Here is a 56532-nt window from a genome sequence, read left to right as displayed (position 1 = left end):
TGGACCCCGGTTTCAGGCCGCATCGGCCTTCAGTTCTTTATCAAGCCGATCACCGGCTTCCTGACCCTCGACAGCCTGCTCTACGGCAAGTGGGATGCTTTCCGCTCGGCATTGAGTCACCTGGTGCTGCCGACAATTGTGCTCGGCACCATCCCGCTGGCGGTGATCGCGCGCCAGACGCGCTCGGCCATGCTCGAAGTGCTGGGCGAAGACTATGTGCGGACCGCCCGCGCCAAGGGCCTGTCGTCGTCCCGCGTCATCGGCGTGCATGCGCTGCGCAATGCGCTGATCCCGGTGGTCACCACCATCGGCCTGCAGGTCAGTACCCTGCTCGCCGGCGCCATTCTCACAGAAACCATCTTCGCCTGGCCGGGCATCGGCAAGTGGATGGTCGAATCCATATCCAAGCGCGACTATGTCGTCGTGCAGTCAGGCTTGCTGTTGATCGCCCTTATCGTCATGGCGGTGAACCTGATTGTCGACGTGCTTTATGCCGTCATCAACCCGCGCATCAGGGCGGCGTGATGAGCCAGTCGACCGAAATCGCCCCGATGGCCGCCGGCAACCCTGACCGTCTGACCGGCTTCAGGACCTTCTGGCACTATTTCTCGGTAAACCGCGGCGCCGTCATCGGCCTGTTCGTCTTCATCCTTTTGGTGCTGGCCGCGCTCTTTGCACCGCTGCTGGCACCCTATGCGCCCGACATCCAGGACAAGACAGCTTTCCTGCGTCCGCCGGCCTGGCAGGCAGGCGGCAGCATGGAATATCTGCTTGGCACCGACGCCGTCGGCCGCGACATGCTCTCGCGCCTGCTCTATGGCGCGCGTTTCTCGCTGCTCATCGGCGCCGTCGTGGTCACGCTGGCGCTTGTCGGCGGCATCACGCTGGGCCTTTTGGCCGGCTATTTCCGGGGCTGGGTCGACGTGGCGATCATGCGGGTCATGGATCTGATCCTGTCCTTCCCGTCGCTGCTCTTGGCGCTGGTTCTGGTCACCATCCTCGGCCCCGGCCTGTTCAACGCCATGCTGGCCATCGCGCTTGTCCTGCAACCCCACTTTGCCCGTCTGGTGCGCGCTGCCGTCATGGCCGAAAAGAGCCGCGAATATGTGGTCGCCGCCAAGGTCGCCGGCGCCGGCCATATAAGGCTTATGCTGCGCACCATCCTGCCCAACTGCCTGGCGCCGCTGATCGTCCAGGGCACGCTGTCCTTCTCCAACGCCATCCTGGAGGCGGCCGCTCTCGGCTTTCTCGGCCTTGGCGCCCAGCCGCCGACACCGGAATGGGGAACCATGCTCGCCTCGGCGCGTGAATTCATCCTGCGCGCCTGGTGGGTGGTGACCTTCCCCGGTCTGGCCATCCTCATCACCGTGCTTGCCATCAACCTGATCGGCGACGGTCTGCGCGATGCGCTCGATCCGAAGCTGAGGAGGTCGTAATGGCGCTGCTCGACATCCGCAATCTCGTCGTCGAGTTCCAGACCGCATCCGGCCCGTTCCGCGCGGTCGATGGCGTCTCGCTCCATGTGAACGAACGTGAAGTGCTGGCCATCGTCGGCGAATCCGGCTCCGGCAAGTCGGTGTCGATGCTGGCTGTGATGGGGCTGTTGCCGTGGACGGCGACGGTCACTGCCGACGAGATGAGCTTCAACGGCCGCGATCTCCTGAAGATGAGCCCGGCCGACCGGCGCAAGATCGTCGGCAAGGACATGTCGATGATCTTCCAGGAGCCGATGGCCAGTCTCAATCCGTGCTTCACCGTCGGCTTTCAGATCGAGGAGGTGCTGCGCTTCCATATGGGCATGGACAAGGCCCAGCGTCGCGAGCGCGCCATCGAATTGCTGACGCAGGTCGGCATTGCCGAGCCGGCCGAACGGCTGAACTCGTTTCCGCACCAGATGTCGGGCGGCCAGTGCCAGCGCGTGATGATCGCCATCGCCATCGCCTGCAATCCGAAGCTTCTGATCGCCGACGAGCCGACCACCGCGCTCGACGTCACCATCCAGAAGCAGATCCTCGACCTGCTCGTGTCGCTGCAGGTTAAATACGGCATGGGCCTGATCATGATCACCCACAATATGGGCGTGGTCGCCGAGACGGCCGACCGCGTCATCGTCCAGTACAAGGGCCGCAAGATGGAAGAGGCCGACGTGCTGTCGCTGTTTGAATCGCCGAAGAGCAATTACACCCGCGCGCTGTTGTCGGCGCTGCCGGATAATGCCGTCGGCGACCGGCTGCCGACCGTCTCGGACATGCTGTTCGAACCAGCTGCCGGGGGCGTCTGATGAGCATCAAGGTCGTCGAAGGCAAGGACATCGTGCGCGACTATCACGTCGGCGGCGGCCTGTTTCGCGGCGCGCGCACCTTGCATGCGGTCAAGGGCGTCTCGTTCAGCGTCGACAAGGGCAAGACGCTGGCCATCGTCGGTGAATCGGGCTGCGGCAAGTCAACGCTGGCGCGCATCATCACGCTGATCGATCCGGCAACGTCGGGCGAACTGTTCATCGACGGCAACAAGGTCGACATCGCAAGGAACGGCCTGACCAGGGAGATGCGCCGCAAGGTGCAGATCGTCTTCCAGAACCCTTACGGATCGCTCAATCCGCGCCAAAAGATCGGCGATGTGCTGGGCGAGCCGCTGCTCATCAACACCGACAAGCCGGCCGAAGAGCGGCGCGACCTCGCCATGAGGATGCTGAAGAAAGTCGGCCTCGGAACCGAGCACTACAATCGCTATCCTCACATGTTCTCGGGCGGCCAGCGCCAGCGCATCGCCATTGCCCGCGCGCTGATGCTGAACCCGAGCCTGCTGGTGCTTGACGAACCGGTCTCCGCGCTCGATCTTTCGGTGCAGGCGCAGGTGCTCAACCTGCTCGCCGACCTGCAGGACGAATTCCAGCTGACCTATGTCTTCATCAGCCACGATCTGTCGGTCGTGCGCTACATCGCCGACGATGTGATGGTGATGTATTTCGGCGAAGCCGTCGAATACGGCTCGCGCGAGGAGGTCTTCGCCGACCCCAAGCACAACTACACCAGGACGCTGTTCGCCGCGACGCCGCGCGCCGACGTCGCCTCGATCAAGGCGCGGCTGGCGAAGAAGAAGGCCGCCTGACCTCTCACCGAGAATTGTTTTTGAACAATCGGAAATGCGTCGCGGCGGTGGTTTGCCGGCAGGATGGATCGCGATCTGCGAGCTGCCGGGCGCAAGCCGCGTCGCAGGTTGGGGTGCGCCCCATCACTCACCCGCTCCGTGCTGGTAAAGCTCGTCCATGCTGAGCATTGCCAGGGTTGCGAAGGGGGCCTGTTTTTTCACCCGACCGCGGCTCAAGATCACCACGTCGTCGCAGAACGATATGGTGCTGTAATGATGACTGATGACAATGGTGGTGCGGCGGCCGGCCCGCGACTTCAGCGTCTCGACAATAGCGGCTTCTGACAACCCATCCACCGCACTGGTGGCTTCGTCGAGGATGAGAATATCGGGATCGCGCACCAGCGCCCGCGCCAGGGCGATCCTTTGCCTTTGTCCGGCTGACAGGTTGATGCCCCGGTATCCGACCAGCGTCGCGTAACCCTGCGGCAGGTGCTCGATGAATTGATGTGCCTCGGCCAGCCTTGCGGCGCGCATGGCGTCGCTGGCCGACGCCGTGTCGTAGCCGTAGATAATGTTTTCAAAAATGGTGCCATCGACCAGTTCCAACTCCTGACTGGCCAGGGCAATGTTCCGCCGCCACTGGCTTGGGTCGACTTCATCGAGCGGTGCCCCATCGACGAGGATCCTGCCGCTGTCGGGTTTGACGAAGCGGCACAGGAGATTGACGATCGTCGTCTTGCCGGCGCCCGAGCGGCCGATCAGCGCCGTCGAGCGGCCGCTGCGGATGTCGAACACCGCCTTATGCAGCACCGCCTCGCGCGCGTCGGGGCCTGACAGGGGACCGGAATAGGCGAAGCTCACATCATCGAAGCTGATCCCTTGGCGCAAGCCGTCGAACGGCAGGCTGCCCTGCGGCGCCTCGGGCTTGTCGGAAGGATCGAGCAGCCATTGTACCTCTTCCAGCGAGCCGCTCATGCCTTGCAACTGACTCCAGGACATCTGCAAGGCGCGCATATGCGGCTGCAGTCGGTAGAGCAGGATGAGGAAGGCGACGGTCAGCGGGAAGCTTACATTCGCCAGCCAGGCTCCGATCACCACCGCCAGGAACAGCATCGCGTGCAATACCTCGGTCAGTGGCGGCAAGACGCCCTGGCGGATTGAAAGCACGAAAGCCGCCCGCCGCACCCCGTCGGACGCTTTGGCGAAGACCGCCTTTTCGCGGTTCTCCTGCCCGAAGATGCGAATCAGGCGCCCGGCATGCACCAGATGCAGCATCTGCGACGCCAGTGCGCTGTTGCGCGAGACGACGCTGCGGCTCGGCGCCTTCAGATTGGACGACAAAACCCCGTGCGCCAGCTGGACAAGCGCCAGCCCTAGAGTCACCAGCAGCGTCATCTGCCAAGAGAGGAGCAGGAGGAAGGCGAGCAGGATGACGGCGGCCGAGGCACTGACGATCGCGCCGAGCAGGGCCTGGATAGCGTCGGATGCTCGCCAGGATTCGTTGGAGATGATGTTGAGCAGCCGCCCGGGGCTTTGCTGCAGGAAAAAGGGGTAGCCGACCCTGAGCAACTGCTCCGACAGTGCGCTACGGATCGAATAACCTGCCTTGCCGTAGATGTAGCTGGTCAGCAGAGTGTTGGCGAAGGCAAAGACATTTTTCAGTACGATCGAACCGAGGATCGCGGCCGAAATGGCGATCAGCCGCTGGCGCTCGCCGAGGTCCGCTCCAACCTGCTGGAGGAGGGCGGAGAAACCGGCCATGCCTGATGTTTCGCCACGTCCCATAATGATGCCGAGCAGCGGAATGATGAGACCGATGCCGAGGCCTTCCAGCGCGGCGCCGGCAAGCCCGAGCCCCACCACGACGGGAACGAGCCGCAACAGCCTGCCACCAAGCGCGCGGCGCAGCATTGGCAGGGCTGACGGAATCAGTGACATTATCGCGCTCTGGCCTCCGCATTGGCTTCGCTGGCTTCTCGGTCGTGGCGCAGCGGCAGCCGTTTTGGCCATCCCATCATGACGAGCAGCGCAAATCTGGCGGCACCTGCCAGATTCATAACAACAATAGGCCAGTGCGACAGATCGAGGTCGCGGTCAAAGCGAGGACGGCCCGCCAGTTCCCTGAACGCGGCCCGCGCGGACCAATAGACATGGCGAAGCAGCCAAGGGGCGTGGCGGACATGTTTCAGGCACAGCGCACCATTACCGAGGCTATAGTCGCGGTGCAGCCTGTCGATCGATTTGCGGTCTCGCCGGCCGTGATGATGCAAGACCGTCATGTCGGGCACATACTCGACCGGCATGCCGAGCAGCATCGCCCGCACGAGATAATCAGTATCTTCAGCCGAGCGTAGCGGGCCGCCAGCGCCGAAGCGTTCGTCGAACGAGCCGATGCGGGCCGCGACGTCGCGGTGCATGGTCATGTTGCAGCCGAGCACGAAGCCGCCGGGGTGGACCGCCGGGGTCAGCCGCTCGCTTGCCTCGCGGAGCTTTATGGTGAAGGGCAGGTCCCGGGCATCACCGAGCTCGACCCGGCCGCCGCGGATCAGCCACTTCTCGCCACTCCGGTAGTGCCGCTCCAGGTCGCGGAGATAGTCGCGGTCGAGCTTGCAGTCGTCGTCGACGAAGACCAGCACGCGGCCTCGCGCTCGCGCCAATCCGGCATTGCGGGCAGCGGCTAGTCCGGGGCGAGTCTCCGAGACGGCTGTGACTGGGATGTCGGAAGTTTCGGCGATAGCGGCCAGCCGCTTTGACGTGCCGTCCCGTGAACCATTATCGACCACCACCAACTCTGCCGCGAAGGTGGCGTGCACCCGGCATGCGGTCTGGATCGAGGCTATGCAAGCCTCCAGCACAGCGGCGCGGTCGCGCGTGCAGACGATGAAACTGACCTCGAGCGACGGCCGCTCCGATCGGGGAGATGTCGGGACAGGTGCACTCGCAAACTGGTGATCGCGCAGGAGCGGGTGGGGCCTGTCGGTCATACCAGTCCCCGCTGATAACGCGCAAGCACCGCTTCGGCCGGCGTGGTTTTGAAGAAGTACGCCACCGCGTCCGCCCGCTTTCCGGCCCTTATCGAGAGCAGGCTGAGCCAAGGCGCCCAGACGCCGGGACGCAGCGCATATTGTTCGCGGCGCCGGATGAAATTCCATCTCGCCGTCCGCGTGAGCAATTCGTGGGTCAGCGGCGGTTCTCCTTCGTCGCCGACGAGTTGGTAGAGGAAATAGAACAGGTTCAGCGCGCCTGCCTCGAAGCTTGGCCGTGTGTCGGTCGGCAGCTCGGAAATCCGCTCTTCGAGCGCACGGATGAAATCGGCTGCGCGCGAAACCGTGTCGAAAGAGACGGCCTCGCCGATGTCGCGCAGATCCGCTGTGGTTTCCGCAAGCCCCTCACGCTCGAGATTTTCGGCCACGATCCGCAAATGCGTCCTGCGCATTTCCTTGGCATGCCGCATGGTCACGCTTCCCGCATGGATGCGATAGACGAGCAGGCTATCGGGCAATATGGTCGCCGGGAAACGGCCGGCAAGCCGTCTGAAGAGATCGAAATCCTCGGCATGCCTATATTTTGGATCGTAATAGAGATCGTTGTTCCCAATAACCTTCCTGTTATAGATCACCGTCGGATGTAAGAATATCGTAAAGAACATCGACAATATGTCGAGCCGGCCGAGCCGGAACACCGGGTCTAGCCTGCCTTTGGCGATACGGCCGTGAAGCAAGGTATCGACGCAGGCGCCGCAGAAGCCGAGATCGGGCCGCCGCTCGAACAGTGCGACCTGGCGCGAGAGGCGCCGGGGATAGGCGACATCGTCCGCATCCATTCGCGCAACAAGCTCGCCCTGGGCCAGTCGTAGCCCTTCATTGAGGGTGGCGACGAGGCCGCGGTTCTCACGCGAGATGACAGAAACGCGATTGTCTGCCCGGCGGTATCGTTCGAGAATCTCGAGCGAGTTGTCAGTCGATCCGTCATCGATAGCGATGACCTCCAGGCGATCGTAGTCTTGCCGCAGAATGCTCTCCAGCGCAGCGGTGAGATAAGGCCCGGCATTGTAGACCGGCAGCAGGACGGAGACGAGCGGCGCGGTGGTCATCTCTGCGCATCCGTTCGCCGGAGTTCGAGTGCGGCGCGGCCATCGGGGGATCCGCCGGGATAGGCGTCCGCCGCCCTGCCGAGCCAGCCGGCATCGCCAGAGCGTGCCTGGGAGCGGCGGCGCGCTACATAGGGGAAGCGGCGCTTGAGGCCGTTGAGCGGCTTTTCGAAAGCCGTCCACGAGATCGAAGCGACGGCGATCGTGGCGGTGCTCGCGACCAGGAAACGCCCTGGCCCCTGCTCCGAGACATTGAGCGGGATCCAGGGCTGTGACTTGACGGCGAGCGAAAGAAGGATCGGATGGTAAAGATAGACGCCGTAGCTGATGCGGCCCAGTGACAGCAGCGGTGGCAGTTCGAAAACCCTGCCGAGGACGCCGCCAAGGCCGGCTGAACAGGCGGCGACAACGGCCACCAGCGGCACTAGGGGCAGGATCTGCAGTAACGCCCAGCGGGCCCATTCCAGCATAGGATCGGCCGGCGCAGGGATAAGCCACTCAATCGCCAGGAAGACAGCCGCAAGGGCTGGCCAGCCTAGCCGCATCCATTGCGGCAGGCCGGCGCCTCTGGTCCGCCGGCAGGCAAGCAAAGCACCAAACGCCAGCGCGTCCATCGATGCTGGCGGCAGCAGGTCGCGCGCTAGCGCCGGGGTGGCGGTGATCGGCCAGTAGAAGCGATAGGCCAGCGACAACAGGATGACGCCGATAGTGATCGCTTCCACCCGCCGGCGGGGTGCGAGAAGCACGACCAGCGGCCAGGCGATATAGAACTGCTCCTCGATGCTCAGGCTCCAGAAATGGCAGAGTAGCCAGGGCGTCCATTCGTTGCGCAGCGCGTACCAAAAATTCGACAGGTAAAGCGCATGCCAGACGAGCGATCCACTGGACTGCTCCAGATCGGTCAGCCAGACGAACCCAAGCACGGCGAAATAGGGCGGGAATATGCGCAGCGCGCGCCTGATGTAGAAGGAACTCAATGCAGGGCCGGCTTTGAATTCGGCCGCGGCGCGCGCTTCGAGCAGCAGTCGTGTGATCAGGAAGCCGCTCAGCACAAAAAAAAGCCGCACCCCGATGTGGCCCCAAAAGGAGGACCCGTTGGGTGCAAGGAAATGGGAATAGAGAACCATCGTGACAGCGATGGCGCGCAGAGCGTCCAACTGATTGTCACGCGCGACCGCCATCAGCCATTTCCGCCGGTCTGAAATCTCCGATGAAGCCAGCGGCCCTGCATTCCGGGCCTCAGGTCGAGGCCTGCCAGCGTCGAGAGTGCGCCGACAACATCAAACCCGCGCCTTGTGCGCGGGGCAGCCTCGAAATCGGTGCTGGCCAGCGAAAAATTCAAGCTGATCAACTTGGCGGAATCCTCCACGGCGCACTTCCCAGTACCAAATCCCCCAAGAAATGGTGCAACCGGGCAATGGTGCAGTGCAACACAAAATATCTATCGAGCTGTAATATTTGTGTGAGTTAGTGCTAAAAATGGGTATGATTTGCGAGTGCGTTGCGTCGATCAGGGTTTTTCACGTCCGCAATGCTGCATGAGCAGTAGTACCATGTCAGAAAAGGCACGGTTTAATTACACAACTATAATCCGGAGTGTCTGCTATAGGTCAAAATTGACGAAGATTATTCCAAGATAGTGGTTTTGTATCTTATAAATTATGCTTGTATTGTCGGGTTCTCTAGGCTGTCGATCTTGCGCGATGCAGCATAGTCGATGGTCAAGCGTCTGACGACGCAATCCTGTGGCGAGGCAGACAGGAAGTGCCGGTGTTGGTGTAGGGAGTGACGTGCATTAGCCTTGCACCTGCCGTCACGCTTGCGTCGGATGGAGAACTGGTGCCGCTTAGGTGACTCGAACACCTGACCCCATCATTACGAATGATGTGCTCTACCAACTGAGCTAAAGCGGCCCGGGAAGCGCGAGGTTCCAGGATCGGCTGGGTGATAGACTCAACCGGCCGCTAATTCAAGATGGGCAACCGCGATTTCGAGCCGGCATCCGGCAATTCGTCCCGGCATTTTCCATTGGCGCGCAATGAGCCACCGCCTCATTTGCTTTTTCGGCTACGCGGAGACGTCGCGGTGGACTGCGCACAAACTGCCCGGCAAGGCGGCAAAACGGACTGATTTTATTGCCAAAACGCATCGAAATGGGCCTTGAACAGGCCTGTAAGGCAGAATGCGGGCGCTCGCCCGTTGATTGATTGGTCGCCTGCGGCTAACGATCATGGCAATGTAAGCGAACGGACAGGGGAATTCGCTTTTGGACGCGATCGAAAAAGCGATCCGCAACGCCTTCGAGAAAGGCAACGCCGAGGACCGGGCATTTCGCGAGCGGGTCTATCGGTCGGCTTTCGCGGCGCTCGACCGCGTGCTCCAGGCCAATCCCGGCGTGACGGTGGAAGCCGCCATCAAGCGCCGTAAGGCGGTGCAGGAAAAGATCGCCGAGATCGAATCCGAATTCCTGCCCGCGGTCCCCGATGTCGCCGCGCCGACGCAGAGCGCTGCGCAGACGCAGAGCGCTGCGCAGACACAAGATACCGCGCTGACGCAACGCGTTGCGCAGCCGCAAGACGCCGTACAGGGCGCCGCCGAGGCGCCCGCGGTCGATGCCCCGACAGGTGTCGCGGCCGGACCGTCGCCGGCGATCGTCGTTGATGAACCGGTTCAGCCCGAGGCATCCGACGCGCCGCGTTCGCGCGTGCTGCCGGTCGTCCCCGACATCATGCCTGACGCCACGCTGCCCGGCGCCCCGGCGATCGATATGGCCGATTCCGCGCCGGCCGAGGCCGCGGCGGAAGTGGCGCCTGACCGTGATGAAAGGCGGATAAGGGGCCGCCGCCTGCCGCTGACGGCGATCTTCTTTGGCGTGACGTTGCTCGCCGCCGCCGGCATCGGCCTCTATTTCGCCGTGCAGACCGGGGTCTTCAAGACGCCGGCGCAGCTCGACACGGCGCCGCCCGAAGCGCCGCCGACCGTCGACGATGACGACTTCACGCCGCCTGCCGATACAACTGAGCCGCAGCAGCCTGGCGCGCCGCAGCAGCCTGGTGTCGCCGAACAGACGCGCGACTGGATCAACGTGTTTACACCCACCGATCCAACGCATGTGGCGACCCCGTCCGACGCCAAGGCCGATGTCGTGCAGGATGACACCGGCTCCTTCCTGCGCATCCGCTCCGGTGCTTCCGGCTCGGCCATCAGCTTCGATGTCGGGCAGGGCGTGCTGGAGAAGCTTGCCGGCAAACATGCCGTGTTCGACATCGTCGCCCGCGCCGAGGACGGCAAGGACACGCAGATCTCCGTCGACTGCAATTTCGGCGATCTCGGCGACTGCGGCCGCAAGCGCTATGCGGTCGGCCAGCAGCGTAACGAATATCTGTTCGACGTGAAATTCCCCGACAAGCCCCCGGGCGCGGCCGGCAGCATCGCCATCAACTCCGACTTCGACAAGCAGGGCAAGGCGGTCGACATCTACGAGATCCGCGTTTCGATCGAACCGTAAGCGCCGCCTAGCGATCAAGCAGCGCCTGCAGCGTCTCGATGCGGTCGGCTTCGGCGGTCGGCTTGTCCCAGCGCAGCCGTGAGATGCGGGGAAATCGCATCGCAACGCCGGATTTGTGGCGGGTCGAACGGTTGAGACCTTCGAACGCCACCTCCAGCACCAGGCCTTGGCTGCGGTCGGCGCGCACCGAGCGCACCGGGCCGAAACGCTCGACCGTGTTGTCGCGGACAAATTTGTCGATCTGCTTCAGCTCCTCGTCGGTGAAGCCGAAATAGGCCTTGCCGACCGGCACCAGTTCCTCTGCGCCTTCCGGCCCCGACCAGACGCCGAACGTATAGTCGGAATAAAAGCTTGACCGCTTGCCATGGCCGCGCTGCGCATACATCAGCACAGCATCGACCGTGTGCGGATCGCGCTTCCACTTGAACCACGGGCCTTTCGGCCGTCCCGCGAGATAGGGCGAATCCCAGCGCTTCAGCATCACGCCTTCGATGATCGGGTGCGGCGGCGCGCGGCGCAGTTCCTCCAGCGTTTGCCAATCCGGGAATTCGACGAATGGCGACAGATCGAAACGGTGCGGGTCCAGCGTTGTGATGAAGGCCTCAAGACGGGCCCGCCGCTCGCGGAAAGGTAGCGCGCGCAAATCTTCGCCGTTGATCTGCAGCGCATCGTAGCAGCGCATGAACGCCGGGTATTGCTGCTGTATCTTCGGGGCCACGCTCTTGCGATTGAGCCGCTGTTGCAGGTCCGAAAAGGTGCCGGTCGCCACCGGCTCGCCGACCAGCAATTCACCATCGAGCGCGGCGGAAAAATCCATTGCCTGGGCGAGATCGGGAAATGCGCCGGACACATCGTCGCCGGTGCGCGAATAGAGCCGGCGCACGCCGCCCTCGCACACCGCCTGAACGCGGATGCCGTCCCATTTCCATTCCGCGGCATAGTCGGCCGGATCGAGCTTTTCGAGGTCGCCGTCGCCGACCGGGTTCGACAGCATCACCGGACTGAACAGGGCAAGTGCGGTCCGCTTCGGCTTCTCGGCCTTGCCTTCCAGCCACGCGAACAGCGAGATATAGGGCGGCGTCAGCCCGTGCCACAGCTCCTCGATCTCGGCGACATCGACCTTGCCGAAATCGGCCAGCGCCTGTTTGGCCAGCCGCGCCGAAACGCCGATGCGCAAGCCGCCGGTGACCAGCTTGATGATGGCAAAGCGCGCCGAAATGCCGGCGCTGTCGAGCAGCCCGGCCAGCACCTTGGGTCCGTCGGAGCGGCTCGCCGCCTGCAGCGTCGCCACGACGTCGCCAAGCGTCGGCTCCCGGTTGGGGATATGTCCCGGCGTTTGCGGCCAGACCAGCGACACGGTTTCAGCGAGGTCGCCGACATAGTCGTAGGAATAGCCGAACAGCACCGGATCCATGCACTCGGTGACCAGCGTGCGCAGCATCGCCGGCTTGACCGCCGCAATGTTGAGGTCGCCGGTGATCGCCGCCAGCGCCAGCCCGCGGTCGGGGTCCTCGACGCTGCGGAAATAGTCGACGAGCAGCGTCAGCTTGCCATTGCGCGACGGCGTCAGCACCAAGCGGTCGAGGAGTTCGGCGAAACGGTTCATGCGTCGCCCCACGCCAATGGTGAAAACCGGCGCGAGGCACCCCCCTCTGGCCTGCCGGCCATCTCCCCCTCAAGGAGGAAGATCGGATGTCGCGCCGGCCTTGGCCAATCTCCGATATTGGCGGAGATGAGCCGGCATTGGAGCTGCCAATATGCCCCCTTGACGGGGAGATGTCCGGCAGGACAGAGGGGGGCGCAACGGGTCGCGGCGCTGGTGATCACCATCAATCGCCCTCGTCCTCATAGCCCACAAGGTGCAGTGGCCTGGCGGCGATGCCTTCCAGCTCGCACCAGCGCACCAGCGCTTCCTCGCGGCCATGCGTCACCCAGATTTCGCCGGCGCCCGTCTCCTTGACGGTGGCGGTCAGTTCGTCCCAGTCGGCGTGGTCGGAAATGATCAGCGGCAGTTCGACGCCGCCTTGCTTGGCGCGCTGGCGGATGCGCATCCAGCCCGAGGCGAAGCACGAGATCGGGTCGGGAAAGCGCCGCGCCCAGCGGTCGGCGAAGGCCGATGGAGGGCCGACAACGATGACCCCAGTGAAATCCTGCTTGCCGCCGCTGTCGACGGTTGCCGGCTCCAGCGTGCCGAGGTCGATGCCCTGGCTCTGGTAATATTCGCTGAGCTTGGCCAGCGCGCCGTGGATATAGATCGGCCTGTCATAACCGGCATCGCGCAGCAGCCGCATCACCCGCTGTGCCTTGCCCAGCGCATAGGCGCCGACCAGATGCGATCGCTCGGGAAACTGCGCCGCCGATTTGAGCAGCCGGGCGATCTCCTCCGTGTCGGGCGGATGGTGAAACACCGGCAGGCCGAAGGTCGCCTCGGTGATGAAGACGTCGCATTGGACCGGTTCGAACGGTGCGCAGGTCGCGTCCTTCTGGCGCTTGTAGTCGCCGGAGGCGACGATGCGCCTGCCCTTGTGCTCGACCGCGATCTGCGCCGAGCCCAGCACATGGCCGGCCGGATGGAAGGTGACGCTGACATCGTTCAGCGCCATAGCTTCGCCAAGCACGGCCGCTTGCGTTGTCCCGGCAAAATCCTCGCCATAACGCAACCCCATAATGTCGAGCGTCTGCTGCGTCGCCAGCACCGAACGATGGCCGGATCGGGCATGGTCGGAATGGCCATGCGTGATCAACGCCCGGTTGACTGGCCGCACCGGGTCGATGAAGAAATCGCCGCATGGGCAATAAAGGCCTTCAGGCCGGGGATGGAGCAGGTCGCTGGCGCGCATCCAGTCAAGATAGTGGCTAATTCCAGCGCGGGAAGCCTGTTGCAAGAGACTGCTGACTCGGCCTACAGCCAGCCACCGGCCGCATCAGCCGGCGGGGCCATCGCCATGCAACCGCTGAAAATCTTGTCCGGCGACCTGACCGCCGACCGTCGCGCCGACTATGCCGAGATGCTTTTCGGCTCGGGCGAGCACGCGGCAGCGGCGGAGCTGCTGCTCGGCGCGCTGGAACTGGCGCCGCAATGGGCGGCGGGCTGGTTCCGCCTGGGCGAGATGCAGGAGGCAACGGGGCTGCTCGACCTGGCGACGCAGGCCTGGGCGACGGCGCTGAAACTGGACCCGGCGGATCGCCTGGGTGCTGCGCTGAAGCTGCAGCTGATCGGCAAGGCGCCGGCTGCCGCAGCGCCACCCAGCGCCTTCGTCGAGACGCTGTTCGACCATTATGCCGAGACTTTCGAGGACTCGCTGGTCGACAAGCTCGGCTACCGGCTGCCGGAGTTTCTCGATCGCGCCATTCGCGCGGCAAGACCGGGCCGCTTTTCGCTGGCGCTCGACCTTGGTTGCGGCACCGGTCTGATGGGCGAGAAACTGCGGCCGGTCGCCGAACGGCTGGAGGGCTACGACATCTCCACCGCCATGCTGAAAAAGGCCCGCGCCAAAGGCGTCTACGATCTGCTCGCCAAGGCCGATCTGCAGCATTTCGCCTATGCCGGACCGAAAGCCGATCTGGTGGTGGCGGCCGACGTGTTCATCTACGTCGGCGCGCTCGATCGCGTGATGAAGACCGTCGCGGGCATTCTGGCCACCAATGGCCTGTTTGCCTTTTCCGTCGAAAAGCCAGCCAAGGGCGGGGCGGGCGGCGACGCCGGTTTCGCGCTGCAGCCGTCTCGTCGCTACGCCCATTCTCAAGCCTATGTCGAGCGGGTGCTTGCCGCAAACGGCCTGTCGGTGCTGTCGATGCAGCCGACCGTCATCCGTTGGGATCGCCGCCAGCCCGTCGACGGGCTTGCCGTGCTCACGAGCCCTCGTCCAAGGGCTGATGTCTCGTCTTGTTCGAAAACGTGAATAGGATTTTTGCGGCTGGGGCGGCATCAGGTAGAATACAAGCCGAGAAGAGCGCTCGGCAGGCTTGGCCTCGAGGAGGAACACATGCGCTGGAACATGATGGTCTTGGCGTCCTGCCTGGCGATGGCCGGCTGCAGCAGCTCGATGTCGGAGCGGCAGGACCAGGACGTACAATCGTCGCTGCAGTATGACAATGTGCCTTGCGATCAGTTGCTGGCGCAGCGCAACGAACTGGCGCAGCAATACCATCTGTCGACGGACGCCAAGCCGAGCTTCTCCAATCCGGCGATGGGCTTCGGCCCGTTCACGCCGGATATGCGCTCCAAAAGCAAGCGCGATACTGATCTGGCTAGTGGCAAGATCGACGCCATGAACCGCTCGATCGTCCGCCGCGACTGCGGCAAGCCCAACAAGCAGAAGAAGTTCAGTCTGCCGAGCTGAACCTGAACTTCCTCAGTACCCCGCCTTGCGGTCGACCACGTTATCAAGCTTTTCGCCGCGCTCGAAGGCATCCATCTGCCGCAACATGCTCGGCGCCAGGTGGACAGGGTCGGAGGTCGCCGCCGCGTGCGGCGTCACGAACACTTTCGGGTGACTCCAAAGCGGACTGGTCTTCGGTAGCGGCTCGACCTCGAACACGTCGAGGCTCGCCTCCTTCAACGTGCCGTCGTCCAGCGCTCGCAAGATGTCGGCGTCCTTCTGCAGCCGGCCGCGCCCGGCATTGATCAGCACCGAGCCGCCGAGGCCGTTGCGCTTGCGCAATTCCTTCAGCACGCCGTAATTGATGATGCCGTGCGTGTCCGGCGTCAGCGGCAACAGCACCACCAGTACGTCGGTGGCGTTGAGGAAGGGGATCAGCCCGGCCTCTCCGGCATAGGTCGCAACGCCTTTCATGGCCTTGTCGCTCCGCGACCAGCCATTGACGGCAAAGCCGAGCGACAACAGCACCGATGCCGCCGCGCGGCCGAGATTGCCGAGCCCCATAATGCCGACCGAGATGTCACCGGCCGGCCGCTGCGGCGGTTCGTGCCAGGTCTTCTTCGGCTGCTGCGCACGATAGAGCATGCCCTGGCGGTGATGGTCGAGCACGCGCCAGACGACATATTCGGTCATGTACTGCGTCAGGTTCTCGGCGACCACTTTGACGATCGGCACATCGGGCAGGCCGGGATCGGCGAAGATGTGGTCGACGCCGGCGCCGATCGAGAAGATTGCGCGCAGATTGGGCAGCGATTTCAGTAGGTTCGGCTTCTGCTTCCACACCACCGCATAGGTGATCGACGGATCCGAAGCGCCGTCCGGCTCCAGCACCACTTCGCGCTCGGCCGACAGCAGCTCGCGCCAGCGCTGCGGATGAAAGCCGGTGACGGCAAGCAGGATTTTGCCTTTTTCCATTTGCGGATTGTATTCCCTGTTATTCGCTGACGATACCGACCGGCGCCGTCTCGATCTTGAACGCGGCCGAGATCAGCGCCTTCGTATAGTCGGTCTGCGGCCGCTCGAAAATCTGTTCGGAAGGGCCGGCTTCGACGATCTTGCCATTGCGCATGACGATGACGTCATTGGCAAGGGCGCGAATGACTTTCAGATCGTGGCTGATGAACAGATAGGCAAGGTCGTGCTTGGCCTGCAGATTGCGCAAGAGGTCGACCACCTGTGCCTGCACGCTCATGTCGAGCGCCGAGGTCGGTTCGTCCAGCATGACGAAGCGCGGATTGAGCACCATGGCGCGCGCAATGGCGACGCGCTGGCGCTGGCCGCCGGAGAATTCATGCGGATAGCGGTTCCTGGTCGCCGGATCGAGCCCGACCTCCTTCAGCACGGCGACGACCTTGTCGTCGCGTTGGTCGGGCGACAGCTTCGGCTCGTGGATCTTCAAGCCTTCCTCGATGATCTCCGAGACCGACATGCGCGGGCTGAGCGAGCCGAACGGGTCCTGGAAAACGATCTGCAACTCGCGGCGCAGCGGCCGCATGGCGTTGAAGGAAAGCTGGTTGATGTCGCTGCCATTGAACTGGATGGTGCCGGTCGATGAGATCATCCGCGCCAGCGCCAGCCCGAGCGTCGTCTTGCCGGAGCCGGATTCGCCGACGACGCCTAGCGTCTGGCCGGCGCGTACGGTGACGTCGATTCCGTCAACAGCCTTCACATTGTCGACGGTGGTGCGAAAGAAACCCTTTTTGATCGGGAACCAAACCTTGATGTCCTTGCCGGTCATAACCGGTTTGGCGGCGTCGTTGGCGGCCGGCGGCTTGCCCTTCGGCTCGGCGGCCAGGAGGTGCTTGGTATAAGCGTGCTGCGGGTTGGCGAAGATGTCCCTGGTCGGCCCGGTCTCGACGATCTTGCCTTTGGTCATCACGCAGACGCGGTCGGCGATCTTTCTGACAATGCCGAGATCATGGGTGATGAACAGCATTGACATGCCCTTGCGGCTCTTCAGCCCCGCCAGCAATTCGAGGATCTGCGCCTGGACAGTGACGTCGAGCGCCGTCGTCGGCTCGTCGGCGATCAGCAGTTCAGGCTCGTTGGCCAGCGCCATGGCGATCATGACGCGCTGGCGTTGGCCGCCGGACAGCTGGTGCGGATAGGCGTCGAGCCGCTTTTCCGGTTCGCGAATGCCGACCTCGTTGAGCAGCGCCAGCGTGCGCGCCTTGGCCTGGCGGTCGCCCATGCCCTGATGCAGCGCCAGGATCTCGACGATCTGCTGCTCGATCGTGTGCAGCGGATTGAGCGAGGTCATCGGCTCCTGGAAGATCATGGTGATCTTGTTGCCGCGCACGCTGCGCAACTGCTTTTCGTTCATCGCCAAAAGGTCGGCGCCCTGGAACAGGATCTTGCCCGAGGGATGGCTGGCCGTCGGGTAGGGCAGAAGCTTCAGCACCGACAGCGCCGAGACCGATTTGCCGGAACCGGATTCGCCCACAAGCGCCACCGTCTCGCCCTTGGCGAGATCGAAGGAGATGTGGTCGACGGCGGTCGACTCGTTGCCGCCTTGGGTGAAGGCAACGCTGAGATCGCGGACGGAGAGCAGGAGTTCGCTGCTCATCGGAACGCCTTGCGCGGGTCGAAAGCATCGCGCGTTGCTTCACCGATGAACACCAACAGCGACAGCATCAGCGAGATGACGATGAAGCCCGATATACCGAGCCAGGGGGCATTGAGGTTACTCTGCGCCTGTTTTAGCAGTTCGCCGAGCGACGCGGTGCCGGGCGGCAGGCCGAAGCCGAGATAGTCGAGCGAGGTCAGTGTCGAGATCGAGGCGCTGACCAGAAAAGGCATGAAGGTCAGCGTCGCCACCATGGCATTGGGCAGAAGATGGCGCAGCATGATGGTGCGGTTGGACACACCAAGCGCGCGGGCCGCGTTGACATATTCGAAGTTGCGCGCGCGCAGGAATTCGGCGCGCACCACGCTGACAAGCGACGTCCAGGAGAAGAGCAGCATCAGCCCGAGCAGGATGAAGAAGCCCGGCGGCAGGATGGCAGCGACGATCAGCAGCAGATACAGCAGCGGTATCGCCGACCAGATTTCTATGAAGCGTTGAAAGAGAAGGTCGGTCCAGCCGCCGAAATACCCTTGCAGCGCGCCGGCGGCGACGCCGATAACCGACGAACCCGCGGTCAGGATCAACCCGAACAGCACGGAAATCCTGAACCCGTAGATGATGCGCGCCAGCACGTCGCGCGCCTGGTCGTCGGTACCCAGCCAGTTCCAGTTGCCGACAATGCAGTCAGGATCGGCAGCGCCTTGCGGATATTGGCTGCATCGCCTCTGCGCGTCGTATTCCCATGACGGTTTTGCGGGAGCGGCGTCGGGGATCGCATTGTTGACGGTGCGGTAGGAATAGCGGATTGGCGGCCAGATCATCCAGCCATTGGCGTTGATCTCGTCGCGGATGACCGGGTCGCGATAGTCGGTGACGGCGTAGAAGCCGCCGAATTTTTCCTCGGGGTAGGCGACCGCCACCGGGAACAGGATCTCGCCTTTGTAGTAGGCGACGATCGGTCTGTCGTTGGCGATCAGTTCGGCAAACAGCGACAGCACGAACAGAGCGAGGAATATCCACAACGACCAGTAGCCGCGCCTGTTGGCCTTGAAGTTCTGCCAGCGCCGCTTGTTGAGCGGCGACAGCCAGGGGCGGGCGATCCTTGTCGGTGTGATCTCGGCTGCAGCCTGCGTCATCAGACGTCTCTCCGCTCGAAATCGATGCGCGGATCGACCCATGTGTAGATCAGGTCGGACAACAGCGTCACGAACAGGCCAAGTAGCGAAAATATATAGAGGTTGGCGAACACGACCGGATAGTCGCGCGCCAACACGGACCTGAAACCGAGCAGCCCGAGACCGTCGAGGGAAAAGATGTTCTCGATCAAAAGCGAGCCGGTGAAAAAGGCCGAGATGAAGGCCGCTGGAAAGCCGGCAATGACGATCAGCATTGCGTTGCGGAACACATGTCCGTAAAGCACCCGCCGCTCCGACAGGCCCTTGGCACGGGCCGTCACCACATACTGTTTGCGTATCTCTTCCAGGAAGGAGTTCTTGGTCAGCAGCGTCGTCGTCGCGAAGGCCGACAGCACCAGCGCCGTCAGCGGCAAGGTCATGTGCCAGAAATAATCGACGATCTTGTCAGGCCACGACAATTGGTCCCAATTGTCGGAGACGATGCCGCGCAGTGGGAACCAGTCCCAGAAGGAGCCGCCCGCGAACAGCACCATCAGCAATATGCCGAACAGGAAGGCCGGTATGGCATAGCCGACGATGATCACGCCGCTGGTCCAGACGTCGAAGGCGGAGCCGTCCTTGACCGCTTTGCGGATGCCAAGGGGGATCGAGATCAGATAGGACAACAGCGTGATCCACAGCCCAAGCGAGATCGACACCGGCATCTTCTCCAGGATCAGATCGAGAACCGAGATGTCACGGAAATAGCTGTCGCCGAAATCGAAGCGGGCATAGTTCCATAGCATCATGCCGAAGCGTTCGAGCGGTGGTTTGTCGAAGCCGAATTGCTTTTCCAGCTTCTTGATGAACTCGGGATCGAGTCCTTGCGCGCCGCGATACTTCGAGCCGACGTCACCGGCCACATCGAAATTGCCGCCGCCTCCTGCATCGCCGCCGCCGCTACCGAGGCGGTCGCTGCCGCCCTGATTGGTCAGGCTGGCGATGACCTGCTCGACCGGTCCACCCGGTGCGAATTGAGTGACGACGAAAGCAACCGCCATGATGCCGAACAGGGTCGGTATCATCAGCAGGATACGGCGCAGTATGTAGGCGCCCATCAGCTTTCACCCTCCCCCTTGTGGGGAGGGTCGATCCGCGAAGCGGAGCGGGGTGGGGGTAGTCTCGATCCGGCGTACGCCGTCACACCGCCACCCCGGTTCGCCATTCGTGCTGCGCACGAAGTGCTCACCGACCCTCCCCACGAGGGGGAGGGTAAAGTGCCGCGCAACAGCCTACCCTTTGCCAATTTTTGCCGCCTTGCCCTTGTCGACCCACCACAGCCCTTCGACCGGGAAGTCGAAATCGGGTTTCCGCTCGGGAAAACCGAACATGTCCCAATAGGCGCTTCGATGATTCGCCAGGAACCAACTTGGAATCCAATCCCTCCGTGCACGCAAGACCCGGTCGAGCGCGCGCATGGCAATTGTCAGGCTTTCGCGACCCTCGGCGGCACCTGCGGCGTCAACCAGGGCGTCGATGGCCGGGCTCGACGTTCCCGGCAGATTGCGAGAGCCCGATACGGTAGCTGCTCGCGAATGGAAAATGGTTTCGAGGTCATCACGGGTTGGCGTCGCCGGAAACGAGGCCGCGACCGAGACGAGGTCGTAGTCGAACGAATTCTGCCGCAGCTGATATTGCGCGGCATCCACCAGCCGGATCGAGGCATCGATGCCGACCGCCTTCATGTTTTCGACCCAGGGCGAGTAGACCTGTTCGAAGACTTCGTCGTCGACAAGAAACTCTGCGGACAACCGACCACCCTTGTCGTTCACGACGAAATTGCCGGACCGTTTCCAGCCGGCCTCGGCCAGAAGCTTGGCCGCCTTGCCAAGCAACTGCCGGTCGCGGCCGGAGCCGTTCGACGCGTCCTGGATCACGGCTTCGCCAAAAGCCTCGGCGGGAATCTGCTCACGCAGCGGCTCAAGAAGAGCCAATTCTTGTGGCGACGGTCTGCCCTCGGCGCGAAATTCGGATTTCTCGAAGCAGGATTGCGAGCGCTCATAGGAACCGTAGAAGAAATTGCGCCGCGTCCATTCGAAGTCGAAGCACAGCCCGATCGCCTGCCGCACGCGCGAGTCGCGAAACTGCTCGCGCCGCTGGTTGACGGCGGTGCCCTGCATCGAAGGCACCGTTTCGGCCGGGAATTCGTGCTTCACCACCTTGCCGGCAGTGAAGGCTGGGAAGTCGTAGCCGGTCGCCCAGACGCGCGAGGTGAATTCCTCCCTGTAGAGGATTTCTCCCTTCTTGAACGCTTCGAAGGCAACGCTACGGTCCTGATAGAACTCAACGCGAATCCGCTGAAAATTGTTCTGGCCGCGATTGACCGGCAGGTCGTTGCCCCAATAATCAGCCACACGCTCATATTCGATCCAGGCCCCTGCCGACCAGCGACCGACCTTGTAGGCGGCTGACCCCAACGGCGGGTTCATCTGCGAGGAATCGAACGGGTTGGTCGTGTAGAACGCCTTCGACAGGACCGGGAACTCGACGACGTTGAGGATGGTGCGGCTTGTCTGCTTGCCGGAAAACCTAAGCTGCAGCGTGTGGGCATCCACGGCAATCCCGTCATCCAGATGCGTTAGCGGCAGGGAATAGTACGGGTGCCCCTTGTCCTTGAGCAGCTTGAAGGTGAAGGCGGCATCCTCTGCGGTCAATGGCGTGCTGTCATGGAAGCGGGCCTGCGGGCGCAGCGAGAAGGTGAAGTCGTTGCGGTCGTCGGAAATCGTCACGCCGTCAGCGATCAGCCCGTAAACGGCGTCAGGTTCGTCGTACGCTCTCACCATCAGTGAATCGAAGCACATCTCCGTGCGCTGGGGCGAATCGCCTTTGGGGACGAACGAATTCAGCGTGTTGAAGGTCAGCGGCGTCTGGTTGGCAAGCCAGTTGCGCGGCAGGAAGTTGAAGACGCCACCTTGCGGCGCATCGACATTGACATAGTCGAAATGAGTGAAGTCCGGCTTGTATTTGAGGTCGCCGAAAGCCGACAGTCCATGCAGTTTCACGCCGGTTGGGCTGGCGGCGAAAGCCTTGCCCGGCAGCAGCGCAGCAACAGCCGCGGCGCCACTGAGGGCCAGGAAATCGCGCCGAGGGAGCCCCGCTATCAATTGCTGCCCTTGTACTTGGCGGCCAGGGCCTTTTCCTTGTCCGCATCGATCCACCAGGAATCGATATCGGCGCCACGGTAGCCGGGCTGCTTTTCCGGGATGCCGAACTTGTTCCAGTAAGCCAGCCACACAACGGCGCGATAGTATTGCGGCACCACATAGTAATTCCACAGCAGCACGCGATCGAGCGCATGGGTGGTGGCGACGAGGTCATCGCGATCCGTGGCAAAAATGATGCGGTCGACAAGGGCGTCAACGACCGGGTTCTTGATGCCGGAATAATTGCGCGATGCCGGTGTGTCGGCGGCCTTGGAGCTCCAAAAATCGCGCTGCTCGTTGCCGGGCGATTCCGACTGTTGGAGCTGTCCTGTGATGACGTCGTAATCGAAATTTCTGACGCGGTTGGTGTACTGGCTCGGGTCGACGATGCGCAGTGTCGCATCGACGCCGATCTTGCGCAGATTGGCGATCCAGGGGCTGGAAATGACCTGGTCGGTTTCATTCGAGCCCAGGATTTCAAACTTGAATGGCTCGCCGGTCTTGGCGTTGACCATCTTGCCGCCCTTGATCACCCAGCCGGCCTGGGCGAACAGGTCGACCGCCTGCTTCAGATATTTGCGCTCCGCCTGCGGCGAATCGTAGACCGGCAGCTTGAATTCCTGCGTGAACAGCTCCGGCGGCAGCTTGTCGCGGTACTTCTCCAGGATCTCCAGCTCCTTGCCTTGCGGCAGGCCGCTCGAGGCCAGTTCCGTGCCCTGGAAATAACTGTGGGTGCGGGTGTTGAAACCGAAGAACAGCGTGCGGTTCATCGATTCAAAATCGAAGGGATAGGTGAGCGCGGCCCTGACCAGACGATCGGCAAAGAGCTTGTGTCTCTGGTTGAGCATGAAAGCCTGCATCGGCTCGGGCGAGGTGGTCTTGAACTCCTGCTTGATCACATCGCCGGCCTTGATCGCCGCGAAATCATAAAATGTCGCCCAGCGCTTCGAGCTGTTTTCCGGCTTGATATCGTCGAGGCCACCTTTCTTGAACGCCTCCCAGGAGGCGTTGTCGTCAAGAATGTAGGTGAAGTGCTGCGTGTCGAAATTCTCCCGACCGATCTTCACAGCCAGCTTGGCGCCCCAATAGTCGGGGACGCGCTGCCAGACGATTTCCGACCCCGCCTTGAAGCTGGCGATCTTGTATGCAGCCGAGCCCAGCGGCGGCTCCAGCGTCCCCTTGGTGATGTCGCGCTTCTTGCCATTGGCGTCGGTGCCTTCCCACCAATGCTTGGGCAGCACGACAAGGTCGCCGAGGATCTTGGGCAGTTCGCGATTGCCCTTCTGGTCGAAGTGGAACTCGACCTCACGGTCCGAGACAGCGACGGCGTCGGTGACGTTTTCGAAATAGCGGCTGTACATCGGGCTGTTGGCCTTCAGCACCTGGAACGACCAGATCACGTCGTCGACTGTGATCGGCTGTCCGTCATGCCATTTCGCCCGCGGGTCGAGCCGGTAGGTGGCCGAGGAATAGTCGGTCGGGTACTTGTAGGCATCGGCGATGAGCGGGTGGCTGACGCTACCTTCGTCAGTCGCCTGGTCCATCAGCGTGTCGTAGAGCAGGCCGCCGCCAAATGGCTGCAGGCCGGCCGCCGGCGATCCCTGAACGATATAGGGATTGAAGCTGTCGAACGTGCCGGAAACGACCGAATTGTAGGTACCGCCCTTCGGTGCATCCGGATTCACATAATCGTAGCGCTGGAAGTTCTCGCCATATTTGGAGGGGCCGATCAGCGAAGAGGTGGTGTGCCATTCCTGGGGGAAGGCTGCCTGCAGGCCGCCTGCGAGGGCGCCCACAACCAGAAAGGACCTCAGAAGCGTTCGGCCAACCGTCATGCGTTCTCCTCGTCGCGATGCCCGGCAATCCTAAATGATTTGACGCCGGTGAAAACCGCCATGCGGCGGCTTTGTCGCCGCATATGCGATTTTCCTAACAAAAAGCCGGGCTGAACCCGGCTTTTTTGAGGTCATGGAGATGACAATTCGGTTATTTGGCGGGCGCCGGTGCCGGCGTCGCAGGGGCGGGAGCTGCACCTTCAGCCGGCTTGGCCGGAGCGGCACCCTCGGCCGGCTTGGCCGGCGCCGTTGCATCGGCGGCGGCACCTGGCGTCGGCAGCGGCTTCGGGCTATCCGACAGCGTGCGCAGATAGGCAATGACGTTGGCGCGGTCCTCGTCCTTCGGCAGGCCGGCAAAGCCCATCGCCGTGCCCTTCACGAATTTCTTCGGCGAGGTGATGAAGTGGTTGAGATTGTCATAGGTCCACTTCTCGGCGCCGCCCTTGGAAAACTCTTTCATGCCGGCCGAATAGGCAAAGCCCTCATGCTCGGCGACGGGGCGGTCGACGATGTCCCAGAGATCCGGGCCGACCTTGTTGGGGCCGCCTTTTTCGCCGGAATGGCAGGCCTGGCATTTCTTAAAGACGGCCGCACCTTGCTCGACATTGGCGGTGGCCAAAAGGTCGGCGATCGGCTTGGCCTCCGCCGCGGGTCCGGCGGCGCCGCCTTCGGCAGGCTCCGTCGCCTCGATGGCAAAGCCGGGTTTTTCCGGCGCCGGCGAGGCAAACAGGGCGTCGGACACCAAACCGACCGAGAAGACGACGAAACAGGTTCCAAGCAACCCGGCGAGCAGTTTGTTGACTTCGTTGGAATCCATACGCCCCAGGGCTCCCTTTTCCGGCGGACCTCTCCGTCCACTCCGTCCGTCGGTATCGTGACCCACCCCGTCGAGCCGGTCAAATCGGGCGGAAACTAGGTCTTTTGCTTGGGCGTTGCAACACCTATAAGGGCGCTTCCAGTGAGACCTTTTGCCACTTTCCCCATCCTCTTTCGAACGCCTTGCAACCTCGATGTCCACGCTCATCCTGATCCCGGCCCGCATGGCCTCGACGCGCCTGCCGGGCAAGCCGCTGGCCGACATAGCCGGCGCGCCGATGATCGTCCATGTCGCCCGCCGCGCCGCTGAGGCTGGGCTTGGCCGGGTGGTGGTGGCAACCGACACGCGCAACGTGGCCGAAGCGGTGCGCGCGCACGGTTTCGAGGCGGTGATGACGCGCACCGACCACGAATCCGGCTCCGACCGTATCTTCGAGGCGCTGACCGCGCTCGACCCCGATCGCAAGGTCGAAACCATCGTCAATGTGCAGGGCGACCTGCCGACCATCGATCCCAAGATCATCGGTGCGGCGCTGAAACCGTTCGAGGACGCTGCGGTCGACATCGCCACGCTCGGCGTCGAGATCGTCCGCGACGAGGAAAAGGCCAACCCCAACGTCGTCAAGATCGTCGGTTCGCCGTTGTCGGCGACGCGGCTGAAGGCGCTCTATTTCACCCGCGCCACCGCGCCCTGGGGCGAGGGGCCGCTCTATCACCATGTCGGCCTCTACGCCTATCGGCGCTCAGCCCTCGAACGCTTCGTCGCTTTGAAGCCGTCGCCGCTGGAGCGGCGCGAGCGGCTGGAGCAGTTGCGGGCGCTGGAGGCCGGTATGCGCATCGATGCCGAGATCGTGCAATCGCTGCCGCTCGGCGTCGACACGCCGGAAGACCTCGAACGCGCCAGACAAATTCTTTGCTTTCCTGACACCGCAGATCCTTTCAAACCTGAGATATCGGCATGCCTGACAAGACCAACAGAATAGCCTTCCAGGGCGAACCGGGCGCCAATTCCGACACCGCCAGCCGCAACATGTTCCCCTCGATGGAGCCGTTGCCGTGCCCGACCTTCGAGGACGCCTTCAACGCGGTCGAGACCAACAAGGCCGACCTCGCCATGATCCCGATCGAAAACACCATCGCCGGCCGCGTCGCCGACATCCATCATCTGTTGCCGGAATCGAAACTCCACATCGTCGGCGAATATTTCCTGCCGATCCATTTCCAGCTGATGGTGCTGCCCGGCGTTAAACGCGAAGAGATCAAGACCGTGCACAGCCATATCCATGCGCTGGGACAGTGCCGCAAATACATCCGCAAGAATGGTTGGAAGCCGGTGATTGCCGGCGACACGGCGGGTTCGGCGAAGCTGGTCTCCGAGCTCAAGGACCGCAGCATGGCCTCGCTGGCGCCTGCGCTCGCCGCAGAACTCTATGGCCTCGACATCATCGAGAAGAATGTCGAGGACACGGACTCGAATGTCACCCGCTTCGTCGTCCTGACCAAGGACAAGCGGTTGGCCGAACGGCCCTCGGCCGACACCAAGATGATGACGACCTTCATGTTCCGTGTCCGCAACGTGCCGGCTGCGCTCTACAAGGCAATGGGCGGTTTCGCCACCAACGGCGTCAACATGACGAAGCTGGAGAGCTATCAACTGGGCGCCTTCACCGCGACGCTGTTCTACGCCGATATCGAGGGCCATCCCGACGATCCACTGGTCAAGCTGGCGCTGGACGAACTGCGCTTCTTCTCGCGCGAAGTGCGCATTCTGGGTGTCTATCCCGCCAGCGAGTCGCGCGAGCAGTGGAAGGTCGCGGACTAAGGTTCCCCTAAACCAGAAGGGTCAGCGGCACATAGTCGATTTCCATGAAGGTTTCGACTTCCGGGATCCAGCGGTCGCGCACGAAGGCAACGTGGTCGGGATGCTCGTTATATCTGGTGTAGGCGGCCTGATCGACGAACTCCATCGAGAAGCCGAAGTGGTAGTCGTTCTTCGGGCTGACTTGCCGCAGCGGCTCGAAATGGGTGACGCCCTTGATTGCGCTGAGAATGCGCTTGGCATCGGAGAGGAACCGCTTTTCCTCCAGCGAGTACTGCGGGTGCTTCAGGGTGAAAACCACGGTGTGACGGATCATTTTTTGCTCCCGTTAAGCAATTCCAGGAAAAGTGTGAAGCGGTTTTCCGTCCGGAATTGCGTAAAATAACAAGTCTTATTCGCTGTCGACCCAGGCGCGGATCAGATGATGCGCGATCGCGCCTTTCGGCGGCGTGACCAGATTGTCCTTGTGCGTCCTCTCCAGCATGGAACGCACCTCGTCGCGAAAAAACCAGCGGCAATCTTCCAACTCGTTGAGATCGGCCTGGATGTCGTCATTGAGCGGTTCGCCGAAACAGCCGATCATCAGCGAATAGGGGAACGGCCAGGGTTGGCTGGCATGGTAGACGACGCGGCCGAGCCGGATGCCGGCTTCCTCCAGCGTTTCGCGGCGCACCGCCGCCTCGATCGTCTCGCCCGGCTCGATGAAGCCGGCAAGCGCCGAGTACATGCCGGGCCCGAAATGCCGGCCGCGGCCGAGCAGGCATTTTTCCCGCGTCGCCGTCAGCATAATCGCCACCGGATCGGTGCGTGGAAAGTGCTCGGTGCCGCAATTTGGGCAATGGCGCTTGTACCCGCCGGCCCGCATTTGCGATTCATGGCCGCATTTGCTGCAGAAGCGATGGGTGGCATGCCAGGCAAGCAGGGCGGCGCCTTGCGCCAGCGCGCCCGCTGCCGCCTCGTCGATCAGCCCCTGCATATAGACCGAGCGATAATCGATCGCCTTCATGGTCTCCGGTAGCTGTTCGGGATCGAGGCCGACCGGCACGGCAAGTACCGGGCCGCTCTCGGCAAAGCCAAGCAGCACGCCTTGTGCGAGTGATGGCTGCAGCTTCTGGCCCTCAGCCAGATCGAACCAAGGGTCGAAGCTGCCATCGTGCAATTTCAGATACAGCCGTCCGCCATGCATCGGCAAAAAACGTGCCGAGGGATCGGCCAACGCCTTTTCGACGGAATCGTCGGCGCGGTTCTCGGATTGCCGATCAATCGTGTTTCCGGCGAAGCCGACGAACTGGCTCGGTTCGCGCAAGGGCGCGTCAAAAAGGCGAAAGGTCATGGAAGCTCGAACGTCTAGGAATGGACACAGGCGGCTTATAGCGCCGCCTTGATCTGTTGCGCAAACTGGCGGATGCCTGAACGCTCATAGGGCTCGCGCATGCCGTGCCCCCACACCGGCCCCGGCCAGCCCGGATCGCCTTCCGAGCGGGCGATGACATGGACATGCAATTGCCGAACGATGTTGCCGAGCGCGCCGGTGTTGATCTTGGTGCAGCCCGTGGTTCTTTTCAGCGCCTGCGCCACCATGTTGGTTTCGAAGGTCAACATCGCCTGGTCGAGCGGCGTCATGTCGTGGATTTCTTCGGCCCCCGGCCGCTGCGGCACCAGGACCAGCCATGGCCAGCGGCTATCGTTCATCACCCTGAGCTCGCACAGGCCGAGCCACATCAGCTGCTCGCTATCCGCCTCCAGCCTGGAGTCGAGCGTGAATCCGGCCTTGAGGCCCGGTAGCATTGGCGTTTCCCTTGCGCTTCTCACATTACTCCCAAACTCATGACGCTAGAGCGGCTGCACGGGGGCTGCAAGCGATTCATTGAGCGGCGGAGTTCACGGGCATCCGATTCTCAATGCACCCTTGCATTTGATCGCTGAATTGCCGATATGGAACGCGGGAGGTTGGTGGTGGACGATCCACTCGCCAACCGGGTCAGGTCCGGAAGGAAGCAGCCCTAACGAGCCCGGAACGGGTCATTGTTCCAGCCTCCCACCTCATCGGCCCCTCTCGCGACATTGACGACGCATTGCAGCGCGGGCGAGACTATTGGAGCAATTCCAGGGAAAGTGTGAGCGGTTTCCCGTCCGGAATTGCGCTAAAGCAAAGGGTAGAGCGGTTTGCCGTTTCAGAAAACGGTGAAACGATCTAGCAGGAATCGGCTACGCTGAGACGCGGCCTTTTGGAGCTTTACGGGCGAATGAGCGAAGCCGGAAATTCGGACCCCGAAAACCTGGAGAAGCAAAAGGCCGTCGCTTATCGCGTGCTGGCGCGCAAATATCGTCCGTCGAATTTCTCCGAACTGATCGGCCAGGAGCCGATGGTCCGCACTTTGACCAACGCTTTCTCCACAGGCCGCATCGCCCAGGCCTGGATGCTGACCGGCGTGCGCGGCGTCGGTAAGACCACGACGGCGCGCATCCTGGCACGGGCGCTCAACTACAAGACGCCGACGGTCGACCATCCCTCGGTCGACCTCGCCTTCCTGGGCGAGCACTGCCAGGCGATCATGGAAGGCCGCCATGTCGACGTCATCGAGATGGACGCCGCGTCGCATACCGGCATCGACGACATCAGGGACATTATCGAGCGCGTGCGCTATGCCCCGGTGTCGGCGCGCTACAAAGTCTACATCATCGACGAAGTGCACATGCTCTCCACCCAGGCCTTCAACGGCCTGCTGAAGACGCTGGAAGAGCCGCCGCCGCACGTCAAATTCATCTTTGCCACCACCGAAATCCGCAAGGTGCCGATCACCGTGCTGTCGCGCTGCCAGCGTTTCGACCTGAGACGCATCGATGCCGGCGCGCTGGTCGCGCATCTCGCCTCGATTGCCGGCAAGGAAGGCATATCGGTCGACGACGACGCGCTGGCGATGATCGCGCGCGCCGCCGAAGGCTCGGCCCGCGATTCGCTCTCCATCCTCGACCAGGCAATCGCCCATGGCGGCGGCGCCGTCAGCGCCGAAGCGGTGCGCGCCATGCTGGGTCTCGCCGACCGCGCCCGCATCGTCGACCTGTTCGAACATGTCATGAAAGGCGATGTGGCGGCCGCCCTTGCCGAATTCCGCAACCAGTACGACACCGGCGCCGATCCGGCTGCCGTGCTGACCGATCTGGCCGAATTCAACCACCTCGTCACCCGGCTGCGCTTCGTGCCGACGGCTGCCGACGACGCTTCCCTGTCCGAGGATGAGCGCCGCCGCGGCGCCGACTTCGCCAGCACGCTGTCGGTCAAGGTTCTGTCGCGAACCTGGCAGATGCTCTTGAAAGGCATTCCCGAGGTGCAGTCGTCCAACCGACCGGTCAGCGCCGGCGAGATGGTGCTGATCCGGCTGGCGCATGCCGCCGACCTGCCGACGCTGGACGAGGCGCTGAAATCTCTGGAGAGCGGCGCTCCGGCGTCCGGTGGTGCGTCACGCCCGAATGGTGCGCCGGTAAATGCCGGCAATGGGGGCGGCGCCAGCGCGGTAGCGCAGACCCGGATGCCGTCCGGGCCAGCCGGTGCGCAAACCATGCGATTGGTCGACGCGCCCCCGGTCGCCTTTGTCGCGCCTCCGCAGCCGGTCGTGGAGCCGCAATCGCCGCCGCTGAAATCGCTGGCCGATATTGTCGCTCTTGCCGACGCGCAGCGTGACATCGCCTTCAAGGTGCTGGTCAAGAGCTGTATTCGCCTGGTGCGCATCGAGCCCGGCCGTATCGACGTCGGCCTGACCGCCGATGCGCCCAAGATGCTGCTCAACGACTTGACCACGAAGCTGCGGGCCTGGACCGGCCGCAACTGGCTGGTGTCATTGTCGAAGGAAAAGGGCGGCCAAACGCTGGCCGAGATGGAATCGACCAGGCGCGAGACTGCTTTCTCCGACGCGAAAAGCGATCCGGCTGTGGCCGCCATCCTGGCCCGCTTTCCCGGCGCCAAGATCATCGACGTGCGCATTCCCGACGCGCCGGAAGTCGACACCGACAAGGCCGAAGCGCCGGTCGAGCCGCCGTCCGACGACGACGAAACCTGACCATAGCCACGAATCCGCAAAGGACCCGACCATGAAAGATCTTCTCGGCCTGATGGGCAAGGCGAAGGAAATGCAGGCCAAGTTCCAGGCCATGCAGGACGAGATCGCGACGATTGAAGCAAGCGGGCAGGCGGGCGGCGGGCTGGTCAATGTCACGCTGACCGGCAAGTTCGAAATGAAGTCGCTGAAGATCGATCCGTCGCTGTTCAAGGAGGATGAGGTCGAGATTCTCGAAGACCTGCTGCTGGCCGCTCACAATGACGCCAAAAATAAGGTCGAGCAGATTATGCAGGAGAAGACCAAGGCGCTGACGGCAGGCTTGCCGATCCCGCCCGGAATGAAATTGCCGTTCTGAGCCGGCTCCAACCAGTTAATTGATTATGAAGGGAAATCGGCTGCGGAGGCTGTTGTTAAGACTTTCTCCGGCTTTGCTCACGCGGACATATCCGGGCATTTATAAAGTTTTACCTATGCTGCACGAAAGCTAATCCTTTAGCCATCTTTTTGCCTTTAAGAGTCTCATTCTTGCCACATCTCGGGGCGGGCTGGCATCTGGACAATGAGGCATTTTTGTTGATCGCGACGCGATGGAAGACGCCGCTTCTGCTCGGCATCATCTTCTCCCCTATGTTCCTGGCCGGTTGCAGCCAGACCACGTCTTCGCACGGCCTGTCGGTCGCCAGCCTGACCGACGCCATCACGCCCAGCTTCCTTTCGACGCGCGCCTACCGCAACACGCCGAAGGAGAAGGAATGCCTGGAGCGGGCGATGTTCTTCGAGTCCAACCGCTCGAGCCGTGACGGCATGATCGCCGTCGGCACGGTGGTGATGAACCGGCTGCGCTCCGGCAATCATGGCAGCACCATTTGCCAAGTGGTTGGCGAACCGGGCCAGTTCGCGCCCGGCGTGATGACGCGGGCGATGAATTCGAAAGCGATGCCCGATGTCGAGGAGGCCGCCGATGCGGTGCTCAAGGGCGAGCGCAAGGCCAAGCTGAAGAACACGATGTACTTCCACACCGCCGGCCTGAGGTTCCCCTACAAGAACATGCATTACACCATGGTTGCCGGCGGCAACGCCTTCTACGAGAAGCGCGGCCGCAACTGGCAGCCGCTGCCGGATGAATCCACGACCATGGTTGCCTCGGGGACGCCGCGCGCGCCTGTGCCTGAAGCGCCGGTGCAGGTTGCCTACGCCGAGCCGGTGGTGAAGACCATTGTCCGTCCAGATACCGCCAAGCAGGCCGCGGCGGTTCGCGCAGCCAAGGCGACACGTGCCCCGGCCGAGCAGACCTATGTGACGGCTTCCGCGGCGCCCGCCAAGAGCGCCCGCGTCGCCGCCAAGCAGACGGAGGTGGCGATGCAGGAGCCGATGGCCGAGCCGGATGCCTCGCGTTTCGGCGGCACGCTGAACGCCCGCTACATCACCTCGGTTCCATCGGCAACGCAGGAAGCGTCGATGGGCTTCCAGTCAACGCCTGAGAATACCGACGCTATCGGCGCGATGATTATCGACCAGACCCGGCCAGCGTCAGCTTACTGACGCCTAAAACAGTTTCCGAGCCCGCCATGGCAGCATGGCGGGCTCGGTGCGTATGCGGCTGTTTCAAAGCGCGCGGAAAAATCCTAGATCAGTGCGATGTCGAAGCGAATCGCCGGTCCCGAGATCGAACGCCTGATCCAGCTCCTGGCCAAGGTCCCGGGACTAGGGCCGCGTTCGGCCAGGCGTGCGGCACTGCACCTCATCAAGAAGAAGGAGCAGCTTTTGTCGCCGCTCGCCGCCGCCATGGCTGAAGCCGCCGACAAGGTGCGCATCTGCACGACCTGCGGCAATGTCGATACCTCCGACCCTTGCATGATCTGCACCGATCCGCGCCGCGATGCCTCGACGCTGATCGTCGTCGAGGATGTCTCCGACCTCTGGGCGCTGGAGCGGGCGGCGGCCATGAATGTGCGCTACCACGTGCTCGGCGGCACGCTATCGCCGCTCGACGGCATCGGCCCCGACCAGCTCAATGTCCGCTCGCTGGTCGACCGCGTCGCCGGCGGCGAGGTGAAGGAGGTGATCCTCGCCGTCAACGCCACGGTCGAGGGCCAGACGACGGCGCATTATCTCACCGACCAGCTCTCGGGTTTCGAGATCAAGGTCACCAGGCTTGCGCATGGCGTGCCGGTCGGCGGCGAGCTTGATTATCTGGATGAGGGGACGCTGGCGGCGGCCTTGCGCTCGCGGACGGCGTTTTGACGCAATTGGCGGGCAGGATGTGCGACATGAAAGCTTCGCATTCTTCGAGGTTTGCGCCAAACACCCCCCTCTGTCCTGCCGGACATCTCCCCCTCAAGGGGGGAGATCAGCAGCTTCTCGGGCGGCATTCTTCTTTCAACGCTGGTGGTTGGCGAAAACCGAAGCGACAGCCAATCTCCCCCCTTGAGGGGGAGATGTCCGGCAGGACAGAGGGGGGCGCGACAGAACGCGGATCTTTCGGATTGGCGCTCGTTGCGCTTCTCGCATCCCTTGTTGCCCTGCTTTTTGTAGCCCCCGCCTCCGCCGCCAAAATCGACGACCAGTTCCGCGCCTGGCTGCAAACCGATCTCTGGCCGGAAGCCCAGACCAAAGGCATCTCCAAATCCACCTTCGACGCCGCTTTCGACGGCGTGAAGCCGAACCTCAAACTGCCCGACCTCGTCCTGCCCGGCGAAAAGCCCAACACGCCGCAGAAGCAGCATCAGGCGGAGTTCGGTTCGCCCGGCGCCTATTTCGCCGAAAAGACGGTGCGCGCCGTCACGTCAGGTGGGCGCACGCGCGAGGCGGCCAACGCCAAGACGCTGGCTGCGATCGAAAAGCGCTACGGTGTCCCGGGCGAGATACTGTTGGCGATCTGGGGCCGCGAGACCGGCTTCGGCGCGGCGAAAATGCCCTACGACGCCTTCGAGGTGCTCGGCACCAAGGCATTCATGTCGACCAAGAAGGACTTCTCCCGCACCGAGGTGCTGGCGGCGCTCGAGATCGTCGAGCATGGGTTGGCGCCGGTCGGCGCCATGAAATCGTCCTGGGCCGGCGCGCTCGGCCAGCCGCAATTCATGCCGACCTCGTTCCTGAAGCACGCCGTCGACTACGACGGTGACGGCCACCCCGACATCTGGAATTCGACGCCGGATGTGCTGGCCTCGATCGCCAACTATCTCGTCCACTATGGCTGGGTGAAGGGGCGTGGCTGGGGCTTCGAGGTGACGGTGCCGGAAAGCGTTTCCTGCTCGCTCGAAGGTCCCGACCAGGGCAAGAAAATCTCAGCCTGGGCGGCGATGGGAATCAGCCGCGTCGGCGGCAAAGCCTTTCCGGCCGGCGAACTGAAAGCGGAAGGATTCCTTTTGATGCCGGCCGGACGCAGCGGCCCCGCCTTCATCGCCACGCCCAATTTCTACGTGCTGAAACAGTACAACACCAGCGACCTGTACGCCCTGTTCATCGGCCATGGCGCTGACCGCATCGCCCATGGCGATGCTGATTTCGTCGGCAGCTGGGGTGCGGTTGGCGGCCTGCATCGTTCCGACATCGCCGCGCTGCAACGGGCGCTGGAGGCCAAGGGCTACGATGTCGGCAGCGCCGACGGCCTGCCCGGCTTCAAGACCCGCCGCTCGATCGGCAGCTGGCAGGAAAAGAATGGCCGCCCCGCCACCTGCTTCCCCGACGCCGATCTGGTTGCTGCCATCAAGTAACACCGAAAAGAGCAGATTTTTCCCCATCGGCGGCTGCAATTGGCTCGCCCATGCTTCGACGCGCACAGCATATTCCGGTCCAGTATGCCGGCTCGCAAAATGCCCGTTGCCGGTTGGAGGGCTGCCGGATAGGGTGTTGACCAACTGGAAAAAAATCAACACGGTATGGGTCTAACGGTCGTCCTCCGGCCGCGAAAAAAATTACTGCAGCCCTGAGCCGGGAACTCGGGGTCAACAATCAACAAAACAGGGAACAATCATCATGATGATGGAAAAGTTTGCTCTACGTTCGCGCGTCTGGCTCGCAGGTGCTGCCATGTCCGCTCTGCTCATTGGCGTTGCGCCCGCCTTCGCCGTGACGCCCGCCGACACGCTGGTCGAAGGTTTCGCCATCGACGACATCATCTCCATGGATCCGGGCGAGGCGTTCGAACTGTCGACCGCCGAAGTCACCGGCAACACCTATGATCTACTGGTCCGCCTCGACCTCAGCGACACCTCCAAGGTCAAGGGCGACCTTGCCGAGAGCTGGACCGTTTCCGACGACGGTCTGGTCTATACGTTCAAGCTCAAGCCCGGCCTAAAGTTCGCTTCGGGCAATCCACTGACCGCCGCCGATGTCGCCTATTCCTTCGAGCGCGCCATCAAGCTGGACAAGCCGCCGGCATTCATCATCAACCAGTTCGGCATCAACGGCGACAATGTTGCCGACAAGGCCAAGGCCGTCGACGATACCACCTTCCAATTCACCGTCGACAAAGCCTATGCGCCGAGCTTCGTGTTAAACTGCCTGTCGGCAACGGTCGCTTCGGTCGTCGACGCAAAGCTGGTCAAGGAACATGTCGCCGCGGTGACACCGAGTGCCGACTACAAATGGGACAACGATTTCGGCAACGCCTTCCTGAAGACCGGTTATGCCGGCTCCGGCGCCTACAAGCTGCGCGAATGGCGGGCCAATGAGGTCGTCGTGCTCGAGCGCAACGACAATTACAATGGCGAGAAGGCCAAGCTCGCCCGCGTCATCTACCGCAACATGAAGGAAAGCTCGGCACAGCGCCTGGCGCTCGAAGCAGGCGACATCGACGTTGCCCGCAACCTCGAGCCGAACGATCTCGACGCCATCGCCAAGAATGCCGATCTCACCACGACCAGCGCGCCGAAGGGCACGGTCTTTTACATCAGTCTCAACCAGAAGAATCCGAACCTCGCCAAGCCCGAGGTTCGCCAGGCGTTCAAATATCTGGTCGACTACGATGCGCTGAGCACGACCATCCTCAAGGGCATTGGCGAGATTCACCAGACCTTCCTGCCCAAGGGCGTGCTGGGCGAACTGGACGAAAATCCGTTCAAGTTCGACGTCGCCAAGGCCAAGGAACTGCTGACCAAGGCCGGCCTGGCCGACGGCTTCAGCGTAACCATGGACGTACGCACGGGACAGCCGACCACGGGCATGGCGGAATCGATCCAGCAGACGCTTGGCCAAGCCGGCATCAAGCTGGAAATTATCCCGGGCGACGGCAAGCAGACGCTGACCAAATACCGCGCCCGCAATCATGACATCTATATCGGCCAGTGGGGCCAGGACTATTTCGATCCGAACTCCAACGCCCAGACCTTTGCCTCAAACCCGGACAATTCGGATGAAGGCAAGACCAAGACGCTGGCCTGGCGCAATGCCTGGGACATCCCGGACCTGACAAAGCAGACCGAAGCAGCCTTGCTGGAGAAGGATGCCGGCAAGCGCGCCGATATGTACAAGAGCCTTGAAAAGACGATCCTCGACACCAGCCCCTTCGTCATCATCCACCAGCAATTGGAAGTGGCAGGCCTGCGCAAAAACCTGAAAGGCTTTGCGCTCGGTCCGAGCTTCGACACCAACTTCGTCGGCCCGGTCTCCAAGGAATAGCGCCGGCGGACGCGCCCTGATGAGCGCGATTGAAAACCAGGCGACGGCGGGGCAGGGAAGCGCCCGCGCCGTCGCTATCTTGTTGGCGATCGGCCGCTTCCTGGTCATCGCCGTCACCACCTATCTCGGCCTGCTCGCGGTGACCTTTTTCATCGGCCGCGTCATCCCGATCGATCCGGTGCTGGCGGTGCTCGGCGACCGCGCACCGGCCAATGTCGTCGAGCGCACCCGCCGCGAGATGGGGCTCGATCTTCCGTTGATCGAGCAATTCTATATCTATCTCAAGCATGCGCTGAACGGTGATTTCGGCACCTCGGTGCTGACCACCAATCCGGTGATGACCGACATCCGCCGCGCCTTTCCGGCAACGATCGAACTGGCGACGCTGGGCACTCTGATAGGCTCGTTGATCGGCGTGCCGCTCGGCGTGCTGGCAGCGGTAAAACGCGGCAGTCTCATCGACCAGATCGTTCGCATTGTCGGCCTGATTGGCTATTCCGTGCCTATCTTCTGGATCGGGCTTCTGGGGCTTGTCCTGTTCTACGCCAAGCTCCAATGGGTAGCTTTTCCCGGCCGCCTCGACATCGTCTACGAGTACACATTCACACCGATCACCGGCTTCTACCTGCTCGACGCCGCGCTGCAGGGCCAGTGGGATGTCTTCTACGACGCTTACCGCCACATCATCCTGCCGGCAGGGCTGCTGGGCTATTTCTCGCTCGCCTATATCAGCCGAATGACGCGCTCCTTCATGCTGAACGAGCTGTCGCAGGAATACATCGTCGCCGCGCGCGCCAAGGGCCTGTCTGAAACGCGAATCATCTGGGGCCATGCGCTGCGCAACGCCGCGGTGCCGATGGTCACGGTGATCGCGCTGTCCTATGCCGGGCTGCTCGAAGGTTCGGTGCTGACCGAGACGGTGTTCTCCTGGCCCGGCATCGGCCTCTACATCACCAATTCGCTGCAGAACGCCGACATGAACGCCGTGCTCGGCGGCACCATCGTCATCGGTTCGGTGTTCATCGGCATCAACCTCCTGTCCGACGTTCTCTACAAGGTGCTCGATCCGAGGACGAAGACAGGATGAGCGCCGAAGCAATCCAAACGCGCCGCGATTGGCTGCTCAGCGATCGGCCGGCCTCGCGCATGCAGGCACGGCTCGGCCGCGCCTACGTCGCTTGGCGGCGCTTTTCCGCCAACCGGCTGGCGTTTCTCGGCCTGCTCATCATCATCGCGCTGCTGCTGGTCGCCGCCTTTGCCGATGTGCTGGCGCCCTATTCGCCGACTATCGGCGATCTCAAGAATGCCCGGCTTTTGGCGCCGAGTGCGGCGCATTGGTTCGGCACCGACGATCTCGGCCGCGATATCTATTCGCGCATTCTTTTTGGCTCACGCTGGACCCTCTATGTCGTCATTCTCGTCGCCGTGATAGCGGCCCCCATCGGCCTTTTGGTCGGCACCGTCGCCGGCTATGCCGGCGGCTGGACCGATGCCATTCTGATGCGCATTACCGACATCTTCCTCGCCTTCCCCAAGCTGATCCTGGCACTGGCCTTTGTCGCCGCCCTTGGCCCCGGGATCGAAAACGCGGTGCTGGCCATCGCCATCACCTCGTGGCCGCCTTACGCTCGAATTGCGCGGGCCGAGACGATGACCGTGCGCAATTCCGATTACATCAAGGCGGTGCAATTGATGGGCGCCTCGCCGTTCCGCATCGTGCTGCGCCACATCATGCCGCTCTGCATCTCCTCGCTGATCATCCGGGTGACGCTCGATATGGCCGGCATCATCCTCACCGCCGCCGGCCTCGGCTTCCTCGGCCTCGGCGCTCAGCCGCCTCTGCCGGAATGGGGCACCATGATCGCGTCCGGCCGCCGCTTCGTGCTCGACCAATGGTGGGTGGCCGGCGCGCCGGGCTTCGCCATCCTCATCGTCAGCCTCGGCTTCAACCTGCTTGGCGACGGCCTGCGCGATGCGCTCGATCCCCGGAGTGGCGACCAATGAGTGGTGACCAATGAGCGGTGCACTTCTCGATGTCGACGACCTGCGCGTCACCTTCCCGACTCGGACCGGCCTCATCCAGGCGGTGCGCGGCGTCACCTTCTCGCTCGGCCGAGAGCGGCTGGGCATTGTCGGCGAAAGCGGCTCCGGCAAGTCGCAGACCGGCCGCGCCATCATGGGGCTGACGCCGCCGCAGGCTCTGGTTTCGGCCAAGAAGCTCGCCTTGGACGGCATCGATCTTTTGGACATACCCGCCCGCCAGCGCCGGGCGCTGCGCGGCAAACGCATCGCCATGATCCTGCAGGATCCGAAATACTCGCTCGACCCGGTGATGAGCATCGGCCGCCAGATCGTCGAGACGCTGCGCACGCATGAAAAGGTCTCCAAGGCCGAGGCGCGCGAGCGTGCGCTGGCCATGCTGGAAGCTGTGCAGATCCGCGACCCTTCGCGTGTCTTCGACCTGCACCCGCACGAGGTGTCCGGCGGGATGGGCCAGCGCGCCATGATCGCAATGATGCTGATCGCCGGACCGGAACTGATGATCGCCGACGAGCCGACCTCGGCGCTCGACGTCACCGTGCAGCTCGATGTGCTCGGCATCCTCGACCGCTTGGTCAGTGAGCGCGGCATGGGTCTGATCTTCATCTCGCACGATCTGCGGCTGGTCGCCTCCTTCTGCGACCGCGTCATCGTCATGTATGCCGGCAAGGTGGTCGAGCAGCTCAAGGCGTCGGAGCTGCGCGACGCCAAGCATCCCTACACGCGCGGCCTGCTCAACTGCATGCCCAGGATCGGTTACGAACGCCACCCGCTGCCGGTGCTCGACCGCAAGCCGGAGTGGGCGGCATGACGCCAGCCATTTCGATTGAAGGGCTGGAGGTGGTGTTCGACCGTTTTCGCGCGCTGAAAGGGGCGAACCTCGAGGTGAAGTCCGGCGAATCCTTCGGCCTGGTCGGCGAGAGCGGTTCCGGCAAGTCGACGCTGCTCAAAGCCATTGCCGGCCTGGTGCCTGTCGCATCCGGTACTATCACGGTCAATGGCAAGACGCTGGGAGCGCGCCGCGACAAGGCTTTTTATCGCGAAGTGCAGATGGTCTTCCAGGACCCCTATGGTTCGCTGCACCCGCGTCAGACCGTCGACCGCCTGCTACAGGAACCGCTCGCCATTCACGGCTTTGCCGATGGCGAGCAACGCATCCAGCGCGCCCTCGACGAGGTCGGATTAGGCAACGGTTTCCGTTTCCGCTACGCGCACCAGCTCTCCGGCGGTCAGCGTCAGCGCGTGGCGATCGCGCGGGCGCTCATCCTCGAACCGTCGATCCTGCTGCTCGACGAACCAACCTCGGCGCTCGACGCTTCGGTGCAGGCCGAAGTGCTCAACCTGCTGGAAGAGGTTCGCCGTCGGCGCAAGCTGACCTTCCTGATGGTCAGCCACGACCTCGCCATCATCACCCATATGTGCGAGCGCCTGATGGTGATGCAGAATGGCGAAGCGGTGGAGAACCTGACGGCGGGCCAGCTGATCGGGCACCGCGTGGAGAAGGATTACACACGCAATTTGCTTAGGGCGAGCGAGGGGTTTGTTCGGACGGCGTGAACTAGTTTCTTCCGCAGAACAATCGCTTGGGGAATTCCATGGAAGAATGGAAGTTTGCAGATCCGCCCAATGTCGCGGTGCTATCGGACAAGAGCATATTCAAACGGGGCGACTGGATCGCATACGTTGTGCATGAAGCTGACGATGACGAGAACTACAACGATGAAGGCGGCAGTTGGCAATTCTATAGCAGCGACTCTCGAGATTGGGATGAACGCGAGATAATGCTCGTTGGCCTGCAAGAGGTGGTGCAGCAGGATGAAAGCATCCTGGCATTGGCCGACTTGCCAAAAGGCTGGCATGCTTGGCGGACCTCAAAATCATCGCCATGGCAGCGAGCGAAATCGCGCCCCGAACCCTCTAACGATAACGAATGATCCGCAAAGCGTTAAGCGGGGTCTTGCGCCAGTTCGCCGTTCTCCGGAACAGATGGTTCGTCCCCCTGCTTAGGCTCCTTGATCCTGAACCACGTCACATAAAGCGCCGGCAGGAACAGCAGCGTGATCGCCGTGCCGGCGATGATGCCGCCCGTCATGGCGTAGGCCATCGGGCCCCAGAACACTTCGCGCTCGATCGGGATCAGCGCTAGGCTGGCGGCCGCGGCCGTCAGCGCGATCGGCCGCATGCGGTGCTCGGTCGCTTCGATCACGGCTTCCCAGCGGTCTTGGCCCTCGGCCACCAGATCCTCGATCTGCACGATCAGGATAACCGAGTTGCGGATCAGGATGCCGATCAGCGCCAGGACGCCCAGAATGGCGACGAAGCCGAGCGGTGCGCCGCTCGGCACCAGGGCCGCGACCACGCCGATCAGGCCGAGCGGCGCCACCACCACCACCAGGAACAGGCGCTGAAAACTTTGCAACTGGATCATCAGGATGGTCGCCATCACGAACAGCATCAGCGGCACCACCGCTGCGATCGGTCCCTGGCTTTTGGCGCTTTCCTCGACCGAGCCGGCGGTTGCAACGGAATAGCCGGTCGGCAGTTTGGCGATGAAGGCGTCGACCGACGGCTTCAATTCGTTGACGACGGTGGCCGGCAGCACGTCGCCGACCAGGCCGGCGCGAACGGTGATCGTCGGGATGCGGTTGCGCCGCCACATCGTCGGCGTTCGAGGTCGTAGCGGAAGTTCGCGACCGCAGCGAGCGGGATCGCTTCGCCGTTCCCGGTGACGGGTGAGCTGTCACGGACTGCCCCGTACGTGTATCGGTCGGCTGGTTAAGACCGGTCTGTCGAAGTGGTCCGCATCGACGACAGGCCCAATCGCCCGGCGGCGGTGCCAACTTGAGGAAAACGTGAAATAAGGTCAGAAGAGGCCTTGGCATTCATCTAACGAGAACGGGCGTCGGCCCGATGAGGGACGAAATGAAGAACGCAGCCATTTCTGAGCGCAAGAACCAGTCGATCTCGCGCGGCGTCGGCATGACGACGCAGATCTATGCCGACCGCGCCGAGAATTCGGAGATCTGGGATGTAGAAGGCCGCCGATACATCGATTTCTCCTCCGGTATCGCCGTCGTCAACACCGGCCACCGCCATCCCAGGGTGATCGAGGCGGTCAAGGCACAGCTCGACCGCTTCACCCATACCTGCCACCAGGTCGTACCCTATGAGAGCTATGTGCGGCTGGCCGAACGGCTGAACGGCATGCTGCCCGGCAAGTTCGAGAAGAAGACCATCTTCGTCACCACGGGCGCTGAAGCCGTCGAGAACGCCATTAAGATCGCCCGCAACGCCACTGGCCGCCAAGCCGTCATCGCCTTTGCCGGCGGCTTCCACGGCCGCACCTTCATGGGCATGGCGCTGACCGGCAAGGTCGTGCCCTACAAGGTCGGCTTCGGCGCCATGCCGGGCGACGTCTACCACGCGCCGTTTCCGGTGCCGCTGCACGGCGTGTCTACAGCCGATTCGCTGGCCGCACTCGACAAACTGTTCAAGGCCGATGTCGATCCGGCTCGCGTTGCCGCCATCATCATCGAGCCGGTCCAGGGCGAGGGCGGCTTCTACGACGCGCCGCGCGAATTCCTGACGGCGCTGCGCAAGCTCTGCGACCAGCACGGCATGCTGCTGATCGCCGATGAGGTGCAGACCGGCTTTGCCCGCACCGGCAAGATGTTCGCCATGGATCATCATGAGGTCGCGGCCGACATTACCACCATGGCGAAAAGCCTGGCCGGCGGCTTCCCGCTGGCGGCGGTCACCGGCCGCGCCGACATCATGGATGCGCCCGGTCCTGGCGGGCTCGGCGGCACCTATGGCGGCAGCCCGATCGGTGTCGCCGCAGCACACGCCGTGCTTGACGTCATCGAGGACGAAAAGCTGTGCGACCGCGCCAATACGCTGGGCGCCCGGCTGAAGCAGCGGCTGCAGTCGATCCGCGACGACGTGCCCGAGATTGTCGACATCAGGGGTCTCGGCTTCATGAACGCGGTCGAGTTCAACGACGTCAAGAAGGGCCTGCCGTCGGCCGAGATCGCCAATGCGATCCGGCTGAAGGCGCTCGACAAGGGACTGATCCTGCTGACCTGCGGCGTCTACGGCAACGTCATCCGTTTCCTGGCTCCGATCACCATCCAGGACAATGTCATGAACGAGGCGCTCGACATTCTGGAAAGCTCGATCCGCGAAGTCTGCGCTGCCTAGCGCAAACCCTACCTCCCCCTTGTGGGGAGGTCGGACCGCAGGTCCGGGTGGGGGGCCTCGCGCCGACCCCAACCCCGCTGCTTCGCAGCGACCCTCCCCACAAGGGGGAGGGTAAGTGCGTCTAGCCCGCAGCCCGTGCCGGCTCATCCTGCTGGAACGCTGCCAGTGCAGCCTTCAGCCCGTCAGGTCCCTCAGCAATCGTCTGCGCCATCGGCGAAAACCCGGCCCCGAGCATCTTGCGGCCCAGCATATGGTCGCCCGGCCTGTTGACGGATTCGATGCCGAGCAGCCGGCTTCCAGCATAGTGGTAGATCGAGAACTTGTTCTCAGCGAGGTCGCCCAGCACGACATGGCTGTCGCCGCCCGAGGTCAGCCCGACCATCTGCAGTTTCATGTCGCCGATGTCAGACCAGAACCACGGCACCGCCGCATAGGCGTCCGTATGGCCGGTGATCGTGCGTGCGGCAAGCCGCGCCTGGTCGGTGGCGTTCTGCACTGATTCCAGCCGCACGTCGCCGCCGGTCGACCAGTGGCGGTAGGAAGCGGCGTCGCCGATGGCCAGAATATCAGGCACTGAGGTGCGCATCTGTTGGTCGACGCGGATGCCACTGGCGACAGTCAGTCCGGCAGCCTGAGCAAGTTCGACATTCGGCACGGCGCCGATGCCGACGATGACCATGCGCGCGGGCAGCCTTTCGCCGGTGGAGGTGATGGCGGCGCAGACATGGCCGTTTTCGCCTTCCAACCTGGCAATGGTGGTGCCGGTGAGGATACGCACGCCGATCGCCTCCAGCCGTTGACGGACATGGCTCGCCACCACCGGCGCCACGGCGCGGCCAAGCAGCCGGTCGACAGCCTCGACCAGGGTGACGTTGCGGCCGGCGGCCCTCAGCGTAGCCGCGATCTCCAGCCCGATGAAGCCGCCGCCGAGGATGACCACGTCTTCGCTTTGGGCGCTGAGCTGGCGGATCAGCCGCGCATCGGCGATCGAGCGCAGCGACAGCACGCCCGAGAGGTCGGCGCCCGGCAGCGGCAGGAGCCGCGGCCGCGAACCGGTGGCCAGGATGAGCCGGTCGAACGGCAGCACGCCGCCGCCTGCTATGTCCAGCTTGCGGCCTGCCGTATCGATGCTGTCGATTCGGACGCCCGGCCTGAAGTCGATGGCGCTGCCGGTGTAAAAGGCCTCGCCGCGCAAGGGTTGCGGCTTGGCATCGGCGTCCTTGATGAAGGTCTTCGACAGCGGTGGCTTGTGATAGGGCAGATCGGTTTCGTCGCCGATCAGGATGACAGGCCCGTCATAGCCTTCCTCGCGCAGGCTGGCGGCCGCTTGCACGCCCGCATGACCCGCACCGACAATGACGACCCCGTTCTTCATCGCAACCCGAATTCCTGTTTCAAATCTGGAGCATGATGCCGAAAAGTGTGAAGCGGTTTTCGGACGACATCATGTTTTGATTGTGAGCCGTTCCGCCAGATGGCGATTGTCTGCCGCCGTCGCAAGAGCCCCGGTCCGGGTCGCACCCGGAACGGTCGCTTGTCAATCGCGGCGTCTCTCACCTTGGCTGCTGGCTATACGATTGAAAGTTGACAGTCCCAGTTTAGAATAATTCTAAACTGTTGTTTCAATTGAATTTTCTAGGGTTGACCAGTTGACTTCCGGCCTCGCCATCGTTTTATGGAGGCTCGCGCGTCAGCGCACCCCTTTGATGTTTGGGCCTTGAACCCGTTCGATTGGAGGCATTTGGTGTCTTTCTTCCGTGAGCCGCGCAACGGCGCGGCATCTGTGGTGTCCTACGGCATGCCTATGTCCCGGCACCGTTTGGCACGCGCGCCTTTTACCGAATCCCCTTTGAACTGGAGACTGATGATGACAGCGCGATATGGCGGCAGACTGGCTGCGATCGGTGCCACGGCTATGTTGACGGCGGCGGTTTTCATCCTGCCGGCCAAGGCGGCGGAGATCGATGCCAAGGCGGTCATCAAGACCTATTCCGACATCGCGCTGGCCAAGTACGAGGATTCGCTGACCACGGCGCAGGCGCTCGACAAGGCTGTCGACGCGCTGCTTGCCAACCCGTCGGCGGACACGCTGAATGCCGCCCGCGATGCCTGGAAGGCGTCGCGCGTGCCCTACCAGCAGACCGAGGTCTACCGCTTCGGCAACAAGATCGTCGACGACTGGGAAGGCAAGGTGAACTCCTGGCCGCTCGACGAAGGCCTGATCGACTACGTCGCCAAGAGCTACGGCACCGAGTCCGACGCCAACGCGCTCTACACCGCCAATGTCGTCGCCAACAAGGACATCGAGATCGACGGCAAGAAGGTCGACGCCTCGAAGCTTTCGCCGGAGTTCCTCGCCGGCACGCTGCAGGAGGCCGGCGGCATCGAGGCCAATGTCGCCACCGGTTATCACGCCATCGAATTCCTGCTCTGGGGCCAGGATTTGCACGGCACCGGCCCGGGCGCCGGCGAGCGTCCGTACACCGACTACGACCTCAAGAACTGCACCGGCGGCAATTGCGATCGCCGGGCCGAGTATCTGAAGTCGGCCAGCGATCTTCTGGTCTCCGACCTGCAGGAGATGGTCGGCAACTGGAAGGAAGACGGCGCCGCCCGCAAGAACCTCGTCGATGGCCAGCCGAACACCGCTATCTCGGTGATCTTCACCGGCATGGGCTCGCTGTCCTACGGCGAACTGGCCGGGGAGCGCATGAAACTCGGCCTGCTGCTGCACGATCCCGAAGAGGAGCACGACTGCTTCTCGGATAATACCTACAACTCGCATCTCTATGACGCCATCGGCATCCGCGCCGCCTATCTCGCCAGCTACACGCGCATCGACGGCACCGTCGTTTCAGGCCCGTCGGTGCACGATATGGTCAAGGCGGCCGATCCGGCGATCGACAAGGAACTGTCCGACAAGCTCGATGTCTCGGTTGCAAAGATGGAGGCGATCAAGGCGCGGGAAGTGGCCGGCGAGGCCTACGACCAGCAGATCGCCGAGGGCAACACCGAAGGCAATGCTACCGTGCAGGCGGCAATCGACGCGCTGGTCGACCAGACCAAGTCGATCGAACGCGCCGTCGGCGCGCTGAAGCTGAACAACATAGCCTTCGAGGGGTCCGACAGCCTCGACGCACCGGACAAGGTGTTCAAGTAGCACCCCAACCAACTACCAGCCAAACGGCGCGGAGGGGCGCCGTCAGCCAGAGCCAATCCATGCTGATCTGCCATTGCAACATCATCACCGAAAAGGAGATTGAGCAGACGATCGTCGATCTGCTGGATCAGGACCCCTGGCAGCTGATCGTGCCGGCGAAGGTCTATCACACGATGCAAAAGCGCGGTCGCTGTTGCGGCTGCTTCCCAAATGTGGTCGAAACGATCATTCGGGTCACCGAAAATTACCACACCCGTTCGGAGGCGAGCGGCGTGGACATCGTTTCACACCTGGATCGCGTCAGAGGCCTGCGCGTCCAATATGGGAGCAGAATCCATGAAAGGCGAACCGCAGATCATCGAGCGGCTTAACGAGGCTCTGTTCCTGGAGCTTGGCGCCGTCAATCAATACTGGGTGCATTTCCGCCTGCTCGAAGATTGGGGATATGCCAAGCTGGCAACGAAGGAACGCGCCGAATCGATCGAGGAGATGCACCATGCCGACCGGCTGGTGGCCCGTATCATCTTCCTCGAAGGGCATCCCAATTTGCAGTCCGTGGCGCCGTTGCGCATCGGCCAGAACGTCAAGGAAGTGCTCGAATCCGATCTCGCCGGCGAATATGACGCACGCACCGCCTACAAGCGTTCGCGCGAGATCTGCAACGAAGCCGGCGACTACGTGACGATGAAGCTGTTCGAGGAATTGCTGGCGGATGAGGAAGGTCACATCGACTTCCTCGAGACGCAGCTCGACCTCCTTGCCTCGATCGGCGAGGAAAAATACGGCCAGCTCAACGCCGCATCGGCGGACGAGGCGGAATAGGACCATGCAGGAATGCGGCGCCCCCTAGATATTCTGCGCCGCGTGCGGCGGGCTAACGGCCCGCTGCTCCTCAAAAACCCGCGATGCCAGGCGTTTCGTGGGCTTTCGGTTGTAATCCTGGCGGCAATTTTGGCCCCGGCCCTGGCCGGATCGTCGGAACCGGTCGGCCTCGCCACGAGCCGCACCGACCTGACGCCGAAGGACCGGTCCCGCGTCCTTGCCGTTACCAGGCCAACCCAGGATTTCTCCAAGCCCGAATCCTTCGAAACGATGCAAGGCGGCGCCGGCACGTCGCGCAAGCAGGCCGACCGCGACGCCTTCTCGCAACCGTCTGAAAACATCACCTTCGAGGAACAGGGCAATTTCAAGCTCGGCAATGCGCTTTTCCGCAAGAACTGGGTGTCGTCGCCATCCTCGACCCAGGCCTCGGACGGTCTCGGACCCCTGTTCAACGAGCGCGCCTGCCAGAATTGCCATTTGAAGGATGGCCGCGGCCGCCCGCCGGCCGCCGGCCGCCGCACCACGTCGATGTTCCTGCGGCTGGCGCGCGATGCGAGCACGGCCGAGGAAAAGGCCGAGATCGCCGCGCACAAGGTGCTGAACTTCCCCGATCCGGTCTACGGCACGCAGTTGCAGGAACTGGCGGTGCCCGGCCTCAAGGGCGAAGGCCGCATGTATGTCGATTATCGCGAGGAAAAGGTCACGCTCGGCGACGGTAGCATCGTTTCGCTGCGCAAGCCGAGCTATTCGGTCGACGGGCTTGGCTACGGCCCGCTTGACCCGCGCACCACGCTGTCGCCACGTCTGACCCCGCCCATGATCGGCCTTGGCCTGATCGAACAGATCGCGCCGGCCGACATCCTTGCCCATGCCGATCCCGACGACCGCGACGGCATTTCCGGCAAGCCCAACATGGTGCGTGACCTCAGCAGTGGGCAACTGACGCTTGGCCGCTTCGGTTGGAAGGCCCAGACCGCGTCGATCCGCCAGCAGGCGGCGGACGCCTTTGCCGGCGATATCGGCATTTCGACGCCGGAAGAGCCCAGTCACTGGGGCGATTGCACCGCGGCTGAAAAGGCCTGCCTCGAAATGCCGAACGGCGTGCAGAAGCGGCTTGGCCCGATCGAGGCGCCACCACCGGTGATGGACCTCGTCACCTTCTATTCGCAGAACCTTGCGGTGCCGGCGCGGCGCGATGTCGGCGCACCCGCCGTGCTCGCCGGCAAGAAGCTGTTCTACGAGATGGGCTGCATTGCCTGCCATACGCCGAAATTCGTCACCATGCGCGGGAACAAGGCGCAGGCGTTCCAACTGATCTGGCCCTATTCCGACTTTCTGCTGCACGACATGGGGCCTGGCCTTGCCGACGGCCAGGCGGTGGGCGATGCCACGGGAAGCGAATGGCGCACCCCGCCGCTATGGGGCATCGGCCTGACCGGGACGGTCAACGGCAACGCTTTCTTCCTGCATGATGGGCGTGCGCGCACGCTTGCCGAAGCGATCCTGTGGCATGGCGGCGAGGGGCAGAAAGCGCGCGATCGCTTTGCCGCCGCCAATACGGCCGACCGCGATGCTCTCATCAAATTCCTGGAGTCATTCTGATGCTCAAGCGGGTTTTGCCTGTTCTACTCCTCCCATTGGCTCTTTTCGGTGCGTCCCCGGTATCGGCCTCGGTGAAAGCCTCCGATGTCATTCAAAGAGCGATCGACGGATTTGTCCGCCCCGCCTATGCCAGCCTGCATGGCCATGCCGGCACCTTGGCGAAGGCCATGGACGCGCTCTGCCAGGCGCCGTCGCAGGGCAACCTCGATGCCGCGCATGCCGGATTCTCGGCCACGGTCGCAGCCTGGTCGTCGGCTGAAATCATCGGCTTCGGGCCAATCAAGGAGAACAACCGGCTGGAGCGCATGCTCTACTGGCCGGACCGAAAGAGCATCGGCCTGAAGCAGGTGCAGGCGGCGCTGGCCGGCAAGGATCCGACCGCCACCGATCCGGCGCAGCTGGCGGGCAAGAGTGTCGCGATGCAGGGATTAGGGGCGCTTGAGTTCGTGCTTTACGGCGACGGCGCCGAGACGCTCGTCGGCAAGGACGAGCCCTATCGCTGCGCCTATGGCGCGGCAGTCGCCAAGAACATCGAGACCATGGCGGCCGATGTCGACGCGGCCTGGAAAAAACCGGACGGTTTTGCAGCCTTGTGGGCTAATCCCGGACCCGACAATGCGCTTTACCGCGACGGCACCGAAGCGGTGACCGAACTGGTCGGCGTCTTCATCAACGAGCTGGAAATGGTCCGCGACGTGCGCCTCAAAGGTTTTCTCGGCGCCAAACCGCAGGGTGACAAGCCGAGGCAAGCGATCTACCGGCGCTCGCAAAACACCGGCCTTTCATTAGCCGGCAACCTCTCCGGCATTGTTGCGCTGTTCCAGGCCTCGAAGCTCGGCGACGCGCTGCCCGAGGATAGCAGATGGATGGCGGAATCCATCCATATCCAGCTCATCAATGGCGTTGCCACTGCCAAATCCATCCAGGGTCGGATCGACAAGACGCTCGCCGATCCCGCGGAGCGCGGAAAACTCGAACATTTCGCGCTGATCACCTCCAGCCTGTCGGGCTTGATCGGCACCCGGCTAACCGCCGAGTTCGGCCTGACCGCCGGCTTTTCGTCACTGGACGGGGACTGACCAATGGTTGCGACACGCACGCCGCTGATGGACCGCCGCGATTTTCTCAGAGCTGCCGGCGCCGGCTTCGTCGCGTCAATGGCGCCGCGGGCCTGGGCGGACACGCTTGCCGCCGATGCCGTCTTTGCCACCGCCTTCGTCAAGCGCGACGGCAGCTTTGGCGCCGCTGTGTTGTCGGAAGCCGGAAAAGTATTGCATGCGATCGACCTGCCCGACCGTGGCCACGACGTCACCTTCGATCCGGTCTCGAAGCGCTCCGTGGTCTTCGCCCGGCAACCCGGCACCTTCGCCGTGGTCTTCGACCATGCCGGCCGCGAGCCGCCGCTGACCATCGCCAGCATCACCGGTCGGCATTTCTTCGGCCACGGCGTGTTTTCCGCAGACGGCGCGCTGCTCTACGCCACCGAGAATGACTTCGACAATGCCGCCGGCGTCGTCGGGATCTACGACGCACGGGCCAAGTTCAGCCGCATCGGCGAGTTTCCGACCTATGGCATGGGGCCGCATGAGCTCTTGCTGCTCGGAGACGGCCGGACGATCGCCATCGCCAATGGCGGCATCGAGACCCATCCCGACTATGGCCGCGCCGAGCTCAACATCGCCACCATGAAGCCGTCCTATGTGCTGGTCGATCGCACAACCGGCGATCTCATCGAAAAGCACGAACTGCCGCCGGCTCTGCACCAGCTGTCGATTCGCCACATGGATGCCGACCCCACAGGCACCATCTGGTTCGGCTGCCAGTACCGCGGGCCGGGCACCGAGCGGCCACCGCTGGTCGGCCGCGCCACGCGCGGCAAGGGGCTGCAGCTGCTCGACATGCCGCAGGACGTGCTATCCGGCTTCCGGAATTACATCGGCTCGGTCGCCGCCAACCCGATTGCCGGCACGGTCGCGGTGTCTTCGCCGGAAGGCAATTCGCTGGCCGTCATCGACGCCGCCAGCGGCAAGATCGTCGCCACCAAGGCGCTGGTCGAGGTCTGCGGCCTGGCGCCCGACGGCCCGGGCTTCATGGCAACCACGGGTGCCGGCGAAATCATCGAAGGCAGCGGCGCGACGCGCTCCGAGCCCGACTATGTCTGGGACAACCACATGCTGCGCATCGCGCCGGCGGCGTAAGCCGTCCGGCCTGCACCGAAGCGAAGCCGCTTAACAATTTACGCGCTGGCTCTTGCGGCGGCGCGCCGTGGCGGGCAGAGGGAGACTGTTTTTCGAACCGGTCGCCCATGAAACTGCTCGCCATCGACTGTGCCGCCAATCTCTGCGCCGCTTGCGTCTATGACGCATCGGGCGGCAGAGAGCTCGGCCGCTCGGTACTCGATCTCGGCAAAGGCCACGCCGAACACTTGATGGCTGTCATTGACGAAGCGTTGAAAGCGGACGGCACCGATTATGCCGGCCTTGGCGCCGTTGCGGTCTCCATCGGTCCGGGTTCCTTCACCGGCCTGCGGGTGGGCGTCTCGGCGGCGCGCGGCCTGGCGCTGGCGCTGAAGATCCCGGCGATCGGGGTAACGACACTGGAGGCGCTGGCGGCCGAGGCGAGGGCGGCATTTCCCGGCCGCCCGGTCCTGGCCGCTCTCGATGCCGGCCGCGAGGAAATCCATGCCGCGCTTTACGATGCGGAAGCGATTTTGCGCTATGGTCCGGCGGTGACCACACTTGCGCAAGCCGCGGGAATGGCGGCGGACAATCGTCCGGTGCTTGCCGGCACGGCCGCCGTGCAGATCGCAGCCGCGGCCGGTCGCGATTTCGATATCGGCCCGACGGCTGCCACCGCCGACATTGCCGTCTACGCCCGGCTCGCCGCTGCAAAAGGCGAGGGCGACAAGCCGAAGCCACTCTATCTGCGCGGCGCCGATGCCAAGGCGCAGGCCGGGTTCATCCTGTTGAGGCAGGAAAAGTGATGCGCATCCCTTTCCTCCAGCCGCGCCGCAGGGACTATGCGCTCGAGCCGCTGACCATCGCCGACAGCCCGGCAGCGTCGGTGCTGCACCGCGAGGATTTCGTCCGGCCCTGGACCGATGGCGAGTTCGCCGCGTTGCTCGAACAGGAAACCGTGTTCGGCTATGCCGCGCGCGAAATCGGCCAGGGCGCCAAGCCGCCGGTCGGCTTCGTGCTGGCCAGGCTTGCAGCCGGCGAGGGCGAGATTCTGACCGTGGCGGTGTCGCGCTCGCATCGCCGCCAGGGGCTCGGCTGGCAATTGATGGACGCCGTGCTGCGCGAATTGCATGCGCAGCGCGCCGAGGCGCTGTTCCTTGAGGTCGACGAGACCAATGTCGCTGCCATCGCCCTCTACCGGCGGCTGGGCTTCCGCCAGGTCGGCCACCGCGCCAATTATTACCGCTCGACCGAACATGGTCCTACCGGCGCGCTTGTCATGCGCCGCGATCTTCGCTAGCCAAAGTTTTGGGGCAGGGCCAAGCTGCATGATCGGAAAAATCAGGATTTTCCTGGCGCTGAGCCTCGTTGTCGTCGGTTCGCTGGTCCTTGTGCCTTTGCAGCTGCTGTCGATGAAGACTGGAATCTGGCGCGAGACGGTCATTCTGAAGGCCTGGCACAGCCTCATCGTCCGGACGCTCGGCCTGCGCATCCATGTCAAAGGTGCGCTGTCCAGTGAGCGCCCGCTGCTGGTCGCCTCGAACCATATCTCCTGGACCGACATCATGGTGCTGGCCTCCTTTGCCGATGTGACCTTCATCGCTCGGGCGGACATGGAGGGATGGCCGCTGATCGGCTGGCTGTCGAAACTGCAGCGTACGGTCTTCATCGAACGCGAGCGTAAGCGGACAGCTGGCGACCAGGCCAGCGAGATCGCCAGCCGCATGGCCAAGGGCGACGCCATGGTGCTGTTTGCCGAGGGCTCTACCGGCGACGGCAACACCATCCTGCCGTTCAAGAGCACCTTGTTCGGCGCCGCCTCGATGGCGATTTCGGAAGGCGCGGCCGAGCAGGTCTTCATCCAGCCGCTGGCGATTGCCTACACGCGGGTGCACGGCGTGCCTCTCGGCCGCCGGCACCGGCCGCTCGCTGCCTGGATCGGCGATCAGGACCTGATGCCGCATCTCAAGGTGCTGATGGCCGAAGGCGCCATTGACGTCGAGGTGCATTTCGGCGAGCCCATCGCCTTTTCCAAGGGCTCGAACCGCAAGGAAACGTCGAGGATGATGGAAAGCCAGGTGCGCGCCATGATGCAGGCCGCGCTCGCCGATCCCCGACCGAGCCGCTAGCGCAGGCCGAGCGCCTACGAGACGATGCCCGAGAATCGTCTGTTTTTTGTCACGGAAAGGCGATAGAAGCCGCCGGATGGATTTGAACACGATAGAGCGGAACGACCCCGACAGCGTCGCGCAAAACGCGGCTGCGGCGTCCGCCCCGGCCAAAAAGGTCTTCGTCAAGACCTATGGCTGCCAGATGAATGTCTATGACTCACAGCGCATGACCGATGCGCTGGCCGCCGACGGCTACACCGCGACCGATGTCATCGCCGACGCCGATCTGGTGCTGCTCAACACCTGCCATATCAGGGAGAAGGCGGCGGAAAAGGTCTATTCCGAGCTCGGCCGCATCCGCGACATGAAGGCTGAACGCGCAGCAGTTGGGCGCGAAATGCTGATCGGCGTCGCCGGTTGCGTTGCGCAGGCCGAAGGCGCGGAAATCATCCGCCGTTCGCCTGCTGTCGATCTGGTCATCGGCCCGCAGACCTATCACCGGCTGCCCGATGTGCTGGCCCGGGTGCGCGGCGGCGAGAAGATCGTCGAGACCGAATACGCCATCGAGGACAAGTTCGAGCATCTGCCGCAGCCGAAGCGTGCCGAAATGATCAAGCGCGGCGTCACCGCCTTCCTCACGGTGCAGGAAGGCTGCGACAAATTCTGCACCTTCTGCGTCGTGCCCTATACCAGGGGCTCGGAAGTGTCGCGGCCGGTGGCGCAGATCGTCGCCGAAGCCGAGCGGCTGGCCGATGCCGGTGTGCGCGAGGTGACGCTGCTGGGGCAGAACGTCAATGCATGGCACGGCAAGGGTGAGGATGGCATGGAATGGGGGCTTGGTCGCCTGCTGTTCCGGCTGGCCGAAATTCCTGGCCTGGCGCGGCTGCGCTACACCACCAGCCATCCGCGCGACATGGACGACGAATTGATCGCTGCCCATCGCGATCTCCCGGCTTTGATGCCTTATCTGCACCTGCCGGTGCAATCCGGGTCAGACCGCATCCTCAAGGCGATGAACCGCAGGCACACGGCCAAGGACTATCTGGCGCTGCTCGAGCGCATCCGTGCTGCGCGCGGCGACATCGCGCTGTCCGGTGACTTCATCGTCGGCTTCCCCGGCGAAACCGAGGCGGATTTCGAGGCGACGATGGGTCTGGTGCGCCAGGTGAACTACGCCTCGGCCTTCTCGTTCAAATATTCGCCGCGTCCCGGCACGCCGGGCGCCGATATGCCCGATCACGTGCCGGAAGCGGTCAAGGACGAGCGCCTGCAACGCCTGCAGGCGCTGCTGCTGAAACAACAGCAGGATTTCGGCCTGAGCCTGGTCGGCTGCACCATCGACACGCTGATCGAGAAGGCCGGCCGTCAGGCCGGCCAGAAGGTCGGCCGCTCGCCCTGGCTGCAGCCGGTTATTGTTGATGAAAAGGCCGGCGAAATCGGTGACATTATCCGGGTGCGAATCACGAAGACGGGCTACAATAGCCTGTTCGCCGAGTTGGCTTGATGGCCTCGGCAGATGAGGAGAGACGGTTGAGCGCTGCTGAAGTGAAGACTCTGCCCCAGAACCAGACATCCGGGGCCTCTGACATGGCGCACATCGTTCTGACTTTCGACAACAACAAGCTTGCCAGCGCCCTGTACGGCCAGTTCGACGAGAACCTGGCCCGGCTCGAGCAGAAGCTCGGCGTCGACATCCGCTCGCGCGGCAACCAGTTGACCATCAAGGGCTCGGCCTCGGCGGCCGAACAGGCGCGCCGCGCACTCGACAATCTCTACGGCATTCTCCAGAAGGGCACCGACATTGGCCAGTCCGACGTCGATGGCGCCGTGCGCATGGCGATTGCCGCCGACGACCAGCTGACGCTGCCGACGCTTGAACGCAAGGGCAAGGTTTCGGCCGCCCAGATCTCCACCCGCAAGAAGACGATCTATGCCCGTTCGCTCAACCAGGACGCCTATATGCGGGCACTGGAGCGTTCGGAACTTGTCTTCGGCATTGGCCCGGCCGGCACCGGCAAGACCTATCTGGCGGTGGCGCATGCGGCGATGCTGCTCGAACGCGGCATGGTCGAGCGCATCATCCTGTCACGGCCGGCGGTCGAGGCCGGCGAGCGGCTGGGTTTTCTGCCCGGCGATATGAAGGAAAAGGTCGATCCGTATCTGCGGCCGCTCTATGACGCGCTTTACGACATGATGCCGGCCGACAAGGTCGAGCGCGCCATTGCCGCCGAGGTCATCGAGATCGCGCCGCTGGCCTTCATGCGCGGCCGCACGCTGGCGCATGCCGCCGTCATCCTCGACGAGGCGCAGAACACCACGCCGATGCAGATGAAGATGTTTTTGACCCGCCTCGGCGAGAATTCGCGCATGATCGTCACCGGCGATCCGACGCAGATCGATCTGCCTCCAAGCACCAAGTCGGGCCTCGTCGAAGCCTTGCGTGTCCTTGACGGCGTGGCGGGCGCGGTAACCGTGCGCTTCAACGATGTCGACGTTGTGCGCCACCCGCTGGTGGCCGAAATCGTCAGGGCCTATGACCGCGACGCCAAGCTGGCGCGCGGCCTCGGCGCCGAGAGCTGATGTGACGATGCGGGCTCATGCCTGAAGACATAAGACCTGGCGGCGGGGATAGTTCGGTTCCCGTCGAGATCGATATGTCGGTCGAGGCCGGCGACTGGCCCGATGAGGCGGCGCTGACGCGTCTGGTCGATCGCGCCGTGTCGGCTGCCTTTGCCGAAACCGCTGCTGCCGGTCCTTCCGAACTCAGCATCGTCTTTTCCGACGATGCCCATATCCGTACCCTCAATGCCGGCTGGCGCGGCAAGGACAAGGCGACCAACGTCTTGTCTTTCCCGGCTTTTCCGTTCCCCAGGGGTGGCAAGCTGCCGCCGATGCTGGGTGACATCGTGCTCGCCGCCGAAACGGTGGCGCGCGAAGCAGCCCTGGAAGACAAGCCCTTCGAGAACCATATCACCCATCTCGTCATCCACGGCCTGCTGCATTTACTGGGCTACGATCACGAGACCGATGCAGAGGCCGAGGAGATGGAAGCCATCGAGCGCTCAGCGCTCGCAAGGCTTGCCATTCCCGATCCCTACACGTAATGACAAAAGACCAATTGACCGGACGACGATGAACGACAAACCAGAAACTGCCGCCCGCCCCGAGGCTGGCAGTGCGACAAAGCCTTCCGATACGACGGAAGAGGGATCGAGTCCGAGTCCCAGTTCCGGCAGCCCCGCTTCTGGTAGTATTGCCAGCGAGCCATCGCCTGCCGGTCCGTCCCTGTTCGACCGCGTCTTGGGCCTTTTCAGGCAGCGGAACGGCACCAGCCTGCGCGAGGAAATCGCCGGCGCGCTTGCCGAAACGACCAGCGATGCCGGGTCTTTCTCGCCCGGCGAACGCGCCATGCTCAACAACATATTGCGCCTGCGCGAGGTACGCGTCGAGGACGTCATGGTGCCGCGCGCCGATATTGAGGCCGTCGAGATCACCACGACGTTGGGCGATCTGCTCGGTCTGTTCGAGCAGTCCGGCCATTCCCGCATGCCGGTCTATTCCGAGACGCTCGACGATCCGCGCGGCATGGTTCACATCCGCGACGTGCTGGCCCACATCACCAAGGTCGCCCGGGTCAAGAAGGGCAGAACATCCAGGAAGACGCCGGCAACGACGCTTCTCGACCTCGCCCAGGTCGATCTCGGCCGCACCATCGGCGACCTCAATCTGATCCGCCCGGTGCTTTTCGTGCCGCCCTCGATGCTTGCCTCCGACCTGATGGGCCATATGCAGACGACGCGAACCCAGATGGCGCTGGTCATCGACGAATATGGCGGCACCGATGGTCTCGCCTCGCTGGAAGACATCGTCGAGATGGTCGTCGGCGATATCGAGGACGAGCATGACGAGGACGAGCCGCTGATCACCCAGACCGGCGAGGGCGTGTTCGTCGTCGACGGCAAGGCCGAGATCGACGAGGTCGCCAAGATGATCGGCGAGGACTTTACCGCCGGTGAGCATGGTGAATATGTCGACACGATCGGCGGCATGATTTTCAACACGCTCGGTCGCGTGCCCGCGCGTGGTGAGGTTGTGCAAGCCATCCCCGGCTTCGAATTCCACGTGCTCGACGCCGATCCGCGCCGCGTCAAGCGGGTGCGCATCGTCCAGAACCAGAAGGGCGAGCGTCGCCGCCGCGTGACCGCCCCCCGCACGGAGCAGGCCTAGGTGTTTGATCCCAGGCTTTGATGGCGCATACTTTTCGTCCGAATCAAAGGATGCGCTATGGGCCAGGTTCTTCATGGGAGCGCCAC

Annotated in this window: 52 protein-coding genes, 1 tRNA gene, 1 other RNA gene and 1 pseudogene (1 of these 55 only partly in view); 35 read left to right on the top strand and 20 right to left on the bottom strand. The window is 63.2% G+C overall.

Going from position 1 to position 56532, the window contains the following annotated elements; translation table 11 throughout:
- The 4 genes in view from NKI35_RS04265 to NKI35_RS04250 are tightly spaced (at most 26 nt apart) and all read left to right on the top strand, a layout consistent with a single transcriptional unit that may run on beyond the window.
- Window positions 1-525, top strand: partial view of an ABC transporter permease subunit gene (locus tag NKI35_RS04265; protein WP_023669492.1) — the 3' portion only. It extends 483 nt beyond the left edge of the window; the window shows 525 of its 1008 coding nt (coding positions 484-1008); its start codon lies beyond the left edge, outside the window; the stop codon is at window positions 523-525.
- 26 nt (window positions 526-551) lie between these two features.
- The gene (locus tag NKI35_RS04260) at window positions 552-1436 is read left to right on the top strand and encodes an ABC transporter permease subunit (RefSeq protein WP_050485757.1); all 885 of its coding nucleotides are present in this window, start codon (window positions 552-554) and stop codon (window positions 1434-1436) included.
- Window positions 1436-2281, top strand: a complete 846-nt coding sequence (locus tag NKI35_RS04255) for an ABC transporter ATP-binding protein (RefSeq protein WP_023696764.1) — start codon at window positions 1436-1438, stop codon at window positions 2279-2281. The genes NKI35_RS04260 and NKI35_RS04255 overlap by 1 nt, the downstream gene beginning before the upstream one ends.
- Window positions 2281-3111 carry a dipeptide ABC transporter ATP-binding protein gene (locus tag NKI35_RS04250; protein WP_023669495.1) on the top strand — a complete coding sequence of 277 codons (831 nt, stop codon included), beginning with the start codon at window positions 2281-2283 and terminating at the stop codon, window positions 3109-3111. The genes NKI35_RS04255 and NKI35_RS04250 overlap by 1 nt, the downstream gene beginning before the upstream one ends.
- 123 nt (window positions 3112-3234) lie before the next feature.
- On the opposite strand, the gene NKI35_RS04245 is transcribed toward NKI35_RS04250, so the two are convergent.
- From NKI35_RS04245 to NKI35_RS04220, 6 genes are all read right to left on the bottom strand, one after another.
- Window positions 3235-5031: an ABC transporter ATP-binding protein gene (locus NKI35_RS04245; protein ID WP_027049321.1), complete on the bottom strand. Its 1797-nt coding sequence runs from the start codon at window positions 5029-5031 to the stop codon at window positions 3235-3237.
- Window positions 5031-6077, bottom strand: a complete 1047-nt coding sequence (locus NKI35_RS04240; RefSeq protein ID WP_023712595.1) for a glycosyltransferase family 2 protein — start codon at window positions 6075-6077, stop codon at window positions 5031-5033. Before NKI35_RS04240 ends, NKI35_RS04245 begins: the two co-directional genes overlap by 1 nt.
- Complete coding sequence (locus NKI35_RS04235) at window positions 6074-7186, bottom strand: glycosyltransferase family 2 protein (RefSeq protein ID WP_023682047.1); 1113 nt, start codon at window positions 7184-7186, stop codon at window positions 6074-6076. Before NKI35_RS04235 ends, NKI35_RS04240 begins: the two co-directional genes overlap by 4 nt.
- Window positions 7183-8364, bottom strand: coding sequence for an acyltransferase family protein (locus NKI35_RS04230; protein WP_023740784.1), 1182 nt, complete (start codon window positions 8362-8364; stop codon window positions 7183-7185). The genes NKI35_RS04235 and NKI35_RS04230 overlap by 4 nt, the downstream gene beginning before the upstream one ends.
- Window positions 8364-8552 (bottom strand): hypothetical protein, encoded by a 189-nt coding sequence (locus tag NKI35_RS04225; RefSeq protein ID WP_023682045.1) that lies wholly within the window; start codon window positions 8550-8552, stop codon window positions 8364-8366. Before NKI35_RS04225 ends, NKI35_RS04230 begins: the two co-directional genes overlap by 1 nt.
- Window positions 8553-9020: 468 nt before the next feature.
- Window positions 9021-9096, bottom strand: a tRNA-Thr gene (locus NKI35_RS04220).
- A gap of 353 nt (window positions 9097-9449) precedes the next feature.
- On the opposite strand from NKI35_RS04220, the gene NKI35_RS04215 reads away from it, so the two are divergent.
- Complete coding sequence (locus NKI35_RS04215) at window positions 9450-10691, top strand: hypothetical protein (RefSeq protein WP_023823780.1); 1242 nt, start codon at window positions 9450-9452, stop codon at window positions 10689-10691.
- Window positions 10692-10698: 7 nt separating this feature from the next.
- Here NKI35_RS04215 and NKI35_RS04210 read toward each other — a convergent pair whose 3' ends face one another.
- Window positions 10699-12297 carry a cisplatin damage response ATP-dependent DNA ligase gene (locus NKI35_RS04210; RefSeq protein WP_352738723.1) on the bottom strand — a complete coding sequence of 533 codons (1599 nt, stop codon included), beginning with the start codon at window positions 12295-12297 and terminating at the stop codon, window positions 10699-10701.
- Window positions 12298-12520: 223 nt separating this feature from the next.
- Window positions 12521-13531, bottom strand: coding sequence for a ligase-associated DNA damage response exonuclease (locus NKI35_RS04205; protein ID WP_023712591.1), 1011 nt, complete (start codon window positions 13529-13531; stop codon window positions 12521-12523).
- A 105-nt stretch (window positions 13532-13636) separates the two neighbouring features.
- Here NKI35_RS04205 and NKI35_RS04200 point away from each other — a divergent pair, with 105 nt between their 5' ends.
- On the top strand, window positions 13637-14593 hold the full coding sequence (locus tag NKI35_RS04200) for a class I SAM-dependent DNA methyltransferase (protein WP_352738721.1): 957 nt from the start codon (window positions 13637-13639) through the stop codon (window positions 14591-14593).
- Between the two features lie 84 nt (window positions 14594-14677).
- The gene (locus NKI35_RS04195; RefSeq protein ID WP_023740779.1) at window positions 14678-15034 is read left to right on the top strand and encodes a hypothetical protein; all 357 of its coding nucleotides are present in this window, start codon (window positions 14678-14680) and stop codon (window positions 15032-15034) included.
- Window positions 15035-15046: 12 nt separating this feature from the next.
- On the opposite strand, the gene NKI35_RS04190 is transcribed toward NKI35_RS04195, so the two are convergent.
- The 7 genes from NKI35_RS04190 to NKI35_RS04160 form a co-directional block, all read right to left on the bottom strand.
- Window positions 15047-15988 carry a 2-hydroxyacid dehydrogenase gene (locus tag NKI35_RS04190; RefSeq protein WP_352738718.1) on the bottom strand — a complete coding sequence of 314 codons (942 nt, stop codon included), beginning with the start codon at window positions 15986-15988 and terminating at the stop codon, window positions 15047-15049.
- Between the two features lie 19 nt (window positions 15989-16007).
- The gene (locus tag NKI35_RS04185) at window positions 16008-17639 is read right to left on the bottom strand and encodes an ABC transporter ATP-binding protein (RefSeq protein WP_023826839.1); all 1632 of its coding nucleotides are present in this window, start codon (window positions 17637-17639) and stop codon (window positions 16008-16010) included.
- Complete coding sequence (locus NKI35_RS04180) at window positions 17636-18775, bottom strand: ABC transporter permease (protein ID WP_023682037.1); 1140 nt, start codon at window positions 18773-18775, stop codon at window positions 17636-17638. Before NKI35_RS04180 ends, NKI35_RS04185 begins: the two co-directional genes overlap by 4 nt.
- On the bottom strand, window positions 18775-19872 hold the full coding sequence (locus tag NKI35_RS04175) for a microcin C ABC transporter permease YejB (protein WP_023669509.1): 1098 nt from the start codon (window positions 19870-19872) through the stop codon (window positions 18775-18777). Before NKI35_RS04175 ends, NKI35_RS04180 begins: the two co-directional genes overlap by 1 nt.
- Window positions 19873-20046: 174 nt before the next feature.
- Window positions 20047-21915, bottom strand: a complete 1869-nt coding sequence (locus tag NKI35_RS04170; RefSeq protein ID WP_352738959.1) for an extracellular solute-binding protein — start codon at window positions 21913-21915, stop codon at window positions 20047-20049.
- On the bottom strand, window positions 21915-23792 hold the full coding sequence (locus NKI35_RS04165) for an extracellular solute-binding protein (RefSeq protein ID WP_352738716.1): 1878 nt from the start codon (window positions 23790-23792) through the stop codon (window positions 21915-21917). Before NKI35_RS04165 ends, NKI35_RS04170 begins: the two co-directional genes overlap by 1 nt.
- Window positions 23793-23943: 151 nt before the next feature.
- Window positions 23944-24609 (bottom strand): c-type cytochrome, encoded by a 666-nt coding sequence (locus tag NKI35_RS04160; RefSeq protein ID WP_023669512.1) that lies wholly within the window; start codon window positions 24607-24609, stop codon window positions 23944-23946.
- A 193-nt stretch (window positions 24610-24802) separates the two neighbouring features.
- Between NKI35_RS04160 and NKI35_RS04155 the strand changes: the two genes are divergently transcribed.
- Entirely contained in the window at window positions 24803-25591 is a 789-nt protein-coding gene (locus tag NKI35_RS04155; RefSeq protein WP_023749159.1) for a 3-deoxy-manno-octulosonate cytidylyltransferase, read from the top strand.
- Window positions 25567-26430: a prephenate dehydratase gene (locus NKI35_RS04150; protein ID WP_023696750.1), complete on the top strand. Its 864-nt coding sequence runs from the start codon at window positions 25567-25569 to the stop codon at window positions 26428-26430. The genes NKI35_RS04155 and NKI35_RS04150 overlap by 25 nt, the downstream gene beginning before the upstream one ends.
- Window positions 26431-26437: 7 nt before the next feature.
- Here the strand turns inward: NKI35_RS04150 and NKI35_RS04145 are convergent, their stop codons facing one another.
- The 3 genes from NKI35_RS04145 to NKI35_RS04135 all read right to left on the bottom strand — a co-directional run bounded on the left by NKI35_RS04145 (window position 26438) and on the right by NKI35_RS04135 (window position 28215).
- Window positions 26438-26743 (bottom strand): Dabb family protein, encoded by a 306-nt coding sequence (locus NKI35_RS04145; RefSeq protein WP_023669515.1) that lies wholly within the window; start codon window positions 26741-26743, stop codon window positions 26438-26440.
- A gap of 75 nt (window positions 26744-26818) precedes the next feature.
- The gene (nudC, locus tag NKI35_RS04140) at window positions 26819-27760 is read right to left on the bottom strand and encodes an NAD(+) diphosphatase (RefSeq protein WP_352534603.1); all 942 of its coding nucleotides are present in this window, start codon (window positions 27758-27760) and stop codon (window positions 26819-26821) included.
- 35 nt (window positions 27761-27795) lie between these two features.
- On the bottom strand, window positions 27796-28215 hold the full coding sequence (locus tag NKI35_RS04135) for an HIT domain-containing protein (RefSeq protein ID WP_023682032.1): 420 nt from the start codon (window positions 28213-28215) through the stop codon (window positions 27796-27798).
- Between the two features lie 157 nt (window positions 28216-28372).
- Between NKI35_RS04135 and ffs the strand changes: the two genes are divergently transcribed.
- The 12 genes from ffs to NKI35_RS04075 all read left to right on the top strand — a co-directional run bounded on the left by ffs (window position 28373) and on the right by NKI35_RS04075 (window position 40081).
- Window positions 28373-28469, top strand: an RNA gene (gene ffs / locus NKI35_RS04130) — signal recognition particle sRNA small type.
- 204 nt (window positions 28470-28673) lie between these two features.
- Complete coding sequence (locus NKI35_RS04125) at window positions 28674-30485, top strand: DNA polymerase III subunit gamma/tau (protein WP_352738713.1); 1812 nt, start codon at window positions 28674-28676, stop codon at window positions 30483-30485.
- A gap of 31 nt (window positions 30486-30516) precedes the next feature.
- Complete coding sequence (locus tag NKI35_RS04120) at window positions 30517-30840, top strand: YbaB/EbfC family nucleoid-associated protein (protein WP_023669519.1); 324 nt, start codon at window positions 30517-30519, stop codon at window positions 30838-30840.
- Between the two features lie 218 nt (window positions 30841-31058).
- Window positions 31059-32027, top strand: coding sequence for a cell wall hydrolase (locus tag NKI35_RS04115; protein ID WP_352738712.1), 969 nt, complete (start codon window positions 31059-31061; stop codon window positions 32025-32027).
- 96 nt (window positions 32028-32123) lie between these two features.
- On the top strand, window positions 32124-32729 hold the full coding sequence (gene recR / locus NKI35_RS04110) for a recombination mediator RecR (RefSeq protein WP_023696745.1): 606 nt from the start codon (window positions 32124-32126) through the stop codon (window positions 32727-32729).
- Between the two features lie 194 nt (window positions 32730-32923).
- Window positions 32924-34201 carry a lytic murein transglycosylase gene (locus NKI35_RS04105; RefSeq protein ID WP_352738710.1) on the top strand — a complete coding sequence of 426 codons (1278 nt, stop codon included), beginning with the start codon at window positions 32924-32926 and terminating at the stop codon, window positions 34199-34201.
- Window positions 34202-34463: 262 nt separating this feature from the next.
- Complete coding sequence (locus NKI35_RS04100; RefSeq protein ID WP_023738171.1) at window positions 34464-36107, top strand: ABC transporter substrate-binding protein; 1644 nt, start codon at window positions 34464-34466, stop codon at window positions 36105-36107.
- A gap of 19 nt (window positions 36108-36126) precedes the next feature.
- A complete protein-coding gene (locus NKI35_RS04095) occupies window positions 36127-37194 on the top strand; it encodes an ABC transporter permease (RefSeq protein ID WP_023669524.1) in 1068 nt (355 codons plus the stop codon).
- A complete protein-coding gene (gene nikC / locus NKI35_RS04090) occupies window positions 37191-38111 on the top strand; it encodes a nickel transporter permease (RefSeq protein ID WP_023682024.1) in 921 nt (306 codons plus the stop codon). Before NKI35_RS04095 ends, nikC begins: the two co-directional genes overlap by 4 nt.
- 10 nt (window positions 38112-38121) lie before the next feature.
- Entirely contained in the window at window positions 38122-38958 is an 837-nt protein-coding gene (locus NKI35_RS04085) for an ABC transporter ATP-binding protein (RefSeq protein ID WP_023821516.1), read from the top strand.
- Window positions 38955-39704, top strand: coding sequence for an ABC transporter ATP-binding protein (locus NKI35_RS04080; RefSeq protein WP_023669527.1), 750 nt, complete (start codon window positions 38955-38957; stop codon window positions 39702-39704). Before NKI35_RS04085 ends, NKI35_RS04080 begins: the two co-directional genes overlap by 4 nt.
- A gap of 38 nt (window positions 39705-39742) precedes the next feature.
- Window positions 39743-40081 (top strand): DUF2185 domain-containing protein, encoded by a 339-nt coding sequence (locus NKI35_RS04075; RefSeq protein ID WP_023696743.1) that lies wholly within the window; start codon window positions 39743-39745, stop codon window positions 40079-40081.
- Between the two features lie 11 nt (window positions 40082-40092).
- Here NKI35_RS04075 and NKI35_RS04070 read toward each other — a convergent pair.
- A pseudogene (locus NKI35_RS04070) lies at window positions 40093-40874 on the bottom strand (efflux RND transporter permease subunit); the annotation flags it as partial.
- Between the two features lie 195 nt (window positions 40875-41069).
- Here NKI35_RS04070 and NKI35_RS04065 point away from each other — a divergent pair.
- Window positions 41070-42347, top strand: coding sequence for a 4-aminobutyrate--2-oxoglutarate transaminase (locus NKI35_RS04065; protein ID WP_352738708.1), 1278 nt, complete (start codon window positions 41070-41072; stop codon window positions 42345-42347).
- Between the two features lie 121 nt (window positions 42348-42468).
- Here NKI35_RS04065 and NKI35_RS04060 read toward each other — a convergent pair whose 3' ends face one another.
- The gene (locus NKI35_RS04060; protein ID WP_023711442.1) at window positions 42469-43722 is read right to left on the bottom strand and encodes an NAD(P)/FAD-dependent oxidoreductase; all 1254 of its coding nucleotides are present in this window, start codon (window positions 43720-43722) and stop codon (window positions 42469-42471) included.
- A 492-nt stretch (window positions 43723-44214) separates the two neighbouring features.
- Here NKI35_RS04060 and NKI35_RS04055 point away from each other — a divergent pair, with 492 nt between their 5' ends.
- The 13 genes from NKI35_RS04055 (at window position 44215) to NKI35_RS03995 (ending at window position 56446) form a co-directional block, all read left to right on the top strand.
- On the top strand, window positions 44215-45507 hold the full coding sequence (locus NKI35_RS04055; protein ID WP_352738956.1) for an imelysin family protein: 1293 nt from the start codon (window positions 44215-44217) through the stop codon (window positions 45505-45507).
- A 59-nt stretch (window positions 45508-45566) separates the two neighbouring features.
- Window positions 45567-45878, top strand: a complete 312-nt coding sequence (locus NKI35_RS04050; protein ID WP_023669536.1) for a (2Fe-2S)-binding protein — start codon at window positions 45567-45569, stop codon at window positions 45876-45878.
- The gene (bfr, locus tag NKI35_RS04045; RefSeq protein WP_352738706.1) at window positions 45844-46329 is read left to right on the top strand and encodes a bacterioferritin; all 486 of its coding nucleotides are present in this window, start codon (window positions 45844-45846) and stop codon (window positions 46327-46329) included. The genes NKI35_RS04050 and bfr overlap by 35 nt, the downstream gene beginning before the upstream one ends.
- Before the next feature lie 12 nt (window positions 46330-46341).
- Complete coding sequence (locus NKI35_RS04040) at window positions 46342-47931, top strand: di-heme oxidoreductase family protein (protein WP_352738704.1); 1590 nt, start codon at window positions 46342-46344, stop codon at window positions 47929-47931.
- Entirely contained in the window at window positions 47931-49010 is a 1080-nt protein-coding gene (locus tag NKI35_RS04035; RefSeq protein ID WP_352738701.1) for an imelysin family protein, read from the top strand. Before NKI35_RS04040 ends, NKI35_RS04035 begins: the two co-directional genes overlap by 1 nt.
- A 3-nt stretch (window positions 49011-49013) precedes the next feature.
- Window positions 49014-50129 carry a DUF1513 domain-containing protein gene (locus NKI35_RS04030; protein WP_352738699.1) on the top strand — a complete coding sequence of 372 codons (1116 nt, stop codon included), beginning with the start codon at window positions 49014-49016 and terminating at the stop codon, window positions 50127-50129.
- 107 nt (window positions 50130-50236) lie between these two features.
- Window positions 50237-50914 carry a tRNA (adenosine(37)-N6)-threonylcarbamoyltransferase complex dimerization subunit type 1 TsaB gene (tsaB, locus tag NKI35_RS04025; protein WP_023669541.1) on the top strand — a complete coding sequence of 226 codons (678 nt, stop codon included), beginning with the start codon at window positions 50237-50239 and terminating at the stop codon, window positions 50912-50914.
- Entirely contained in the window at window positions 50914-51408 is a 495-nt protein-coding gene (rimI, locus tag NKI35_RS04020) for a ribosomal protein S18-alanine N-acetyltransferase (RefSeq protein ID WP_352651268.1), read from the top strand. Before tsaB ends, rimI begins: the two co-directional genes overlap by 1 nt.
- A 28-nt stretch (window positions 51409-51436) precedes the next feature.
- Entirely contained in the window at window positions 51437-52237 is an 801-nt protein-coding gene (gene olsA / locus NKI35_RS04015; protein WP_352738696.1) for a lyso-ornithine lipid O-acyltransferase, read from the top strand.
- Between the two features lie 76 nt (window positions 52238-52313).
- Window positions 52314-53723 carry a tRNA (N6-isopentenyl adenosine(37)-C2)-methylthiotransferase MiaB gene (gene miaB, locus NKI35_RS04010; protein ID WP_352738694.1) on the top strand — a complete coding sequence of 470 codons (1410 nt, stop codon included), beginning with the start codon at window positions 52314-52316 and terminating at the stop codon, window positions 53721-53723.
- A gap of 83 nt (window positions 53724-53806) precedes the next feature.
- Window positions 53807-54799 (top strand): PhoH family protein, encoded by a 993-nt coding sequence (locus tag NKI35_RS04005; RefSeq protein WP_027049340.1) that lies wholly within the window; start codon window positions 53807-53809, stop codon window positions 54797-54799.
- A gap of 17 nt (window positions 54800-54816) precedes the next feature.
- Complete coding sequence (gene ybeY / locus NKI35_RS04000; protein ID WP_352738692.1) at window positions 54817-55323, top strand: rRNA maturation RNase YbeY; 507 nt, start codon at window positions 54817-54819, stop codon at window positions 55321-55323.
- 28 nt (window positions 55324-55351) lie between these two features.
- Window positions 55352-56446, top strand: coding sequence for a hemolysin family protein (locus tag NKI35_RS03995; protein WP_023682011.1), 1095 nt, complete (start codon window positions 55352-55354; stop codon window positions 56444-56446).
- Window positions 56447-56532 lie beyond the last annotated feature (86 nt).

Source organism: Mesorhizobium sp. M0676 (assembly GCF_040320535.1).
In the GTDB taxonomy this organism is placed as follows: domain Bacteria; phylum Pseudomonadota; class Alphaproteobacteria; order Rhizobiales; family Rhizobiaceae; genus Mesorhizobium.
Note: the sequence above shows the minus strand (reverse complement) of the source record. Positions and strands in the feature narration are given on the sequence as shown.

Excerpts from the sequence above, each read along its gene's own strand:
- NKI35_RS04035 (WP_352738701.1), top strand. The coding sequence starts at position 47,931 with ATGCTCAAGCGGGTTTTGCCTGTTCTACTCCTCCCATTGGCTCTTTTC.
- NKI35_RS04105 (WP_352738710.1), top strand. The coding sequence starts at position 32,924 with ATGTCCGGCAGGACAGAGGGGGGCGCGACAGAACGCGGATCTTTCGGA.
- NKI35_RS04240 (WP_023712595.1), bottom strand. The coding sequence starts at position 6,077 with ATGACCGACAGGCCCCACCCGCTCCTGCGCGATCACCAGTTTGCGAGT.
- NKI35_RS04245 (WP_027049321.1), bottom strand. The coding sequence starts at position 5,031 with ATGTCACTGATTCCGTCAGCCCTGCCAATGCTGCGCCGCGCGCTTGGT.
- miaB (WP_352738694.1), top strand. The coding sequence starts at position 52,314 with ATGGATTTGAACACGATAGAGCGGAACGACCCCGACAGCGTCGCGCAA.
- NKI35_RS04050 (WP_023669536.1), top strand. The coding sequence starts at position 45,567 with ATGCTGATCTGCCATTGCAACATCATCACCGAAAAGGAGATTGAGCAG.
- NKI35_RS04230 (WP_023740784.1), bottom strand. The coding sequence starts at position 8,364 with ATGGCGGTCGCGCGTGACAATCAGTTGGACGCTCTGCGCGCCATCGCT.
- NKI35_RS04120 (WP_023669519.1), top strand. The coding sequence starts at position 30,517 with ATGAAAGATCTTCTCGGCCTGATGGGCAAGGCGAAGGAAATGCAGGCC.
- NKI35_RS04175 (WP_023669509.1), bottom strand. The coding sequence starts at position 19,872 with ATGGGCGCCTACATACTGCGCCGTATCCTGCTGATGATACCGACCCTG.
- NKI35_RS04005 (WP_027049340.1), top strand. The coding sequence starts at position 53,807 with ATGGCGCACATCGTTCTGACTTTCGACAACAACAAGCTTGCCAGCGCC.
- NKI35_RS04180 (WP_023682037.1), bottom strand. The coding sequence starts at position 18,775 with ATGACGCAGGCTGCAGCCGAGATCACACCGACAAGGATCGCCCGCCCC.
- bfr (WP_352738706.1), top strand. The coding sequence starts at position 45,844 with ATGAAAGGCGAACCGCAGATCATCGAGCGGCTTAACGAGGCTCTGTTC.
- rimI (WP_352651268.1), top strand. The coding sequence starts at position 50,914 with ATGCGCATCCCTTTCCTCCAGCCGCGCCGCAGGGACTATGCGCTCGAG.
- NKI35_RS04065 (WP_352738708.1), top strand. The coding sequence starts at position 41,070 with ATGAAGAACGCAGCCATTTCTGAGCGCAAGAACCAGTCGATCTCGCGC.
- NKI35_RS04145 (WP_023669515.1), bottom strand. The coding sequence starts at position 26,743 with ATGATCCGTCACACCGTGGTTTTCACCCTGAAGCACCCGCAGTACTCG.
- NKI35_RS04030 (WP_352738699.1), top strand. The coding sequence starts at position 49,014 with ATGGTTGCGACACGCACGCCGCTGATGGACCGCCGCGATTTTCTCAGA.
- NKI35_RS04155 (WP_023749159.1), top strand. The coding sequence starts at position 24,803 with ATGTCCACGCTCATCCTGATCCCGGCCCGCATGGCCTCGACGCGCCTG.
- ybeY (WP_352738692.1), top strand. The coding sequence starts at position 54,817 with ATGCCTGAAGACATAAGACCTGGCGGCGGGGATAGTTCGGTTCCCGTC.
- NKI35_RS04185 (WP_023826839.1), bottom strand. The coding sequence starts at position 17,639 with ATGAGCAGCGAACTCCTGCTCTCCGTCCGCGATCTCAGCGTTGCCTTC.
- NKI35_RS04200 (WP_352738721.1), top strand. The coding sequence starts at position 13,637 with ATGCAACCGCTGAAAATCTTGTCCGGCGACCTGACCGCCGACCGTCGC.
- NKI35_RS04210 (WP_352738723.1), bottom strand. The coding sequence starts at position 12,297 with ATGAACCGTTTCGCCGAACTCCTCGACCGCTTGGTGCTGACGCCGTCG.
- NKI35_RS04075 (WP_023696743.1), top strand. The coding sequence starts at position 39,743 with ATGGAAGAATGGAAGTTTGCAGATCCGCCCAATGTCGCGGTGCTATCG.
- NKI35_RS04150 (WP_023696750.1), top strand. The coding sequence starts at position 25,567 with ATGCCTGACAAGACCAACAGAATAGCCTTCCAGGGCGAACCGGGCGCC.
- NKI35_RS04100 (WP_023738171.1), top strand. The coding sequence starts at position 34,464 with ATGATGATGGAAAAGTTTGCTCTACGTTCGCGCGTCTGGCTCGCAGGT.
- NKI35_RS04095 (WP_023669524.1), top strand. The coding sequence starts at position 36,127 with ATGAGCGCGATTGAAAACCAGGCGACGGCGGGGCAGGGAAGCGCCCGC.
- nikC (WP_023682024.1), top strand. The coding sequence starts at position 37,191 with ATGAGCGCCGAAGCAATCCAAACGCGCCGCGATTGGCTGCTCAGCGAT.
- NKI35_RS04135 (WP_023682032.1), bottom strand. The coding sequence starts at position 28,215 with ATGCTACCGGGCCTCAAGGCCGGATTCACGCTCGACTCCAGGCTGGAG.
- NKI35_RS03995 (WP_023682011.1), top strand. The coding sequence starts at position 55,352 with ATGAACGACAAACCAGAAACTGCCGCCCGCCCCGAGGCTGGCAGTGCG.
- NKI35_RS04160 (WP_023669512.1), bottom strand. The coding sequence starts at position 24,609 with ATGGATTCCAACGAAGTCAACAAACTGCTCGCCGGGTTGCTTGGAACC.
- tsaB (WP_023669541.1), top strand. The coding sequence starts at position 50,237 with ATGAAACTGCTCGCCATCGACTGTGCCGCCAATCTCTGCGCCGCTTGC.
- NKI35_RS04205 (WP_023712591.1), bottom strand. The coding sequence starts at position 13,531 with ATGCGCGCCAGCGACCTGCTCCATCCCCGGCCTGAAGGCCTTTATTGC.
- NKI35_RS04165 (WP_352738716.1), bottom strand. The coding sequence starts at position 23,792 with ATGACGGTTGGCCGAACGCTTCTGAGGTCCTTTCTGGTTGTGGGCGCC.
- NKI35_RS04085 (WP_023821516.1), top strand. The coding sequence starts at position 38,122 with ATGAGCGGTGCACTTCTCGATGTCGACGACCTGCGCGTCACCTTCCCG.
- NKI35_RS04255 (WP_023696764.1), top strand. The coding sequence starts at position 1,436 with ATGGCGCTGCTCGACATCCGCAATCTCGTCGTCGAGTTCCAGACCGCA.
- NKI35_RS04040 (WP_352738704.1), top strand. The coding sequence starts at position 46,342 with ATGCGGCGCCCCCTAGATATTCTGCGCCGCGTGCGGCGGGCTAACGGC.
- NKI35_RS04125 (WP_352738713.1), top strand. The coding sequence starts at position 28,674 with ATGAGCGAAGCCGGAAATTCGGACCCCGAAAACCTGGAGAAGCAAAAG.
- NKI35_RS04195 (WP_023740779.1), top strand. The coding sequence starts at position 14,678 with ATGCGCTGGAACATGATGGTCTTGGCGTCCTGCCTGGCGATGGCCGGC.
- NKI35_RS04060 (WP_023711442.1), bottom strand. The coding sequence starts at position 43,722 with ATGAAGAACGGGGTCGTCATTGTCGGTGCGGGTCATGCGGGCGTGCAA.
- NKI35_RS04190 (WP_352738718.1), bottom strand. The coding sequence starts at position 15,988 with ATGGAAAAAGGCAAAATCCTGCTTGCCGTCACCGGCTTTCATCCGCAG.
- NKI35_RS04250 (WP_023669495.1), top strand. The coding sequence starts at position 2,281 with ATGAGCATCAAGGTCGTCGAAGGCAAGGACATCGTGCGCGACTATCAC.
- recR (WP_023696745.1), top strand. The coding sequence starts at position 32,124 with ATGTCGAAGCGAATCGCCGGTCCCGAGATCGAACGCCTGATCCAGCTC.
- NKI35_RS04235 (WP_023682047.1), bottom strand. The coding sequence starts at position 7,186 with ATGACCACCGCGCCGCTCGTCTCCGTCCTGCTGCCGGTCTACAATGCC.
- NKI35_RS04260 (WP_050485757.1), top strand. The coding sequence starts at position 552 with ATGGCCGCCGGCAACCCTGACCGTCTGACCGGCTTCAGGACCTTCTGG.
- NKI35_RS04080 (WP_023669527.1), top strand. The coding sequence starts at position 38,955 with ATGACGCCAGCCATTTCGATTGAAGGGCTGGAGGTGGTGTTCGACCGT.
- nudC (WP_352534603.1), bottom strand. The coding sequence starts at position 27,760 with ATGACCTTTCGCCTTTTTGACGCGCCCTTGCGCGAACCGAGCCAGTTC.
- olsA (WP_352738696.1), top strand. The coding sequence starts at position 51,437 with ATGATCGGAAAAATCAGGATTTTCCTGGCGCTGAGCCTCGTTGTCGTC.
- NKI35_RS04055 (WP_352738956.1), top strand. The coding sequence starts at position 44,215 with ATGACAGCGCGATATGGCGGCAGACTGGCTGCGATCGGTGCCACGGCT.